Raw genomic sequence first — 57,671 nt, 5'->3', positions numbered from 1 at the left:
ACCTAAATATGGATGTATAAACCTTCATGGTTCATTACTTCCTAAATATAGAGGTGCAGCACCAATTCATTATGCTATTATGAAGGGAGAAAAGGAAAGCGGAAATACCACCATGCTAATGGATATTGGTTTAGATACAGGAGATATGTTGTTAAAGAACAAAGTAGAGATTACAGAAAATATGACTACTGCAGAGCTCCATGATAAACTTATGAACAGTGGGGCTGAGCTTTTAATTGAAACTATAGAAGGCCTTTATAATAACAGGATAACTCCAATAAAGCAAGGAGAAAGTGAAAGTTGTTATGCCAGTATGCTGAATAAAGAGATGGCAAAGATTAATTGGAATCAAAGTTCTAAAGACATACATAATTTTGTAAGAGGACTTTACTCTTTTCCAATAGCTTATACTTATTATAAAGATGAGCCTATGAAGGTAATTGAAACTAGACTTACTAACGAGAAGTCTTCTAAAACTCCAGGGACTATTTTAAAAGTTGATAAAGAAGGAATGTTGGTTTCAACTGAAGATAATAATATATTAATAACTAAGGTTCAATTTCCTAATAAAAAGCCTTTAAGAGTAGAAGAATATATAAAAGGAAATTCTATTGAAGATAATATATTATTAAAAAGTTCAAAAGAAGAGTAAAAATTAATTAAATAAAATAAGGAGAAATATATATGGGATATTATTATGGAAGTTTTTTTGACAGAACGATGATTATTCTTATACCAGCTCTTATCATTTCAATATGGGCGCAGATGAAAATAAAAAGTAGTTATACAAAGTATTCACAAGTATATAGTAGAAATGGATATACTGGAAGTCAAGTAGCTAGAATGATATTAGATGCCTACGGACTTTTTGGTATTCCAGTATTAGTTACAGGGGGTCACCTTACAGATCACTATGACCCTAGTAAAAAGGTGGTAAAATTATCAACAGATGTATACAACGGTACATCACTGGCAGCTATAGGTGTAGCTGCCCATGAGATAGGTCATGCTATTCAACATAAAGAAGGATATGCACCAATTAAAATAAGAACAGCTTTAGTACCAATTGCTAATATAGGCTCCCAAGCTTCATGGATATTATTCTTTATTGGAATTGTAATGTCTTTTACTCCATTAGTTAACTTTGGTATTATATTATTCTCAGCAGCAGTTCTTTTTCAGATAGTTACACTGCCTGTAGAGTTTAATGCATCCAGTAGAGCTGTAGCCATATTAAGTGCAAGGAATATACTTTATGAAGATGAAGTAAAGGGAGCTAAAAATGTTTTGACTGCAGCAGCATTAACCTATGTAGCAGCAGCAGTTACAGCTATTGCACAGCTTTTAAGACTCATTGCTATAAGAAATAGAAATGATTAGTAGGAAAATGGATAAACACTAGAAATCGTAGATAGGATGATATGAATGATAGGTGCTAGAGAAGTAGCAATAAATACAGTAATGCAAGTCTTTGAAAATAAGGCTTATTCCAATATTGTTTTAAACAACAACCTTAGTCAATGTAATCTTGGAGATAAAGATAAAGCATTAGCTACAGAACTTGTTTATGGTACTATAAAATATAGGTATGCAATTGATAAAATACTTAAGACTTTTTTAGAAAAAAAATTTGACAAAACAGATAAATATATTTTAAATTTATTAAGGGTTTGTATATATCAGCTTAGATATTTAGATAAAATACCTGAGTTTGCAGCAGTAAATGAGGGCGTTAATTTAGCTAAAGCTAATGTGTCTGTGGGAGCTTCCAAATTAGTAAATGGTGTATTAAGAAGTTATTTAAGAAATAAGAATAAAGATTATTATAATAAAGAAAATATTAATGAAAGATTAGCATTTTCATATTCTTTTCCTCAATGGATGGTAAAATTATTTATTGAGCAATATGGAGAGGTAGTTGGAGAAAAGATACTAGATGGGCTTAATAAAAGACCTGCTGTTACAGTTAGAGTAAACTCCACAAAGGGAGATTTTGAACAGGTTTTTCATGAGTTGGAAAAAAATGCTTACAACGTAGAAGAGGGATCTATATGTCCTGAAGCCATAAGAATCGTAAGAGGGAAGAGTGTAGAGGAAAATCCACTGTTTAAGAAAGGTGCTATCACAGTTCAAGATGAAAGTGCTATGCTAGTAGCACCTAGTATGGATTTAAAAGAGCATATGACTATATTAGATTTATGTAGTGCTCCAGGAGGAAAAACTACTCATATAGCTGAAATAATGGATAATACAGGTATAGTTAAGGCTTTTGATATTTATGATCATAAGCTAGAACTTATAAGATGTAATAGTGAAAGATTAGGACTAACAAACATTGAATTAGATATATTAGATGCTACTAAAGAATGCAAAGAATTAATTGCGGTGGGAGATAGAGTGCTTATAGATGTACCTTGCTCTGGCCTAGGAATAATAAGAAAAAAACCAGAAATTAAATATACAAAAAAAGAGAGAGAATTAAAATCTTTAATAACAGTTCAACGTGAAATAATGAAGAATGCAGCTAAATATGTAAAACCAGATGGAATAATTTTATATTCAACTTGTACTATAAATAAAGTAGAAAATCAAGGAAATATAAATTGGTTTTTAAGTAATTTTAAAGATTTTAGTGTAGAACCTTTAAACTTTGGACAGGTGGAAAATCTGGTCTATGACGAAAAGGGTTCTGTAACAGTGTTGCCTAATGAATATATGGATGGATTTTTTATAGCAAAAATTCGTAGAAATAAATAGGAGTAGAAATGAAAAATATATTAGATTTAGATATAGAAGAACTTAAATCATGGATGAAAGAAAATGGTGAAAAAGAATTTAGAGCTAAACAAGTATTCTCTTGGATTTATAATGAAGTTTGGGACTTCAAAGATATGACTAACATATCTAAAGATACTTTGAAAAAATTAAAAAAAAATTTTTTTATAGGAATACCTAGAATAGTAGAAACATATAGTTCTAAAAATAGTGATACTCGCAAGCATTTATTTCTTTTACATGATGGTAATATAGTTGAAGGAGTGGTTATGCAGTATAATCATGGAAATTCTATATGCATATCAACTCAGGTAGGATGTAATATGGGTTGTAAGTTTTGTGCTTCAACCATTGGAGGAGCTGTTAGAAGTTTAAGTAGTGGAGAAATGTTAGGTCAGATTATGGTTTCACAAAAACAACTTGGGGAGAGAATCTCAAATATTGTACTTATGGGAAGTGGAGAACCGTTAGATAACTATGATAATGTTGTAAAATTTATTAGGGATGTAAATTCTCAGTATGGACTTAATATAGGACAACGTCATATAACTCTTTCTACATGTGGAATTGTGCCTAAGATAAAGATCTTAGCAAATTTAGATTTACAGATAACACTAGCAATTTCATTACATGCTCCTAATGATGAGTTGCGTGTGAAAACTATGCCTATTGCTAAGGTGTATTCTATAGCTGAGCTTATTGATAGCTGTAAATATTATATTGATAAAACAGGTCGAAGAATTACCTTTGAATATGCATTAGTAAAGGGGGTAAACGACTCTAAAGAGCAAGCTGAGCAATTAGTAAAATTAATAAGAGGTATGTTATGTCATGTAAATTTAATTCCAATAAATGAAATAGATGAAAATGATTTAAAAAAATCAAATGAGGAGCAAGTTAAGTGCTTTAGAGATATTTTAATGAAACATGGGATTGAAACTACTGTTAGAAAAGAAATGGGTTTAGACATAAATGCTGCTTGTGGTCAGCTGAGAAAAAGTTATATAGAAAAAAGGGAGTTGTAGTTTTTAATGGGGAGATTGTTAGGAATAGAAACGGATGTTGGAAATAAAAGAACTTTTAATGAAGATTCTGTTGGTTACTATGAAGAAGAAGATTTCGGTATTTTTGTAATAGCCGATGGTATGGGAGGGCATAATGCTGGTGAAGTTGCTAGTAAGATTGCTATAGATACCATTATTGAATATGTAATTAATCATAAAAAGGATAGGTCAGAAGAGGAAATTTTAAATGAGGCAATCCTAAGTGCTAATAGAAAAATATATAGAGAAAGCTTGTTAAACGAAAGTTGTAATGGAATGGGAACTACTCTTGTGGGAGCTTTTGTGAGAGGAAATAACTTAACTATGGTAAACATAGGAGATAGTAGAGGATATATTTTAAAGGATGGACAGCTTGTTAAGGTTACAAAAGATCATTCATTGGTACAAGAACTATTAGATAATGGAACAATAACTAATGAGGAAGCTAAGAATCATCCTAATAAAAATGTTATAACAAGAGCTTTAGGAACTAATCCAGTAGTGACGGCAGATTACTACAGTTTAGATATAAGAGGGGTTTCTAAAATTCTTCTTTGTAGTGATGGACTTACTAATGAAGTAAGTGAGGAGGATATTTTTAGAGTTTTACAAGGTTATAATGGCAATCAATGTATGGAACTAATAAACATGAGTAAGAAAAATGGTGGAAGAGATAATATTTCTATCATCATTTTTAAAGGAGAGTGGGAGTGCAGATGATAGGAACTATGTTAGGAAATAGATATGAACTCATAGAAAAGATTGGCGAAGGGGGTATGGCAGTAGTATATAAGGCTAAATGTAGAATTTTAAATAGATTTGTAGCAATAAAAATACTAAAGCCAGAGTACTCTAATAATAGTGAATTTATGGAGAAATTTAGAAGAGAAGCTTTAGCTACAGCAACCTTTTCCCATAGTAATATAGTTAATATTTATGATGTGGGTTCAGAAGAAAATATTAATTATATTGTAATGGAATTAGTGAATGGAAAAACTTTAAAAGAATACATAAGAGAAAATGCACCTCTTTCTATGGACTCAACTTTAAAGATTTCAATACAAATTGCGAAAGCTTTAGAATGCGCTCATAAAAATAAAATTATCCATAGAGATATAAAACCTCACAATATATTAATAAATGAAGAAGGTGTAATTAAGGTTACAGATTTTGGAATAGCGAAAGCTACTTCATCTGATACAATAACTCATACTAATAAAGTTATTGGTTCTGCACATTACTTCTCTCCTGAGCAAGCCAAAGGAAAGATAGTTGATAATAGAACAGATATCTATTCTTTTGGAATTGTGATATATGAAATGCTAACAGGAAGAGTTCCATTTGATGGAGAAAGTGCTGTAGCGGTTGCACTTAAACATATACAAGATACTATTGTGCCTCCTAAGGTTTTAGTTCCTGAAGTACCAGATAGTCTAAATAATTTGGTAATTAAGGCTACCCAGAAGGAAGTTATAAAAAGATATAATAATGTAACAGATATGTTAATAGATTTAATGAGAATAGAGAATAATAATAAGTATATAGTAACACCATCAAATATGGATAATGATTATACTACAGTAATGGATGCAACCCAAATTCAAAATACTATGTATGCCAGCAACCTTGGAAAGAAATTAACCAATAAGGATATGGATGATGAGGAAGAAGAGGAAGAAGACGAGGATTATGAAGATTATGATGGCGAAAAAAGAAAAACTAGCACTTGGAAAAAGGTATTAATAGTTGGAGGGGCTCTTTTATTAACTATTCTCTTAGGTGTATTTGTAGGTACTAGTATATATAATAAAGGTAACACCAATGTTAAAAAAGACGAATTAAAGGTTCCAAAGATAATTGGACTTACAGCAGATGAAGCTAAAGATGCTGTAGAAAAGTTAGGATTAACTTATGTAGTCTTAGGAGAGGAAGCTAGTGATAAGCCAGCTGGAACTATAATTGCAGTATTTCCATCAGAAGGTACTGCAGTAAAAAAAGAAAGTGAAGTTAGAGTAAGGATTAGTACAGGACCAGGAGAGATTGAGGTACCAGATGTTGTGAAACTGGGTAAAAGTGTTGCCCAAGACCATATAGTTACTCAAGGACTTAAGGTGGGAAAGATAACAGAAGACTATTCTGAAGAAATAGAAGCAGGTGCAGTAATAAGTACCAATCCAGTAGCAAAGACTAAGGTTAAAAAAGGTGATACAGTAGATATAGTTATAAGTAAAGGTTCTAAGATTAAGAAGACACAAGTACCAGATCTCATTGGATTAACACTAAAAGAAGCAGAGCAAGTATTAGCCGTAGTAAATCTAAAACTTGGACCTACTACTGCAGTAATAACTGATGATAAAAGTAGAGATGGAAAGATATTCAACCAAAGTGAACCTGCTCTCACTTCAGTACAAGAAAATGAAAAAATAAGTGTTAATTATTATCAATATAAGGATCCAAATGAAGGCAAGGTTCAAGTACCTAATTTTATTGGAAGAACCATTGAAGATGCACAAGCAACGGCTAACTCACTTGGAGTTAGAATAACTGTTACAGGAGATAGAAAAGGTCTTATAATAAGTCAAGATGTACCTGAAGGTAATAAGTTAGATAAAGGAAGTACTATAAATCTTATAGCTCAAATAAAAGCCCCTAATATAGGCGGCGATGATGACGAAGATAAAGAACCTTAACCAATGAGTTAATAATCCTTAGGTAAGTTTTAAACTTGCCTAAGGATTAGTTAAAATTTAGGAGGAATATATGCAAGGTTTAATAGTTAAAGGAATTGGTGGATTATACTATGTAGATGTTGAAGAAAAAGTTATAGAGTGTAAGGCTAGAGGAAAATTTAGGCATAAGGGTGAAACTCCTATGATTGGTGATGAGGTAATCATAGAAGAAGAAAATGGGAAGGGTGTTATAACGGAAATATTAAAGAGAAAAAACCAACTTATAAGACCTGCCGTTGCTAATGTAACTCAAGCCTTTGTAGTAGTTACTAGTAAGAATCCAGATTTGAATTTAAGCTTATTATATAAATTTCTAGTTTTATGTGAGTATAATCATGTAGTACCTATTATTTGCTTTAATAAAATGGACATTGAAAGTGATTATAGCAAGGAAATAGGTAATATGTTAAATGAAGCTGGATATGAAATAATGTATGTACAAGGAAAACATGGTGTTGGCATAGAACAGTTAAAGGAAAAGATAAAGGGGAATATTACTGTATTTTGTGGGCCTTCTGGAGTTGGTAAATCTACTATACTGAATAAAGTTTTAGGTAGAGATGCTATGAAAATTGGTGATATTAGTGAAAAACTAAAAAGAGGAAAACATACAACTAGGCATAGTGAACTTATAAGGATAGAAGATGGATTTTTAGTTGACACACCAGGATTTTCTTCCTTGGAATTAGATTTCATAGATAAAGAAGAACTACAACATCTATTTCCAGAATTTGAAGAGTTTAAAGATGGATGTAAGTTTAATAACTGTGTTCATTATAAAGAACCAGGTTGTATAGTAAAACAAAAGGTAGAATCTGGACAAATAAATAAAAGTAGATATGAATTCTACATAAAAACATTAGAAGAAATTATTAGTAGGGGGAATAGAAAATGATAAAATTATCACCATCTATATTGTCAGCAGACTTTTCAAGGTTAGGAGAACAGGTTAAAGAAATAGAAAAATATGGAGCGGATTGGGTCCATATAGATGTTATGGACGGTATGTTTGTACCTAACATATCCTTTGGAGTGCCTGTTATAAAACCCATAAGAAATCTTACAACCTTAGTTTTCGATGTACATTTAATGATTGAAGATCCAGCTAGATACGTAAAGGATTTTGTAGATGCAGGAGCTGATATGATAACAGTTCATTATGAAGCTGATAGACATATAGACAGAACTATAAAATATATTAAAAGCTTAGGAGTTAAAGCTGGAGTAGCATTAAATCCTGGTACTCCTGTTTCTATGATAGAAAACTTAATTCCAGATTTAGATATGGTACTTATCATGTCAGTTAATCCGGGATTTGGAGGTCAAAAATATATAGAGTATTCAGTAGATAAAATATCACAGGTTAAAGAGTTAAAGGATAAATATAATAAAGAATTATATATACAAGTAGATGGTGGCATAGATGCAACCAATGTTAGTAAAGTTATAAAATGTGGAGCTAATTCTATAGTAGCGGGTTCAGCAGTATTCAAAAATAATGAAATAGAAAAAAATATAAGTAATATAAAAAGTGGGTTTTAGTATGCAAGCAGTTATAGTTGGAGGAGGAGATCCTCCAAGTAAAAAGATTTTAGATAAATATATAAATGAAAAGTCTATAATTATAGCAGCTGATGGAGGCGCTAACGTTCTTTTAAATCATGAAATACATCCAAATTATTTGTTAGGGGATTTTGACTCTATTGATGAAAAAACGTATATAGAAATAAGTAATAGCTCTAAAACCATTAGATTTCCAAAGGAGAAGGATTATACAGATAGTCATATAGCTTTTAATAAGGCAGTGGAGTTAGGAGCTACAGAAATAATTTTTTTAGGATGTACGGGGAAGAGAATTGATCATTTCTATGCAAATTTATGTATTCTCAATGAAGGTTTAAAAAAATCAATAGATTGTCGTATAATAGATGAGTATAATGAAATCTATCTTATAGATAAACCTACAAATATCTTTGGGAAAAAAGGGGATATATTTTCTCTATTTAGTTATTTAGAAGATACCCATGATTTAACTATAGAGGGAGTCAAATATAAATTAAAGAATTTTGAACTAGCACAAGGAAACAATCTCACTGTATCTAATGAGTTTGAGGAGGAAAAAGTTAGCATAACTTTTTCTAAAGGATGTCTTATAGTAGTGAGAATTCATAAAATATAAATTTAAAATATAGGATTACAGTCATTATTACAATTGATGATTGTAATTTTTTTATTTATGTACCACTTTTTACGTCAATACATATAATGATACTAAAAAGGCTTATGGGGGAAGTAAGTATGAGGAGTAGGACAACTAAAAGGTTGGGACTTATTGTTAGTTCTGTAGGAGCAGGGATAGTATTAGCTATGCTAATTCCATTTTGGGGGTGGATGGTAGCCATAGGTTGTGCCATTATATGTGCTGGATGGTTTATAATGAATAAGTTTTGCTAACAATTGGTTAAGGAGGTTAAAGGGTGACTATAAGAGTAATTAAACTACCTAAGTTTTTATCTAAAATAGTTAAAATTTTTGTAAGAAAAAAACATAGTTATTAATTTTGCACATAAAAAAATGCAACTATAAAGGTAGTTGCATTTTTTTTACCAATTAAACGGCACGTTGAACCTTACCAGAACGTAAGCATCTAGTACAAACGTGTACTGTCTTAGGTGAACCGTTAACTATAGCTTTAACTTTTTTTAAGTTTGGAGCCCATTTTCTTTTTGATTGACGGTGAGAGTGAGAGAATTGTACTCCTGAAACTACACCTTTATCGCATATTTCACATCTTCTTGACATATATTACACCTCCTCAAAATTTCAACATACTGCTATAAATCAAACACAAGTTATTTTAACATAATTACTATGATTGTTGCAAGTATTAAGAAAAATAAACACATACCATTTTATTATACATATTGTTATAATAAAATTCAATGATATATATAATTATATTAGTTGAATTAAATCTTAAGTTAATATAAAATGTTTATAAGGTATAATTAAGGAGGAATTGATTATGAAAGCTAATATAACAACTGAAATAGGAAATATATACTATTCTGAAGATGTAATAGCTAATATAGCAGGTGTATCAACCATGGAATGCTATGGAGTTGTTGGCATGGCTTTAAAGAATGCTAAGGATGGTTTATGGGAATTATTAAAAGCTGAAAACCTAGCAAAAGGAGTTAAAATAACTCAAAAAGAGAATGCTATAGCTATAGAACTATATATAATTGTTGAATATGGAACTAAAATTGCAGTAATCGCTAATAATATAATACAAACAGTTAGATACAATTTAGAAAATCTTACAGGTGTTAAGGTTTCTCAAGTTACTGTTAATATTCAAGGCATTAGAGTTTAAGGGGGAACATAAAGTGGCATATACACAGATTAATGGACGTGATTTTTCAAATATGATAAAAAGTGCTTCAAATGCATTAGAGAAGCAGAAAGAATATGTAAACTCCTTGAATGTATTCCCAGTACCTGATGGAGATACAGGAACAAATATGTCTTTAACCTTTAAGGCTGCAGCTAGAGAAATAGAAGGTTTAGAGAATAAGGGTATAGGAGAAGTATCTAAGAGGTTAGCTAAGGGTGCTTTAATGGGAGCTAGAGGAAATTCTGGAGTTATTCTTTCTCAGATTCTAAGAGGTATGGCAAAGGGTCTTGAAAATGCAGAGGAGGCAACTATAGAGGAAGTTAAGAATTCTTTTGTAGAAGGCTCAAATTTTGCTTATAAAGCAGTTATGAGACCAACAGAAGGAACGATTTTAACTATAATTAGAGCGGCAGGAGAAGCTGCTATCTGCAGTGAAGCTGAAAACATAGTTGAATTATTTGAAGAAGTATGTGAAGAAAGTAAAAAGATGCTTGATAAGACTCCAGAAATGTTACCACAGTTAAAACAAGCTAAGGTAGTAGATGCTGGTGGAATGGGATTATTAATAATATTAAGAGGTATGTTAGAAGTTCTAAAAAATAAAAGTGAAGTTTCTTTAATTAATGATTTAGAAGGTGAATCAGAAAATAATTATGATATTCCAGAGCTAAACATGGCTCCTGAAGATATTAAATTTGGATACTGCACAGAGTTTATCATACTTAATGAAGTAAAAGATATACCCAAATTTAAAGATTTCCTTGAATCTCAAGGTGATTCATTAGTTCTTGTAGGATTAGAGGATATAACTAAGGTTCATGTTCATACTAATGATCCAGGAGCAGTTTTATCTAAAGCAGTAACCTTTGGAGATCTTTCAAAAATTAAAATTGAAAATATGAGAGAACAACACAGATCTTTATTAGGAATAGATGAAAGTAGCAATGATGCAGTAGTGGAAGAAGTAAAAGAGGATCCTAAAGCTTATGGTTTCGTAACTGTAGCTAGAGGTAATGGAATTTCTTCAATATTTAAAGATCTTGGCGTAGATCAGGTTATTGAAGGTGGTCAGACTATGAATCCTAGCACAGAGGATATAGTTAATAGCATCAATAAAATTAATGCTGAGGTAGTATTTGTTCTTCCAAATAATAAAAATATAATAATGGCAGCTACACAAGCTGTAGATTTAATAGAAGACAAAAAGGTTATAGTAATTCCTACAAAAACTATCCCTCAAGGAATTACAGCTATAACTATGTTTAATCCAGATGGCTCTTCAGAAGAAAATGAAGCAGCTATGAATGAAACTATAGAAACAGTTACTTCTGGTTCTGTAACCTATGCGGTTAAGGATACTGAAGACAATGGTAGACATATTAAAGAGGGAGATATTCTAGGATTATTAGAAGGAAAAATAAATGAAATAGGTCAGGATGTATATGCTGTATGTAAAAAGCTTATAGAAAACATGGTAAATGAAGATAGCGAGCTTATTACTATATTCTATGGTGAAGACTGTGAAGAGGATAAGGTTAACCAGTTGGTATCAGAATTAGAAGAAGCATATCCAGACATGGATGTTCAATGTTTTAATGGTGAGCAACCATTATACTATTTTATTACATCAGTAGAATAAAAGCCTTAGGGCTTTTTTTCTATGTTAGCCATATGGAGTTGATAAGGTGAATATTTATAGTAGTGTTACAGCAATTAAAGGTGTAGGGCCTAAAATGGCTGAGAAATTGAGTAAATGTGGAATATATAGTATTTTAGATTTATTGTTATACTTTCCAAGGGATTATGAGAGTATCTTTATTGTTGAAGATTTAGATGAAGTGGATTCTAAGGGGAAGATAATTTTAGAGGTTGGAGTGGAGAGAATTTTACCTGACATAAGGACAAAAACAGGCAAAATACTTACAACCATTAGATTTATTCATAAGGGAAGATTAGTTAAGGGAATATGGTTTAATCAGCCCTATGTGAAAAGTAGTTTTAGAATTGGCAGTAGATATGTTATAAGTGGCATTATAGAGAAACAAGGTAGAGATTTTATAATTAAGAATGGAACCATAATGAGGAATACTACTACAGAGAGTACAGATATTATGGCAAGATATCCCTTAAGGGACGATATTTCTAATACTTTTTTAAATAAAATTGTTACAGAAACTTTAAACACAGTAAAAATAAAAGAAAATTTACCAAAGTCAATTTTGGATGAACATGATTTTATGTCTTTGGATAGTTCTATAAGAAATATACATAATCCTAAAAGTTTAAAGTTATTAGAAGAGGCAAGAAAAAGATTAAAGTTTCAAGAGTTATTTACATACTCTTTAAAGCTTATGGCCTTAAAAAATAGAAGTATTAATTCTAAGGGAATCTCCTTTTCCATATCGAAGGATCTGAAAGCTTTAAAGGATAAGTTGCCTTTTCAGTTAACAGATGCACAAACTAGAACTGTTAGAGAAATATTAAGAGATCAAAAGAAACCTAGTCCTATGAATAGATTAGTTCAAGGAGATGTAGGTAGTGGTAAGACTATAGTTGCTTTTATTGCCCTTTTTAATGTTATTATGAATGGATATCAAGGTGCCATGATGGCGCCTACAGAAATATTGGCAAAACAGCATTACTACGAGGCAGAAAAAGTCTTTAAGGATTTTAATATTACCATAGAGTTACTAACAGGTAGTACCACAGAAAAAAATAAAAACCTTATAAAAGAAAAGTTATTAAAGGGTGAGATAGACTTAATAATAGGTACTCATGCTTTGATAGAAGATAATGTCCAGTTTAAAAACTTAGGACTTATAATAACTGATGAACAGCATAGATTTGGTGTTGGTCAAAGAACTAGATTTGGAAATAAGCGTGAAGATATTGATGTACTTGTAATGAGTGCTACACCTATTCCAAGGACTTTATGTTTATATCTTTATGGAGATTTAGAAGTATCGATAATAGATACTTTACCACCAGGGCGAAAACCCATTGATACCTATTATTTATCTACTCAGGAAAAGGGGAGAATATATAACTTTGCTTTAGAGGAGATAAAAAAAGGAAGACAGATTTATGTAGTTTGTCCATTGGTTGAAGAAAATGAAGATATGAAATTAAGTTCTGTAACAGCATTATATGAAGAACTAAAAAAAACTTACTTTAAAAGTATGGAAATCGCCATTCTCCATGGTAAAATGAGTAATAAAGACAAAAATTTAATTATGAGTGAATTTAAAGAAGGAAACATTAAGGTGTTAATATCCACTACAGTTATTGAAGTAGGTGTAAATGTACCTAATGCAACGGTTATGATTATAGAAAATGCAGAGAGGTTTGGATTATCTCAATTGCATCAGTTAAGGGGAAGAGTTGGAAGAGGATCTCATAAATCTTATTGTGTTCTTGTAGCTAATATAAAAAGTGAAACAACTAAAAAGAGAATGGACATAATGAAAAATAGTAATGATGGTTTTTATATAGCGGAACAAGATTTAAAATTAAGAGGAAGTGGAGAAATGTTTGGACTTAGACAATCTGGTGAAAATGGATTAATTCTTAGTGATTTATCAGAGGATTTTCAACTATTTAAAATAGCAAATCAGGAAGCTAAGAAATTTATTAATAACAAGGATGAAGAAAACAAAAGAATACTTAAAGAAATAATGATTAACTTAGAGAAAAGCACTAGTTATATTTGCTTTAACTAAGGTCAAAGGAGATAAAAATGAGAGTAATTGCAGGAAAAGCTAAAGGAAGAAAGTTACTATCACCAGAGGGGATGGGCACTAGACCTACTCTAGATAGAGTTAAAGAATCAATTTTCAGCATAATACAAAATAAAGTAAGAGGCAGTATAGTTTTAGATCAATTTTCTGGTACAGGAAGCCTAGGTCTAGAGGCTGCAAGTAGAGGAGCTAAAGAGTGTCATTTAATAGACATGGGAGACGTAACTTATAAATATTTAAAAGAAAATATTAAAAATTTAAAATTTGAAGATTTCTGTACATCTTATAAAGGTGATTCATACAAATACTTAGAGGAGTTTGGGAGAATAGGAAAGGTATTTGATTTAATATTTATAGACCCACCTTATGCAAAAGATATGATTCCACCAGCTCTAGAACTTATTAAAAAACATAATTTACTACAAAGAGATGGCTTGATTGTAACGAAAATAGATTCAGGTGAAGAAATTTGTGAAGGTTATGAAGACATTGTTTTAATAGACCAAAGAAAATACGGAAACACCACTGTATGTTTCTATGAATTTAAGGAGTAAAAAATGATTAAAGCAGTTTATCCAGGCAGTTTTGACCCAATAACAAATGGTCACTTAGATATTATAAAAAGATGTTCATACGTATTTGATCAGGTTACAGTAGCTGTATTACTAAATCCTAACAAAAGTGGATGGTTTAGCATTGAAGAAAGAATTGATCAAATTGAGAGAGTGGTTAAAGCCTTACCAAATGTAAAAGTAAAAAGTTTTACAGGTCTTTTAGTGGATTTTATGGAAGCAGAAGACAGTGATGTAATGGTTAAGGGACTTAGATCTATGTCAGACTTTGATTATGAGTTTCAAATGGCACTAATGAATAAAAAGCTTGATAAAACAAAAGAAACTATGTTTATGATGACCAACTCTAAGTACTCTTATCTTAGCTCATCAGCTATAAAGCAAGTGGCTTTATTTAAGGGACACTTGGATGGATTAATTCCAAAAGAGTTAGAAAATGAAATTAGAGAGAGAGCTAAAAGTTTTGAGGGGGAATTATAGTGAAGGTATTAGAACTATTAGATTATCTACAACAAACTATTGACATGTCACCAAAGAATTTAGTAGGTAAAGTATCTATTAATAAAAAAGAAGTCTTAAGAACTCTTAATGAAATGAGAAAATTGCTACCAGATGAATTTGAAGAAGCTAAAAATTTAATGAATCGTAAAGAAATAATTTTAGACGAAGCAAGAAGTGAAGCAGAACGTATTATTCAGGATAGTAGAAAAAGAGCACAACAAGAATATGAAAACTGTGATGTGTTAGTAGCTGCTAAAAAAGAAGCAGAAGAAATATTAGAAAGTGCTAATGAGGAAGCTAAAAAAATTAAAGGTGAAGCTAATAAGCAAGCTAAGGATTTAAAATTTGGAGTTATGAATTATGCAGACAGCACTTTAAGCAATTTACAAAAGGATATAGACATTATAGGAGAAGAGTCTTTAAAAGTTATACAAAATGAAATGGAAGAAATGCTTGTAAAATTATATAAAGAAATTTCTTCCACTACATCTAAGGTAAGAGAAAATATTAAAGAATTAGGAAATGACTAAAAACAATCTCGTAACTTTTTAAATATTACAGGGATAGAAAATATAAATATTAGTAGTACCAAAAACCCTGGTTTAGATGATAGCATAGTATTGTTTATGAAAAAAGTTTCCTGATTAACTAGAGAAAATGGTAGCTTTAAAAATAACAATGTTATCAAGGTGCATATTATTCCCTGAACAACTTTTAGAAATATATATTTTTTCATTGATACCTTATATTTGTAAACAAAGGAGTATACTTGGAAAGTTATAGATAACCCACTAAAACCTATTAAAAAGCTGCATATAAGAATTTTAATATTTAGAGTTAAGGAGCTTATAGCTACAATGTTACATCCATTTGTAATTTCTATAAATCCAAGGAAGACTCCATCAAGTAGATTGTAATTAATAATACCAGAACTACATAAAGAAATAAGGGCAGTGTGATATATTCCACTGCTTTTTATTATGTTTATAATTACAGAAAAAATAACTACAAAACTACCTATTGATAAGCAGGTTTTGGTAGCATCTTCAAGGGCATTTTTCATAGCTACCCCGAAGTTAGGGCTTTCTTTTATCTGTGTGGCAGCAACAGAAGAATTACTATATATAGTATATTTATTAGTCTTTTTAGTAGGTAATATTAACCCCATAACAATACAAGATAAAGCATTAGAAATAAGAAGGATATAACCCAAAAATGCACTATGGAGCATTGCAGTACCAACAGTACCTATAATAAACAGAGGGCTTCCATTGGTGGCTATATTTAAAAGTCTTTCAAAAGTTGGTTTATCAATAACCTTCCTTTCATAGAGTTCACAAGCATATCTGGACCCAAGAGGATATCCACAAAACAAACTAGCTAAAATAACTACACTACACTCCTTTGGTAGTCTTAAAGGGGTACATAGTATCTTACCTAAAAATTTTGAATAAATTTCTATACCCCCAAAAGAAAAAATTAAGTTAACTATGACCAAGAAGGGGAATAGTGATGGAAATACTGAGTAAAAAAACAGTTTAGCTCCATTTATAGTAAAGGCTATGCAATCTTTAGGATTTAGTATGATGTAAATAATTAAGAGGGAAAATATTGTTGTAAGCAGAAGGTTTTTTGATGAATTTCTAAATAATAAATATATTAAAAATATAATAAGCGCAATTACAATAAAAAATAATGCCTTCATTTAAATAATCCTTTTAAATTGATATACTTAAATATATTTTTTATCTTGGGAATATATGATAACAAAATATAGGTAAAATAAAATCTTCAAGGTACTTCCAAAACAATTCACTAAAAATTAATCTAATGATTTAGGTTATTTTGGTATGGTTCCTTGAAGAATTATGTTTATAATATAATCGGGCTTTGTAGATAATCTTCCATAGCACTTATGGAAGGATTTAGAATGCTATAGCCACTAGTGCATTGTAAATCTAATTTTAAGGTAGGGTTTATATACTTTGGTAGTTTTGAATATATTGGTATAGAAGAATTGTTCTTCATTGATTTTAATGCCATAGCTCCATGTTTAGTGAAGCCCAAAATACGAGCATATGGACAAGGCTCTTTACGCATTTCTAAGGTATTGTATTCATAAAAGCCTAGAAAATACTGACATAGTATTCTACTGATTCTAGTATAGGTATATCGTTTACTTTTTATCATTTCAATACAATGTTCATAATCTTTAGCGTCTTTTATGGTAGCTAATATCTTATTATGGAGACCTTCAGAAGCATCCGGAATTGATTCGAAAAAGTTATTTTTGCTAGTTATAGCCTTATACTTTATATATGGATACATCATGTAATCAAAGGGAAAATTATAATTTTTATTTTTAAGTTCTATCATATCCTCGTAAACACTAGGAGGAACATGAGATATTAATTCTTCCATTGAAGTATTTGATTTCAAGGATTTTCTAATAGCAGTAGCACTTGAGAAGATATTATTTAAATTGGTACTATTGTAATTTCCACCTTCCCTTTTTATGGTATAGGGTACAATATTACTATGAAGTTTTTTTATGCTCTTAAGGTATTCAACACCTAAAATATTATTAGAAGAATTTAGATAATCAGCTAAGTCTTTTTCATTATAGTAATTTTTCTTATTTAAATAATGAATTAAAGCTGAAGAACGAGCCTTTGGAAAAGGTAATCCTCTATCTAAATCTTCTTTCAATAAGGACTTGAATAAAGGAGGTTCTTCTACTAGTAGATCAGATACTTCTTTAAGAAAGTCTATATCACCTGCTTCACTTCCAAAGCAAATTGAATCTACTATCCCTAGACTATTAAGAAGACTTACGGAACCATAAGAAAAGAATTCCGCAGAAGATAGGCTGTATATTGCAGGGAGTTCTAAAACAATATCTACCCCATTATTTAAAGCCATTGATGTTTTTTTCCATTTATCTACTATAGAAGGAATACCTCTTTGATTAAAGTTTCCACTCATTACTGCAATAATTAAATCACTATTAGTCAATTCTTTAGTTTTATTTATATGAAAAAGGTGTCCATTGTGAAGAGGATTATATTCCACAATAATTCCTGATATTTTCATTAAAATTACCTCCTGTACTCATATAACCATAGATTATATCAAAAAAATGTTAATTATCATAGCCTAATTATTAAATTAAGTCAAAAAAATTCAATATAGAGGTTGAAAAATATATATGAAAAGGGGTATAGTAATAAGGGATATTTAGAATATTTTTACTGAAAGGGGTAAGAAAAAATGAGTTTTACACAAAAGGTATGGAAATTAGCACAACAAGAGATGAAGACAATAGTACTTCCAGAAGGTGAAGAAGAAAGAAATTTAAAGGCTTCAGAAATTATCCATAAAAATAAAATAGCTAAAGTTATATTAGTAGGTAGCCAGGATAAGATTAAGGAAAATGCTAAGAATTTCGGGGTAAATATTGAGGGAATTGAAATTGTAGATCCTGAAGTATCACCTAAGACTGCAGAGTATGCAAAAGCATTTTATGAACTTAGAAAAAATAAGGGTGTTACAGAGGAAAAAGCATTACAAACAGTTAAAGACCCAGTTTATTATGGAACAATGATGGTTAAACTAGAAGATGCCCATGGATTAGTTTCAGGAGCAGTACATAGCACAGGAGATTTATTACGTCCAGGACTTCAAATTATAAAAACAGCTCCAGGAATAAAAGTTGTTTCAAGTTTCTTCGTTATGGAACTTGAAAATTCTTCATATGGAGATAATGGTACTCTATTATTTGGAGATTGTGCAGTTAATCCTAATCCAACATCAGAAGAGCTTGCATCAATAGCTATAAGTACAGCAGAAAATGCAAAGACTCTATGTGGAATAGATCCAAAGGTTGCAATGTTATCTTTCTCAACTATGGGAAGTGCTAAACATGAAAATGTAAATAAGGTTGTTGAAGCTACAAGAATGGCAAAAGAAGCTAGACCAGATCTTGCAATAGATGGAGAATTACAATTAGATGCAGCTATAGTTGATAAAGTAGCAAGTCTTAAAGCACCAAATAGTACAGTAGCAGGAAATTCTAATGTTTTAATATTCCCAGATTTACAAGCAGGAAATATTGGATATAAATTAGTTCAAAGATTTGCAGGAGCTGAAGCTATAGGTCCAGTATGTCAAGGGTTTGCAAAACCAATAAACGACCTTTCAAGAGGATGTAGTGTAGATGATATAGTAAATGTTGTAGCAATTACAGCAGTGCAAGCGCAAAATAGCAAATAAATATTATATTGATTTAATTAAAAATATATTGTAATCTAATATAATGATATATTAATATATTACAAATGCGTCAGGAGGAAATGAGAATGAAAGTATTAGTAATAAACTGTGGAAGTTCTTCATTAAAGTACCAATTAATAAACATGGAAACAGAAGAGAGCTTAGCACAAGGATTAGTTGAAAGAATAGGAATTGAAGGTTCAATTTTAACTCAAAAGGTTCCAGGAAGAGATAAATATATAATAGAGCAACCAATGGCTGACCATAAAGATGCAATAAAATTAGTTTTAGATGCATTAGTAGATGGTAACCATGGAGTTATTTCTTCAATGGATGAAATATCAGCAGTAGGACACAGAGTTGTTCATGGTGGAGAAAAATATTCAGAATCTGTAGTAATTGATGATGCAGTTATGGAAAGTTTAGAAGAGTGTGTAAAACTTGCACCACTTCATAATCCAGCAAACATAATTGGAATTAATGCTTGCAAGAGCTTAATGCCAAACACTCCAATGGTTGCAGTATTCGATACAGCATTCCATCAAACAATGCCAAAAACTGCTTATATGTACCCACTACCATATGAGCTATACACTAAGTATGGAATAAGAAAATATGGTTTCCACGGAACATCACATAAATATGTATCAGCAGAATGTGCTAAATTAATGGGCAAAGACATAAAAGATGTTAAAATCATCACTTGTCATCTTGGAAACGGAGCTAGCTTAGCTGCTATAAAAGATGGCCATTGTGTAGATACAAGTATGGGATTCACTCCACTTGAAGGAATAGCAATGGGAACTAGATGTGGAAACATTGACCCTGCTATAGTTACATTCTTAATGAATGAAGGAAAAATGACAGCTAAAGAAGTTGATAATTTAATGAACAAACAATCAGGAGTTCTTGGATTATCAGGAGTAAGTAGTGACTTTAGAGACATAGAAGATGCTGCTAAAGAAGGAAATGAAAGAGCTATTCTTGCTTTAAATGTATATAACTACAGAGTAAGAGAAATGATTGGTGCTTATGCTGCAGCAATGGGCGGAGTAGATGCAGTTGTATTTACAGCAGGACTTGGAGAAAATGCTATAGAAACTAGAGCAGAAATTTGCAAAGGCTTAGAATTCTTAGGTATTGAAATAGATGATGCTAAGAATAATGTTAGAGGAAAATCTACAGAAGTAAGCAAAGATGGAGCTAAAGTAAAAGTATTTGTTATTCCTACAAATGAAGAGTTAGTAATAGCAAGAGATACTAAAGAACTTACTTCAAAATAGTAAAAATATTTATGTGCTTGAGTAAAAAATTAGCTTTTTATCTTAAGGAAAAAATATACATGTGTAAATTACCTTGACTTTTATCGGTATAATTTATATAATAACTTGTGTTTGAATGATATATTTAATTAACTTAAGGAGGGAAGTTGGAGCTTTACTCAAGCTATGCATTTTGCATTATATATAACTAGTCTTAGTTATATGAGGAAAAACAGGTATATTATGTTTTTTCAGAGTGTTGTTATGATTATAAACTTTAAAGATTTAAATGATAAGAACTATGAGAGAAAGAATATAGATATCGAAATTGAGAAAGATAAGTTTTACGATGGTAGTGAAATGGTAAAATACTCCAAGCCTATTAAGTTTAATGGGTTTTTGCGTCGCAAAAAGGAAGTTATAGAACTTATTGGTGACGTAGATACTGAAGTATTATTAAATTGTTCTAGATGTGCAAAAGCTTTTTCTTATGAAGTTAAGGTGCACATAGAAGAAGAAATATCAAACACTGATGATTGTGAGATTATCTCAACCAATACTGAGAATATAGATATTTATGAAATTATTGAAAACAGTATTCTCCTTGAATTACCTGTTAAAAGGTTATGTAAAGAGGATTGCAAAGGCTTATGCCAGACTTGTGGGAAAGATTTAAATTTAGGACAATGTTCTTGTACTGATTTTTATGTAGACCCTAGACTTGAAAAGCTATCACAAATGTTTTCTAACCATAAGGAGGTGTAATAATGGGAAATCCAGCTAGAAAATTTTCAAAAGCAAGAAGAGATTCAAGAAGAGCTCAAACTTTTAAACTTGGTTTACCAGGAATAGTAGAGTGTCCTCAATGCCACGAAATGAAGCTTGCTCACAGAGTTTGTAAGAACTGTGGTTACTACAAGAATAGAGAAGTTGTTTCAACTGAGGAATAAGAAGAAAGTCGATAGACTTTCTTTTTATTTTTATGTGGAAATTTAAATGAAAAAAATATATAATGTATTTAAATATTTTAAAATTATGAAAGGAGTTACTATGAAGGTTGTAGTTGATGGAATGGGTGGAGATAATTCACCTGAAGCTATAGTAGAAGGTTGTGTTCTTGCACAAAAAGAATATGATATAGATATAATAATTACAGGTCAAGAAGATCTTATAAAAAAAGAATTAGAAAAATATGAATATACCAAAGGAAGAATAACTATTTTAAATACTACTGAAATTATTTCAACTAATGAAGCACCAGTAAAAGCTCTAAAGACTAAGAAGGATTCATCTCTTGTTAAAGCTTTAGAATTAGTTAAGAATAAGGAAGCAGATGCCATTGTATCTGCTGGAAGTACAGGAGCCTTCTTAGCGGGCTGTACTCTTATTGTAAAGAGGATTAAAGGGATAAGCAGACCAGCACTAGCACCAGTTATGCCAGGTAAAAATGGTCCATTTATGATAATAGATGTAGGAGCTAATGCAGATTGTAAACCCCATTATTTAACTCAGTTTGCTCAAATGGGTAAGGTATACTTTGAAAGTGTATTATCTGTTGAAAATCCTACTGTAGGTCTTATAAATATAGGATCAGAGGAAGAAAAGGGAAATGAATTAACCAAGGAAGCTTATCAACTTTTAAAACAAGAGAATTTAAATTTTATAGGAAATGTAGAGCCGAGAGAAATTCCTAAAGGAGAGGTAAATGTCCTTGTATGTGATGGTTTTGTAGGGAATACCGTATTAAAGATGTATGAAGGCGTTGCAGAAACCATTCTAAGTGAGCTTAAAAATGAAATAATGAGTTCCGCAACAACAAAAATAGGTGGACTATTATTAAAGCCTGTATTTAAGAGATTTAAAAAGCACTATGACTATAAAGAATACGGTGGAGCTGCATTTTTAGGGGTTGATGGTATTTGCATAAAAGCTCATGGAAGCTCCGATGCCAAGGCTTTAAAAAATGCAATTAAACTTTCTAAAACCTATTATGATACAAAAGTATTAGATAAAGTTAAAGATGCTTTTAAAGAAGAAAAATAAAAAAATTAAAATAAGTGAATAAAATTTTGTAGGTTTAGTATATTATAATATAGTATTTGAAAATAAACAGTTGATTATTATCCAATATGCTATTATATTAAATAGTGATATTATATTGAATTTTTAGGAGGTATATAAAATGTTTGAAAAGATAAGAGCAAAAATCGCGGAGCAACTAAGCATAGATGAAAATGATATAACTATGGACTCTGGATTTGTTGATGATTTAGGAGCAGACTCATTGGACTTAGTTGAGTTAATTATGGCCCTTGAAGAGGAATTTGACATGGAAATCCCTGATGAAGATGCAGAAAAAATAACTAGTGTTGGAGATGTAGTTGACTACATAAAAGCACGAGTAGAAGAATAATATCAGCAGGTTCCGTAGAAATGCGGAACCTTATTTTTAGATTTATTCTTGAATTTATCCACTTGAGTTTATTTACTTGAATAATAATATTAAGTTAGTAGGTTATTTAGATAAATTGAAGAATAAACCTTGGCGAAAGAGGTAAAAAGATGAAAATATTAAAAAGTACATTAGAATTAAAAAATAAATTAGGTATTGACTTTAAAGATTTAACTTTATTACAAACAGCAATAACTCATAGTTCTTACGCTAATGAAAGAAACGCTGCCTTCAATGAACGATTAGAGTTTTTAGGAGATACAGTTTTAGAATTAATTATATCTGAATATTTATTTACTAATCACATAAATGAAACAGAAGGATACCTTACTAAGGTAAGAGCTTTAATTGTATGTGAAAATTCTTTATTTGAAATAGCTAAGAAGTGGGAACTAGGAAAATACATTTATATGAGTAAAGGTGAAGAATTAACCGGTGGTAGAACTAGAGTATCAATTTTAGCTGATGCTGTAGAAGCTATTATTGCTGCAGTATACTTAGATGAAGGACTTTTAGTAACTAAGGAATTTGTCCTTAAAAACTTTAACTCAATTATTATTAAAGCAGTTAAAAATGAGATAATTTTAGACTATAAGACAAAGCTTCAAGAAATATTACAAAAGAATGGAGATGTAGATATTTCTTATTCTCTTATTAATTTTGAAGGACCACCTCATAGAAGAGAATTTTTTGTGAAGGTTTTGATTAATGGAGAAGCTAAAGGAAGTGGCTCAGGGTATAGTAAGAAAGAAGCTGAACAAATGGCCGCTAGGGAAGTTTTAATTAAGAGGGGTGATATTAGTGAGTAAAAATCATTATATTATACCTATATTTGTGCCTCATATAGGATGTCCTCATACTTGTGTGTTTTGTAATCAGGATAGTATTACAGGAGATGCAGGGTCAGCAGGTAGCGCAGGAAATGTAGATGGTGCTTATGTAAAAAAAACCATAGAGGACTATTTAGAAACTATAGATAGTAGTGATGCTATAATTGAGGTATCATTTTTCGGTGGTACTTTTACAGGAATTAATATGTGCATCCAAAGAGACCTATTATCAGTAGCTCAAAACTATAAAAAAATAGGAAAGATTAAATTTATAAGATTGTCCACAAGACCAGATTATATAGACCAAGAGATTTTAGACCACCTAAAAAGTTTTGATGTAGATATTATAGAATTAGGAGTTCAATCCTTAGATGAAGAAGTTTTACATAAATCAGGAAGAGGGCATAGTTCAGAAGATGTGGAGAAGGCGTCGAAATTAATAAAAGAATATGGATTTACCTTAGGGCATCAAATTATGCTAGGACTCCCAGGAGATACAAGAGAGAAGGATATTGAAACTACAAGAAAAAGTATTTCTATGAATCCAGATATCTGTAGGATATACCCATCCCTAGTTATTAAGGAAACTCCTATGGAAAAGCTCTTAAGGGAAGGCTTATATAAACCATATACTTTAGAGGAAGCTGTAGATATAAGTAAGATAGTCTATGGAATGATGGAGGGTAATGATATAAAGGTTATCCGAATTGGACTTCAACCTACAGAGGAGATTAGTGCTGATGGAGATGTGGTAGATGGACCTTTTCATCCTGCTTTTAGAGAGCTGGTGGAGAGTAGTGTCTACTGTGATATGATTTATGATTACTATAAAGATAAAGAAATGGATAAGTTCAAAATATATATAAACCCTAAAGATATATCTAAGCTTTATTCTAATAAAAAGCAATATTTTAATCTGCTTCTAAAAAAATTAAAGAGTAAAGAAATTTTTGTAACTCAAGAAAGAAATATAGGAAAGTCTTCCATAGGGTTTTATAATGGTACAAAGTTAGATATAATTAATCAGAAGGATTATTTAAAACTTAAATATCAATAAAACTTTTGATTATATAGGCTAAAGTAAATATATATTTTAAAGTATCCTAGTAAGATTATAGGATATCTTCTTTAAATTAAAGTTAGGAGTGGATTTTATGAGGATGACTAAGAAGAAAAGAGAAAAGTATATAAAAATAATAACTACTTGTATATGCATTGCTATGGCTGCAGTACTTATTTTACCTATAATCTTAGGAGCTTAGGAGTGTGAATAGATGTTCTTAAAATCTATCGAAATAAGAGGATTCAAATCCTTTGCAGATAAGACAGAGCTTACATTTAAAAAAGGTGTAACTGTAGTTGTAGGTCCCAATGGAAGTGGAAAAAGTAATATCTCAGATGCTGTAAGGTGGGTGCTGGGTGAACAAAGTATTAGGAATCTTAGAGGAGATAAAATGGAAGATGTAATCTTTGCAGGTACTCAATATAGAAAACCTGTAGGGCTTGCTCAAGTTTCTCTTACTTTAGATAATAGCGATTCTGACTTAGATATAGCCTATTCTCAGGTAACCGTTGCAAGAAGATTATATAGATCAGGTGAAAGTGAGTATTTAATAAATAATACTGTGTGTAGATTAAAAGATGTACAAGCTTTATTTATGGATACAGGTATAGGTAAGGAAGGATATTCATTAATAGGACAAGGTAAAATTGATGCAATCTTAAGTGCTAAGTCAGAGGATAGAAGAAAGTTATTAGAAGAGGCCGCAGGTATAGTAAAATATAAAACAAGAAAAGAAGAGGCTGAGAAGAAACTAGATAACACGGAGCAAAATCTTATTAGAATAAATGATATTATTTCTACCTATGAAGAAAGGCTTCCATCCTTAGAAGAAGATTGTGAAAAAGCCAAAATATTTTTAGAAGCTTCTAAAGAGATAAAAGTAAAGGAAGTTAATATAATCATAGATTTTTTGGAAAAAACTAAAATTAACATAGATAGATACAACAACACAATAAATGCTGTAACTACAGATATAGAAACCTTGAAGAAAGAAAAATATGAATTAAAACTAGCTTATGAAAATAATAATGAAGAGCTAGAAGCTTTAAATAATATTTTAGAAGAAAAGAAAAAGATTTATTATGAAAGTCAAAATAAACATCAAGGAGTAATTGGAGAAGTTAAACTCTTTGAAGAAAAAATATTACATTTAGAAGACAGTATAAATAGATTAAACAGTGAAATACTGCAAAAAAATCAATATCTTGAAGAGTCGTATTTGAAAATAGAAAACCAAAGAAAGAGTATTGCTGCCTTAAAAGAAGAAGAATTAGACATAAATAATAAAATAGAAAAAAAACAATTAGAATTAACAAATGTATTAAATAGTGTGACTAGTGATAATAATAAATTGAAGGAATTAGAAGAGATAAAATTCAAGTATTATAATAATATTAATTCTAAAACTAGCGAAATAGATATTTTAAAAAATAATATCGAAATTAGTAGTGGAAATGTAGAAAATTTAATATTAGATGTTCAAACTTTTAAAAATTCTATATTAATAAATAACAAGACTAAGAATCATTTAATAGAAGAAGAGAATAAGGCTAGTATTAGTATTGAGAAATATGAAGAGGAAGTTAAGGAAAATAGAAAAAAACTATCTAAGTGTAAGCATGACTTAGAGATCTTAGAAAAAAAATTAAAAGAAATATTGAGAGAGCAAGGAAATAAAGAAGCTAGGCTAAATGCTTTGGTAACTTTAGAGAATTCCTATGAAGGATACAATAGATCTGTAAAACTTCTAATGCAACACATAGAGAATAGTAAAGATTATAGAGCAAATGAGGATTGCTATGTACTTGGAGATATAATAAAGGTTCCAGAGAGATTTGAAAGAGCTATAGAGATTGCTATGGGAGCTAGCATATCTAATATTGTCACCAAGGATGAACACATAGCAAAAAATCTTATTAATTACTTGAAAAGTAGTAAAATAGGAAGAGCAACCTTTATGCCTATAAATATAGTAAAGGGTAAGAACCTATTGGTAGATAAAACTGTAAGGGATACTAAGGGATATATAGGCATAGCTAGTGAACTTATAGAATTTGAAGATAAATTTAAGGGTGTAATCGATCAAGTTTTGGGCAAAACTCTTGTATGTGATACTATGGATAATGGACTGCATATATCTAAAGTTTGTGGCTATAAATATAGAATTGTTACTTTAGATGGAGAAGTCTTTAATCCGGGGGGATCACTAACGGGAGGAAGTTATTCTAAAAATGCTAACGTAATTGGTAGAAAGAGAGAAATTGAAAAATTAACTGAGGAAGTAGAAGAAAGTCACGGAGTAGTTGCTCTTAAAAATGAAGAAATAACATCAGTTAATGTTAAGATTAAAGAACTAGATGATAGAGGTCTTAACTTAAGAGATGAAATACATTACGAGAGTATTAATATAACAAAGATTAAGGGTGAAATATCAAGGGTTACAGAAGAGGAACTAAGAAACAAAAGAGAACTTCAAAAAGCTAGCGAAAATCTGGGTAAGGAAGAGGAGAAAATTAAAGCCTTAAAAGCTAAATTAACTTTTTCACAGCAGGAATTAACTGAGCTTAAAGATAAGGTAATTGAATTAGAAGGTCAATATGATGAGCATAACAATAAAACTAAAGGCAAAAATTTATATATAGATGCCATTAAAGATGAATTAACCTCTATAAAAATAAATAAAGCAAAGCTTTTAGAAGTTATAAGTAATAATATTCAAGAATTAGATAGGATGACCCAGGCAGTAGATATTGAGAAAAGGCTAATTGAAAGCAATTTAAAAAATATAGAAACATCCACTTTAGCTAAGGAAGAATATAGAATAAACATATCTAAAAGTACTGAAAATACTAAGGAAATTATTAAGTTACTTAAAGAGTTAGAGCAGTTTTTTGAAGAAACCCAAGTAGAAAAGTTAAAGATAAAAGATAAAATTCCAGTTATAACTTCAAAAATTGAAGATATTGATTTACAATTAGATAAACTAGAAAAAGAAATTCATAAAAATCAGATTTCTTTGGCTAAAATTGAATCAGAAGAAGAAGTTCTATTGAAAAAGCTTAATGAAGAGTATAATCTTACCTTTGCAGAAGGATTAAGTTTTAAACTAGAGGGTTATGATATAGCTATATTAAAGAATGAAGTTGCAGAATTGAAAAAGAGAATAACTGCTCTTGGAGTAGTTAACCTAGGAGCCATAGAAGAATTTAAAGAAGTAAATGAAAAGTATACTTTTATGAGCACACAGAGGGAAGATTTAGTTAAGTCTAAGGAAGAAATAATTGAATTCATAGGCGAGATAACTGAAAAGATGAGAGATGTGTTTATGGAGAATTTTAAGCAGCTCAGGATTTACTTCAATGATACTTTTAAGGAGTTATTTAAGGGTGGAAGTGCTGATTTAAGTCTTCAAGGTGATGATGAGCTAACCTGTAAGATTGAAATAGATGTAGAGCCACCAGGAAAAAAACTTCAAAATATAAATCTACTTTCAGGAGGAGAGAAGGTTTTATCAGCCATTGCACTACTATTTGCAATACTAAAGATGAAGCCAACTCCATTCTGTATACTAGATGAGATTGAGGCTGCGTTAGATGATGCTAATGTACTTAGATATGGAGAATTTTTAAAAAAATTCTCTGAAAACATACAATTCATAGTAATAACTCACAGAAAAGGAACCATGGAAACCAGTGATATGATTTATGGAGTTACTATGGAAGAAAAGGGTGTATCTAAGGTAGTATCCATGGAATTTAATAAGGAATAAGGAGGATTAATATGTTTGGAGGATTTTTTGATAAGTTAAAACAGGGGCTTAGCAAAACTAGAAATACTATAAATGATGCAGTGACTCAAGTATTAAAACTTGCAGTTACAATAGATGATGATTTATATGAAGAACTAGAAGAAGTATTAATAACTAGCGATATAGGGGTAGAAACCTCAGTAGAAATTATTGAAAGGCTTAGAAAAAAGGTTGTTTCTGAAAGAATCAATGATACTGAAGAAATACTTCCAGCTATGAAATCTATAATTATGGATATGCTAGGAGACTATGAAACCTCAATAATACCTGAATCAACACCAGAAGTAAGATTAGTCATTGGTGTTAATGGAGTAGGAAAAACTACATCAATTGGAAAAATGGCTGCTAGAATAAAAAATAATAATTATAAGGTTTTATTAGCAGCAGCAGATACTTTTAGAGCGGCAGCTATAGATCAATTAGAAGTTTGGAGTAATAGAGCTAATGTGGATCTGATAAAACATCAAGAGGGTTCAGATCCAGCAGCTGTTATATACGATGCAGTACAGGCTGCAAAGGCTAGAAAAGTTGATGTGTTAATTTGTGATACTGCAGGTAGACTTCATAATAAGAAAAATCTTATGGATGAACTTGGAAAGATTAATAGAGTTATCGATAGAGAGTATGGAGAAGCTAAAAAGGAAACTTTACTAGTTTTAGATGCTACTACTGGACAAAATGCAGTTATTCAAGCAAAACAATTTATGGAGGTATGTCCTATAGATGGTATAATTCTAACAAAGCTAGATGGTACAGCTAAGGGTGGTATAGTTATCTCTATAAAACATACTTTAAATATTCCAGTTAGATATATAGGAGTAGGGGAAGGTATAGATGATCTTCAAGAATTTAATTCTAGAGATTTTGTAGAAGCTTTATTTTAACTGTTAAGTAAAAATACTTGACAGCTTAAAATTAATTTGTTAATATAAGTTTTGTGAGTTGGGTGATTATATGGAAAAAAGAGTTGAAATATCAATTTTACTAGATTTTTATAACTCATTACTTACTGATAAACAAAGAGATATTATGGATTTATATTATAATAATGACTTATCTCTATCAGAAATAGCAGAAGTTAATAATACTAGTAGGCAAGCAATTCATGACTTAATTAAAAGATGTGGTAATCTTTTAGAAGAGTATGAAAGTAAACTTCACTTAATGAAAAAAACCTTAGCTATAGAAAACTCTAAGACTGAAATTATTAACAAATTAAAAGGGTTAAAAGGTACTACTTCTGAAGAAAATATAAAAAAAGAAATAGACCATATAATTAAAGATATAGAAGAGAATGTATAGGAGGTTTTCATATGGCTTTTGAAGGACTATCTTCCAAATTACAAGAGACCATAAAAAAGCTAAAGGGTAAAGGTAAGCTTTCAGAGAAAGATATTAAAGAAGCTATGAGAGAAGTAAAACTTGCTCTTTTAGAAGCGGATGTAAATTATAAAGTTGTTAAAAACTTTGTAAAGTCTGTCAGTGAAAAATGTCTTGGTGATCAAGTTATGGAAAGTTTAACACCAGGTCAGCAAGTAGTTAAAATAGTTAATGAAGAATTAACTGAGTTAATGGGAACCACTGAAAAGAAAATAGAATTTGTCAACAATGGAATAACAATGATAATGTTAGTTGGTCTCCAAGGTGCAGGTAAAACAACCATGGCAGGAAAGCTGGCTCTAAATCTTAGAAAAAGCAATAAAAAACCATTACTAGTAGCCTGTGACGTTTATAGACCAGCAGCTATAAAACAACTACAAGTTGTAGGAAAGTCAATAGATGTACCTGTATTCACTATGGGAGATAAAAAAAGCCCAGTAGATATTTCAAAAGCTTCCATTGAACATGCTAAGAGCATTGGAGCTAATGTAGTTATCGTGGATACGGCAGGAAGACTTCACATAGATGAAGCGCTAATGGGAGAACTTGAAGATATAAAAGCTTCAATAAATCCATCAGAAATTTTATTAGTTGTAGATGCTATGACAGGTCAAGATGCAGTAAATGTAGCTGAAACCTTTAATAATACACTAGATATTACAGGAGTTATCGTTACCAAGTTGGATGGTGATACCAGAGGTGGTGCTGCACTATCAATTAAGGCAATCACTGAAAAACCTATAAAATATGTAGGTATGGGAGAGAAGATGACAGATTTGGAAATCTTCCACCCAGAGAGAATGGCATCAAGAATACTTGGTATGGGAGATGTACTTTCTTTAATTGAGAAAGCTCAATCAGCTATCGATGAGAAGAAAGCTACAGAACTCGGTAACAGAATGATGAATCAAGAATTCAATCTTGAGGACTTTTTAGAGACTATGAATCAAATGAAAAATTTAGGACCTATGGGCAAGTTGGTTGAAATGATTCCAGGCTTTAATGCAAAGGAATTAAAGGGTGTAGATTTTTCACAAAGTGAGAAAAATATGGGCAGCATGGAAGCAATAATACATTCCATGACTACAAAGGAAAGAAAAAATCCAAGCATAGTGTCTTCTTCTCCATCTAGAAAGAAGAGAATTGCAGATGGTTCAGGTTCAACTATTCAAGCAGTAAATAAACTTTTAAAAGACTTCGAGATGATGAAAAAAATGATGAAACAGATGAAGGGCATGGGAGGCAAGGCTGGTAAATTTGGTAAAAAAGGCTTGTTTGGAAAATTACCTTTCTAAGTTCAAATACACATAACCTTTGAAGGAGGTGAAAATATAATGGCAGTAAAAATAAGATTAAGAAGAATGGGTGCTAAAAAAGCTCCTTTCTATAGAATAGTTGTTGCTGATTCAAGATCTCCAAGAGATGGAAGATTTGTTGAAGAGATTGGATACTACAATCCAACTACAGAGCCAGTAACTGTTAAAATCGATGAAGAGAAAGCAGTTAAATGGGTAAAAAATGGAGCTCAACCAACAGACACAGTTAAAAGACTTTTCAACAATGCGGGAATAAAATAGGAAAGTTTAATTGATTGGAGGCGCAATCCATGAAAGAATTACTTACAATTATTGCAAGGTCATTAGTTGATAACCCTGATTCAGTGCAAGTAAATGAAATTGCTGGAGAGCATTCTATAATTTTAGAATTAAAGGTTGCTGAAGAAGATATGGGGAAAGTAATTGGAAAACAGGGAAGAATAGCTAAGTCTATTAGAACTGTTGTTAAAGCAGCAGCGATTAAAGAAAATAAAAGAGTTGTTGTAGAAATAATATAAGAGTTAGGAATACCTAGCTCTTATTTTTTTATATATTGTAGTTGACAAGAATTACAAAGAATTATTATAATAAACAGAGTTCTTAGCTTCTTTGAAGGTTAGAAATCGTTATCCAGGGACGTAGTAGCTCTTAACTGCCGACTTAAGAATAAGGAGGGAGTATTAGAGCTAATAGTCATCGGGTAAACTGAGTTTATGAAAAAATTTTGTGTTAATAATATTAAGTAATTAAATAGTGAGGAGATATATGATGAGGGAATTGATGAGCGTTGGGCAGATAACTAAGCCCCATGGAGTAAGAGGAGAAGTTAAGGTACTTTCTCTAACAGATAGCTTAGAAAGATTTAGAGACTTAGATAAGGTATACATAGATGATAAAGAAATAAAAATTACATCAGTTAAGCTTCAAAAGGATAGAGCTATATTAAAAATAGAAGGAATTGATTCTATTGAAGAAGCCGAAATTTATAGAAATAAATATCTTCAAGTAAAAAGAGAAGATGCTATAAAATTACCAGAGGGTAGCTACTATGTTGCAGATTTAATGGATTGTTATGTTTATGATACAGATGGAGAAGAATTAGGGAAAATATATGATGTTATTGCAACGGGAAGTAATGATGTATATTGGATTAAATCAGAAGGAAAAGAAGACGTGCTAGTTCCTGCTTTAAAGACAATTGTAGAAGAAGTAGATATAGAAAATAATAAAATTGTAATAAAACCAGTGAAGGTATGGTCTGAATAATGAAGATAGATATATTAACTTTATTTCCAGAGATGTTTCAGGTATTTAATCATAGTATCATAGGAAATGCTATGGAAAAAGGAATATTATCTATAAATACTACTAATATAAGAGACTTCTCTACTAATAAACATAAAAAGGTTGATGATTACCCTTATGGGGGTGGAGCAGGCATGGTGATGACCCCAGAACCCATTGTGAACTCCATAAAACATCTAAGAGAAAATAATAAAGGAAAAGTTATATTTTTAGGTCCTAGAGGTAAGACTTTAAATCAAGAGTTATGTAAAGAACTTGCCAAAGAGGAGGAATTAATATTTTTATGTGGTCATTACGAAGGTATAGATGAGCGAGTATATAAATATATAGATATGGAAATTTCTCTAGGGGATTTTGTTTTAACAGGGGGAGAAATGGCTTGCATACCTGTAGTTGATAGTATTGCTAGAATGATCCCAGGAGTTCTATCCTGTAATGAGAGTTATGAAGAAGAATCCTTTTATGAAGGATTATTAGAATATCCTCAATATACAAGACCTTTTTCCTTTGAAGGAGATGAAGTTCCAGAGGTATTAATATCTGGGCATCACGAAAATGTAAGAAAGTGGCGAAGACTTAAATCATTACTGATTACAAAGGAGAGAAGAAGGGACTTATATAAAAATGTAGAACTGACTAAAGAAGATAAAAAGCTGCTGGAGAATCATCATAAAAAGGATAAATAATATTGCACATTGAAATATTATGTGATAAAATGAGGATTGTGCTAGTACGGGCGGTCCTCTGTCACCCAATGTGAGTAAGAACGTCATAATAAATTTTAGGAGGGAATGCACAATGTTAGATATAATAAAAGCTATAGAAGCAGAACAATTAAGAACTGACTTACCTGAGTTCAATGTAGGAGATACAGTTAAAGTTCACATCAGAATTAAAGAAGGTAACAAAGAAAGAGTTCAAATATTTGAAGGTACCGTTCTTAAAAGACAAAATGGTGGAGCTAGAGAAACTTTTACAGTAAGAAGATTTGCATCAGGAGTTGGAGTTGAAAAAACTTTCCCAATAAATACGCCTGTTATAGAAAAAATCGACGTAGTTAGAAGAGGAAAAGTAAGAAGAGCTAAATTATTCTACTTAAGAGATAGAGTAGGTAAGGCTGCTAAAGTAAAAGAGAGAATGTAAGAAAATGGGGCTAGATAGTCCCTTTTTTTATTACATATATAGAAGTATTTATTATAAATGTGGTGAATACTAAAATAGTTAATTTAATATATCTAATTATAAAATTCTTAGGAGTGAGATAAATGAGTATAAACTGGTTTCCTGGACATATGGCAAAGACCAGAAGAGAAATAAAAGAAAATTTAAAGTTAGTAGATGCAATAATAGAAATTCGTGATGCAAGAATAGCTTATTCAAGTTCTAATCCAGACATTGAAGATATCTGTAGCGAGAAACCTAGAATAATATTATTTAATAAAAGCGATCTTAGTGAAGAATATGTAACAAAGAAGTGGGTAAATAAATTATCAGATGATAAAACTAGAGTATTGTCTGTTAATTGCCTTACAGGATCAGGGCTTAACAAAATTAAACCCACTCTAGAAGAGCTTTTGAAAGAGAAGCATGATAGACTTAAAAGTAAAGGCGTAGTAAATATTATTACCAGAGTAATGGTTGTTGGAATCCCTAATGTAGGAAAATCTACATTTATAAATAGGATGGCAAAAAACAGTGCTGCTAAAACGGGAGATAGACCTGGTGTTACAAAGAGTAAACAATGGATAAAAACAAAGATGGGTATAGAACTTATGGATACTCCAGGGGTTTTATGGCCTAAATTTGAAGACGATACAGTAGGGCTTAATTTAGCCTTTACTGGAGCTATAAAGGATGAAATAATGGATGTTGAGGAATTGGCATTAAAGCTTATAGAAAGACTTCAAAGTACACATGGATCAAGGCTAGTGGAGAGATATAAGCTTAAAGAATTAGACGAAAATCCTCTTACTAATATGGATAACATAGGTAAAAAAAGAGGTGCTATAATTTCAGGGGGCAACATAGATTATAATAGAGTAGCTGTAATGCTATTAGATGAATTTAGGGGGGGGAAGTTAGGTCCTATTTCACTAGAGGTACCTGATACAGAAAATAAATATGAGTAGTATAAATTTTTTAAAAGAAATTAAAACTATGAGATTTAACGATATAAAATCTTCTGTTCGTGGGTTTATGTCATTAAAAGATGTAAGTAGCCATGAGGCAGATTATGAAGCTATATATCAAGTATTAAACAATGATCATAGGAAAAATGTAAGAGCTTTAGGAGAAACCCTAAGAAAATATGTGGAGCATTATAAAAATGAATATGCTAGAGTAGAAAAATTATATGATTTTGATAAAAGCTATGGATATGATATTGTAGCTGGTGTAGATGAGGTTGGAAGAGGTCCCTTAGCAGGGCCTATAGTTGCTGCTGCAGTAGTTCTTAACAATAATTCAAGAAATTTAATATTACGAATAAATGATTCCAAGAAGTTAACTAAAGAAGTAAGAGAAGAGTTAAGTGATATAATAAAAAAAGAAGCAATAAGTTATTCTATAGCCCTAAAAACCAACAGAGAAATAGATAAAGAAGGCATAGGATTTTGTAACAATGAAATTTTCAAGATGGCTGTGAGAGAACTAAAAGTTACTCCTGATATAGTATTATCAGATGGATATACTATAAGAGAATTTAACATTAGAAATGAAGCTGTAATTAAAGGAGACACTAAAAGTGCTGCCATTGCGTGTGCCTCTATAATAGCTAAAGTATATAGAGATAATTTAATGGAAGAGTATAGTAAGAAGTATACACAATATCACTTTGATAAAAATGTAGGATATGGTACTAAAGAACATATAGATGTAATAATTTGTCATGGTAGCTGTCCAATTCATAGAGAAAGTTTTCTGAAAAATATACTTAACAAATAATTAATAAAATAAAAAATACCTGAATAAAAAAGTTATCTAATTACTTTTTTATTCAGGTATTTACTTTTTAGAAAGCATTTTTAATCAGTGTAATATTAGGGGATTCACCAGAAGAAATCAGTGTTACCTCTATGGCATCAAATCTAAAATAAGATTTATGTATATTTTTTAAACAAATATAATATTGTGCAGTTTTATACAATTTTCTTTTTTTAGCATTAGTGATACTTTCTAATGGGGTACCGTATCTTTTGCTATATCGAGTTTTTACCTCTATAAAGCAAATATAATTATTATCCTTAGCTATAATATCAATTTCCCCTAACTTACATAAAAAGTTTTCTTCTAATATTATATATCCCTTTTTTTCAATATATTCTCTAGCTAGATTTTCTCCATAATTACCTATAGTTTTATTTAAAATCTTCATTTAAAACTCCCTTTAATGCAAAGAACTCTGTCTACATCTTAGACAATATAATCCAAAGCTAAACTTTGATTTAATTAAAATTTTTACAAAGTTGATTTATTCTAAATTCAATGGTCAATACTTACACTATTAAAGTTGGAAATTTATATTTAGAGGGTGAAATTATGTCAATTCAAATAAAGACTGCAGCTTTTTCTGGAGTGGAAGGTATATTAATTAATGTAGAGGTAGATATCACCTATGGGTTACCTAATTTTAATATTGTAGGTTTAGGGGATACTGCTGTAAAAGAATCTAAGGATAGAGTTAGATCAGCTATAACCAATTCTTCTTTAGATTTTCCAATTAGTAGAATAACTATAAATTTAGCTCCAGCTCATATACGAAAGGAAGGCTCACACTATGATTTACCTATAGCTGTAGGAATTCTTTTAGCAACTAATCAACTTTTCTTAGAAGAGCCAGATAATTTTATATTTATGGGTGAGTTGTCCTTAAATGGAAATGTAAATAAAATTAAAGGGGCTCTTCCCATTGTAATTGAAGGTATAAAACATGGAGTAAAGAACTATATAGTACCTATTGAAAATAAAGATGAATGTGCTTGTATTGAAGAAGCCAATATATATCCTATTAGGAATTTGAGTGAGGTAATTCATCTTTTTACTTATAAGGATGTAAAACCCTATACATTTACCAGTAGAGAAAAGTATAAAAATAATAATTGTCCATTAGATTTTGAAGATGTCATAGGACAGCAAGCAGCTAAAAGAGCATTGGAGGTTGCTGTAGCAGGAAATCATAATGTACTTATGTATGGAACTCCAGGATCGGGAAAAACTATGCTGGCAGAGAGGGTTATTTCTATTATGCCGCCTCTTACCGATGACGAAGCTCTAGAGGTTACGAAGATATATAGTATTAGTGGAGAGCTTAAGGATGAGGGATTAATGGGAAATAGACCCTTTAGGAATCCTCATCATACAATTACTAGTACTGCTTTAATTGGTGGTGGCAGAAACCCCTCAGCAGGAGAAGTATCTTTAGCTCACAATGGAGTGTTATTCCTAGATGAAATATTAGAATTTGATAAAAGGGCTCTTCAAGTTCTAAGACAGCCTTTAGAGAATAAGAGGGTAAGAATTTCAAGAGTAAATGGAACAATAACTTATCCAGCGGATTTTATGCTTGTGGCAGCTATGAATCCGTGCAACTGTGGGATGTATGGAAGTGAAACAAGGTTATGTAAATGTAGTGATAGCGAAGTGAAAAGATATTTATCTAGATTATCTGGACCTTTATTAGAGAGAATAGATATTTTCACTCCAGTAAACTCCATATCCTATGAGACTATAAATAGTGATAAAAAAGAAGAAAAATCAGAGGTTATGGCCCTTAGGATAGAAAGAGCAAGGGAGATACAAAGTGAAAGATTTAGGAATGAACATATAAAATATAATAACGATATGTCTTCTAGTCATATAAAAAAGTACTGTAAGCTTAATGGGGATTCTAATAGGATTCTTGAATATACCTACAAAAAATACGGACTTAGTACTAGAGTTTATAATAGGATTTTAAAAGTAGCTAGAACTATTGCGGATTTAGATGGTAATAAATCCATAGAAGAAAATCATATTATTGAAGCACTTCAATATAGGAAGTACATAAGGGAAGATATAATATAAGGAATTAGGAGAGTATAGATGGTCGATTTATTTAAATTATGGATTATTACTACGGAAGTATCTAATAATATGAAAAAATACATTTATGATGAATATCATGATTTTGATACCTTGAGAAAAATGGTGATTAATGATAATATGACACTATTGCCTAAAAAAATTGTAGAAAAGTTTCAAAAGTCATATATAAAAATTGAAGAGTTGGCTGTTGAAGAATGTAAATCCATTAAGGATATACATGTTTGTACTATTTATGATATAGATTATCCTATAAGTTTACTGCAGTATGAGGATGCACCTTTTGGTATATTTTACAAGGGTAATATTTCGATGGTTAATGAAAAAAAGAATATTTCTATTGTGGGTTCTAGAAAGTGTACTAGATATGGGATAGACGTAACTAATAGTATGGTGGAACAGTTAGGTCCTTATGAAATAAATATTGTAAGTGGTATGGCCAAAGGTATTGATTCTGTAGCTCATAGGGCCGCAATAAAGAACAACATTAATACAATTGCAGTTTTAGGTAGTGGCATTGATGTTATATATCCTAAAGAAAACTATAGACTTTACCATGAAGTTTTAGAAAACAGTGGTTGTATAATTAGTGAGTTCCCATTGGGAACACCACCTTTAAGTAGAAATTTTCCAATGAGAAATAGAATTATTAGTGGTATGTGTGAATTGTTAGTTGTCACTGAAGGCGGAGAAAAAAGTGGGACGCTAATTACTGTAGGAGCAGCTTTAGAGCAAGGGAAAAATATAATTGTTGTGCCAGGGAGTATATTCTCCAGTGAAAGTAAAGGGACTAATAAATTAATAAAAGATGGTGCCTATGTTTATACAGACATAGAAGATGTGTTGAATTTATTGAATATTTCTAGAGTTTCCATAGATAATAAAAATATAACTACTGTAAAAAGCAAATTAGAGGAAAGAATATATCAAGTTATAGATGATAATCCTATACACATTGATAAAATAATTAAATTAGTTGATGTTGACATTAATCGATTATATAAGTTATTATTTGAGTTGCAAGTAAAAGAGGAGATTTTATGTTTAAGTGGAAACTTTTATGTTAGAATTAATAAATAGTTAAAAATTTATGAAATATTTAATAAGGTTTGTATATTATGACTTGCAATGAGATAATAATATTTTAAAATATAGTAGGATGTAGAATTTTATATATAATAAAAAGATTATGAGAAATCTGCATGGTGCTTATAAATATGTAATAAAATAAAAAATTATAAGCTATAATGGAGGGGTTAGAATGGGGCAAAAATTAGTCATAGTTGAGTCGCCAGCAAAAGCGAAAACCATAAAGAAGTATTTAGGAAAAAATTATGTAGTAGAAGCATCTATGGGTCATGTAAGAGATTTACCTAAAAGTCAGTTAGGGGTAGATATAGAAAAAAATTATGAACCCAAATACATAACTATTAGAGGTAAAGGGGAACTTTTAGATAAGATTAAGAAGCAAGCTAAAAAAAGTGAAAAAATATATCTTGCTACTGACCCTGATAGAGAAGGGGAAGCTATATCTTGGCATTTAGCTAACATATTAAAAATAGACACTGAAGAGTCATGTAGAATAGAGTTCAATGAGGTCACAAAAAGTGCTGTAAAAAATGCCATAAAATCTCCAAGAAAGATAAATGAAAATGTATTTGATGCTCAACAGGCTAGAAGAGTATTAGATAGATTAGTAGGATATGAGATAAGTCCTATACTTTGGAGAAAAATAAAGTGGGGATTAAGTGCTGGAAGAGTACAATCTGTAGCTCTTAGAATAATATGCGATAGAGAAAAGGAAATTCAAGCTTTTGTACCAGAAGAATATTGGACTGTGGAAGCAAAAGTATCTAAATTAGCAGAAACAAAAACCTTTACAGTGAAATTGCATAGTAAAAAAGGGAAAAAAATTATTATAAATAAAGAAGAAGAAGCTAATAATATTATAAAAGTTGTACAGCAAGGTGAATTTGTGGTTAAAGATATAAAAGATACAGCTAAATCTAAAAATCCACTACCACCATTTACTACTAGTACTCTTCAACAAGATGCCTATAGAAAAATAAACTTTTCAACTAAAAAAACCATGGCAACAGCACAACAGTTGTATGAGGGTATAGAAATTAAAGGACATGGAACTATCGGTCTTATTACTTATATGAGAACAGACTCAGTAAGAGTATCAGAGGAGGCTCAGGGAGCTACTCTTGAATTTATAAAAAATATCTATGGAGATAAATATGCACCAAAGGTTAAAAGAGCTTACAAAGGTAAGAAGGGAGCACAAGATGCTCACGAAGCTATAAGACCCACTAATGTAGAGATTACTCCAGAAATTGCTAAGGAAACCTTAAGCAATGATCAATTAAAGCTCTACACTTTAATTTGGAATAGATTCGTAGCTAGCCAAATGGAGTCTGCAATAATTGATACTACATCAATTTCAATAAGCAATGGGGATTATTTATTTAAAGCTTCAGGATTTAAGGTGAGATTTGATGGGTTTACTAAAATCTATGCCACTGATAATGAAGATGAGGATGGAAATGCAAAATTACCAACTTTAAATACAGATGAAAAGTTAATAGAAAAATCTGTAGATGGAAAACAACATTTTACTCAACCTCCAGCAAGATTTTCAGAGGCATCCTTAGTTAAAACTTTAGAGGAAAATGGAATAGGTAGACCGAGTACTTATGCACCTACAATTACCACCTTATTAAGCAGGAAATATGTAGATAGAGAAAAGAAGGTATTATTTCCTACGGAATTAGGATTCATAGTTAATAATATAGTTAGTGAATATTTTAAACAAATAGTTGATGTAGAATTTACTGCTGAAATGGAAAGTAAACTAGACAGCATAGAAGAAGGAAATGCTAATTGGAAATCTGTAGTAGAAGAATTCTTCGTACCACTAAAGGAAGCTATAGAAATAGCCGAAAAAGAAATAGCTAAGATAACTATAGAAGATAAGGTATCTGACATACCATGTGATAAATGTGGAAGACTTATGGTGATAAAACAAGGAAGATTTGGTGAGTTTCTTGCATGTCCAGGATATCCAGAGTGTAAAAATACAAAGACCATGGCTAGAGAATTAGACGTAAAGTGTCCTAAGTGTGGAGGAAATGTTTTAGAAAAGAGAAGCAAAAAAGGTAAGATATTTTATGGATGTGGAAATTATCCACAATGCGATTTTGTAAGTTGGCATGAACCTACAGAAAAGAAGTGCCCTCAGTGTGGAAGTGTAATGGCTAAAAGGTATAGCAAAGCAAAAGGTGATTATTTAGAATGTATTAACTCAGAATGTAAACATAAGGAGTTAACAGATAATAAATAAAATGGGTTATATTAGTTAAAAATTACCTTGAAGTAAAATTTAATTTAAAAATAGGTTAAATATGTCGAAAATTAATAAAAAACATGTTGATAGAATAAATTCTATATGTTATGATGGTATATGGCAACGAAACAATTCTAAAATTTGTGAAAGAAAAGAATATTTTGAATTATTTAAAAGGTTGCAGTGATAAATAGCATTATGAAAAATGAAAAAAGAAGAAGGAGGAATAGTGATGTCATTATTAGAAAAAACAAGAAAATTAAACAAGATTTTACAAAAGTCAGGTTCAGAACCAGTAGTTTTTGATGATATATGTGAACTTCTAAGTGAAGTGTTAGATTGTAATGTATATGTTATTAGTAGAAAGGGGAAAGTTTTAGGATATAATCTTTCCTATGGATTTGAATGCGATAAAGTTAAAGAACAAGTAGTTGAAAATAAAAGATTTCCAGAGCAATATAATGCTAAACTGCTAAATATAGATGAGACAAAGGCAAATATGCCAAGCAGTGGTATTTGTGTATTTAATGGAGAAGTTCAATGTGACTTTAAAGATATGCTATCAACTATAGTTCCTATTAATGGGAATAGAGAAAGATTGGGAACTTTATTGTTATCAAGATTTTCTAACCAGTTTACTGAAGATGATTTAGTTATTGCAGAATATAGTGGTACTATTGTGGGAATGGAAATGTTAAGAGCTAAGACTGATGAAATAGAAGAAGAAGCAAGAAAAAAAGCTATAGTTCAATTAGCAATAGGAACATTATCTTATTCAGAGTTAGAAGCTGTAGAACATATATTTAACGAACTTGATGGTAGTGAGGGACTTTTAGTTGCATCTAAAATAGCAGATAAGGTTGGAATAACTAGATCTGTTATAGTAAATGCTCTTAGAAAGTTTGAAAGTGCTGGAGTTATAGAATCTAGGTCTTTAGGAATGAAGGGTACTCACATAAAGATTCTAAATGAGAAATTAATAGATGAATTAAATAAGCTTAAATAATTTAATACAATATGTAGAAAAATATTAAAAATAAAAATCCTGATAAAGGATTTTTATTTTTAATAAAGATGATTCTTTCAATACTCACATGTATTTTAAAAGTTTTCTAGGATACTATATGAATAGTTGTCTAGTTAAATAGTTAACTATTTGTTCTATCCATGCGGATTTCAGGGATTTATCTTTTAAAATTCTAGAATTAATATATATTAATTATGAAAAATTATAATTATTGTATTAACAGAATTTTAAATAATAAAAATTTAAAATTAACCTTGTTATTTAGAAAAAAATTTGTTGAACATTGATTTTCTATGTGATATAATACACAAGGTAAGAAAATACACACACTACTGAATTTATTAAAAGGTGCTTTAAGGAGTATTTAATAAAAATGATGGTAGTGGAGGAAAAAACCAGGAGGTATATTAAAATGGCAGTTATTTCAATGAAACAATTATTAGAAGCAGGTGTTCATTTTGGACATCAAACAAGAAGATGGAACCCTAAAATGGCTCCATACATCTTCACTGAGAGAAATGGTATCTATATCATTGACTTACAAAAAACAGTTAAGAAAATTGATGAAGCATATGATTTCATAAAATCAGTATCAGAAGAAGGAAAAGATATATTATTTGTTGGAACTAAAAAGCAAGCTCAAGAAGCTATCCAAGAAGAAGCTATCAGATCAAGCATGCATTTTGTAAACAACAGATGGTTAGGCGGAATGTTAACTAACTTCAGAACTATTAAAACAAGAATAGGTAGACTTGAAGCTTTAGATAAAATGGAAGAAGATGGAACATTTGATGTTCTTCCTAAAAAAGAAGTTATTCAACTTAAAAATGAAAGAGAAAAATTAGAAAAGAACCTTGGCGGAATTAGAAACATGGATGCTAAGAATATTGGAGCTTTATTTATAGTTGATCCAAGAAAAGAAAAAAATGCTATACTTGAAGCTAAGACATTAGGAATTCCTGTAATAGCAATAGTTGATACAAACTGTGATCCAGATGATGTTGACTATGTAATCCCAGGAAATGATGATGCTATAAGAGCAGTTAAATTAATAACTGAAAGATTAGCTGATGCTATAATTGAAGCAAGACAAGGTGAAGAAGTAGCTGAATAATATAGCAACTTTCTAAGTAAATTTCAAACAGCCTCATCTATGGTTGTAAAACATATGAAATTTTAAAGGTAGATGAGAGAGAAATCTTTCATTTACCTTTTTGTTAGGAAATTAAAGGAGGAATAAAGATGATAACAGCAGCAATGGTAAAAGAGTTAAGAGAAAGAACTGGATCAGGAATGATGGATTGTAAAAAAGCTCTTAGCGAAACAAATGGAGATATGGAAAAAGCAGTAGAAGTTTTAAGAGAAAAAGGATTAGCAGCAGCAACTAAAAAAGCTGGAAGAATAGCAGCTGAAGGTATAGTTACTACTTATATATCAGAAGATATGAAAATAGGTTCTGTAGTAGAAGTTAACTGTGAAACTGACTTCGTTGCAGCAAACGATGACTTTAAAGCATTAGCAGCAAATGTAGCTAAAATGGCAGCAACTACTAATGTAACTACTGTAGAAGGATTATTAGCAGAAAAATATGTTGGAGATGAAAGCATAACTCTTCAAGACGCTGTTACAGCTCTAATTGCAAAATTAGGTGAAAACATGTCTGTTAGAAGATTTGAAAAGTTTGTAGTTGACAATGGAATAATTCAAAGCTATATCCATGGAAATGGGAAAATAGGTGTTTTAGTTCAATTAGCTTGTGAAAAACAAGATGAAGTATTAAAAACAGTTGCTAAAGATGTAGCAATGCAAGTAGCAGCAGCTAACCCATTATTCTTAAACAAAGATCAAGTAGATAATGAATCTTTAGAAAAAGAAAAAGAAATTTACAGAGTTCAAGCTCTTAACGAAGGAAAACCAGAAAACATAGTTGAAAAAATGGTTATGGGAAGAATAAGCAAATACTACAAAGAAGTTTGCTTAGTAGATCAAGTATGGGTTAAAAATGGAGATTACACTATAAGCAAGTATCTTCAAGAAGAAGGAAAGAAACTTGGAGCAACTATGGAAGTTGTTAAATTTGCAAGATTTGAAAGAGGCGAAGGAATCGAAAAGAAAGAAGAAAACTTTGCTGAAGAAGTTCAAAGACAAATGCAAGGAAAATAATACAAGATAATATTAAAGAGAACCTAGGTTCTCTTTTTTTAAAATCTACATGTATTATAATAACTATATAACTAGAGAAAGTCATATTTATATTGAAGTATCTAATGTAATTTCTATGGTTAATTTTGGTTATTGGTTGGTAAAATACAAAAATATGGTGTAAATATATTGAGTTGGAGGTATAATATATATATGGAAACTGCGAAATATAAAAGAGTCATGCTTAAACTTTCAGGAGAGGCATTAGCGTCAGAGAAGGGGTATGGCATTGATTTTGATACAGCGAACACTATTGCTTTACAAATTAAGAAGTTAGTTGAAATGGGTGTTGAAGTAGGTGCAGTTGTTGGTGGCGGCAACATATGGAGAGGTAGAAGTGGTGAAGGCATGGATAGAACTACCGCGGACTATATGGGTATGCTTGCTACATGTATAAATGCTTTAGCATTACAAGACTCCTTGGAAGCTATAGGTGTTAATACAAGGGTTCAAACAGCTATTGAAATGAGAGAAATAGCAGAGCCTTACATTAGAAGAAGAGCAATGAGACATCTTGAAAAGGGAAGAGTTGTAATATTTGCAGCAGGAACAGGAAATCCATATTTCTCCACAGACACTACAGCAGCTTTAAGAGCAGCAGAAATAGAAGCTGAAGTTATTTTGCTTGCTAAAAAAGTTGATGGGGTATATGATAAAGATCCTCATAAACATGAGGGTGCAGTTAAGTTTAATAATTTATCTTATATTGAGGTATTAGAAAAAGGATTGCAGGTTATGGATTCTACTGCTACATCCCTATGTATGGATAACCAAATACCTATTCTAGTATTTGGTTTAGATGAGCCTCATAATATTATAAGAGCGGTAAAAGGTGAAAATATTGGTACTTTAGTATCATCTAATATATGTAAATAATTGATGGAGGTAATTTTATGGTAAAAGATATCATTAAAAATGCTGATGAGAAAATGAACAAAACTATTTTAAGCTTACAAAATGAGCTTGGAACATTAAAAGCTGGAAGAGCAAACCCTACAATGCTTGATAGAATATTAGTAGAAAGTTATGGAACAATGGTACCTCTTAACCAAGTAGGGAACATATCTGCTCCAGAGCCAAGAGTTCTTCTTATTCAACCATGGGACAAAAGTTGCATGAAAGATATAGAAAAAGCAATTTTAAAATCAGATCTAGGTATTAATCCTAGTAATGATGGTCAGGTTATTAGACTAATTGTTCCAGAATTAACTGAAGAGACTAGAAAAAATTTAGTTAAATCAGTTAAAAAATGTGGTGAAGATGCTAAGGTTGCTATCAGATCCATAAGACGTGATGCAAATGATAAGATTAAAAACTTAAAGAAAAATAGTGAAATCAGTGAAGATGAATCTAAAAAAGCTGAAGATCAGATTCAAAAAGAAACTGATAAGTTTATCAAATTAATTGATAAGGCTATAGAAGAAAAAGAAAAGTCAATAATGTCAGTATAATATGTAAGATAAAACCTGCAAATATTGCAGGTTTTATTATTATGTATTTGTGATATAATAGCATCATGATTACTTGAAATGGAGAGATATATTTTGGATATATTTAAGTTTAAAAAAGACGCAATTAAAGAAAAAATACAATTAGATATGGAGCGAATCCCTGCCCATATAGCTATAATTATGGATGGGAATGGTCGTTGGGCTAAACAAAGAAAACTTCCAAGAACTATGGGGCATAGAGCTGGTATGAAAAATATTAAAATGATGGTGGAGGAGTCTAGTAATCTGGGAGTTAACTATTTAACCTTATATGCTTTTTCAACAGAAAATTGGAAGAGAACAAAAGAAGAAGTGGGAGCTTTGATGGACTTAGTAGTAGAGTTTATAAATAAGGAATTTGAGGAGCTACATAGAAATAATGTGAAACTTAATTCTATAGGAGATATAAGTAAACTTCCTGAGAAATCAAAGGCTGCCGTAGAGGATGCAATGTATAAAACTAGAAATAATACAGGTTTAACTCTTAACATAGCCTTAAATTATGGAGGAAGAGATGAGATTGTAAAAGGGGTTAAAGAAATAGCTAAGGAAGTATTAGAAGGAAAGTTACAAATAGATAACATAGATGATAAAATCATATCAGACCATTTGTATACTAGTGGTATGCCAGATCCTGATATTATTATAAGGCCCAGTGGAGAATTAAGACTTAGTAATTATTTATTATGGCAAAGTGCTTATTCTGAATTTTGGTTTTCCAATATAAATTGGCCTGACTTTACAAAAGAAGATTTGAGAAGAGCAATTAGTGATTTTCAAAAGAGAGATAGAAGATTTGGTGGAGTATAGTAAGAGGTGAGGCAAATGAATAAAAGATATATAGGGGCAATGATATTAGCTCCTCTATTACTATTTATATTTTTAGGGGGGTATTTTTTAAAGATTTCTGTAGTTTTATTATCCCTTGGTGGAATGTATGAATTTTATAAGGTAAGCAAAGTGGATGGATATAAACCTATATCTATAGTAGGATATTTATTATGTTTACTTTATTATATCTATTTAGGACATGGATTTAATTTAAACGTTGCTGTGGGTGTATTTATCCTTGTAGTATTCCTTTTAATGATAGTTCCGGTATTTGATACTGATAGAAACTTCATTGATGTAGCATTGACCATATTACCTTGTTTTTATGTAGGCATATTTTTTAGTTTTATATTATTACTTAATAATATGGAAAATGGAAACTTCTTCATATGGCTTATATTTATATCCTCATGGGGATGTGATACTTTAGCTTATTATTTTGGTAGATATCTAGGAAAACACAAATTAAATCCAAGGGTTAGCCCTAAAAAAACCATAGAGGGAGCCATAGGCGGACTTATAGGAAGTATTTTAGGATGTACAATTTATGGATATATTATAACTAAATTTGGAGTAGTAGTCCCACTATATAACTATATGATAATTGGTCTATTAGGTGGAATTTTTGGACAGTGTGGAGACTTGGTGGCATCTTCAATAAAAAGACATGCGGGTGTTAAGGATTACTCAAATTTGATTCCTGGACATGGTGGTATATTAGATAGGTTCGATAGTATATTGCTAGTATCTGTGGTGGTATATTATTATATTAATATTTTTGTAGCGTAATTATAAGAAATTATTAAGGTATTATTAATTTAAGGGATTTCTCAAAAAATTTACAAGTCTTTAAGTACTGAGCAGGAAAAGGATAAGTGATCCTCGACATTTGCTTAAGATTAGTTTGTTTTGGGAAATCCCTTTTTAATTTTTGCTTCTTTAAAATTAATTTAGCTATTGGTATTAAAATTAATTTAATTATTAGTATTTTGTATTATTACATATTATAGGGTATAATGTTTTTAGATAAAATTAAAGGAGCGTTAACAGTGAAAAACATAAGCATACTTGGAGTTACTGGTTCCATTGGAACACAGGCGTTAGATATAATAAGAAATAAAGAAAATAAAGTAAACCTAATAGGGGTTACAGCTCATAGAAACTTTAAAGGATTAGTGGATATTATAGAAGAGTTTAGTCCAAAATATATAGGTATAACAGATGAGAAATGTTATGAAGCTATAAAGGAGTATTGTGAAAGAGAAAATAAACAAGTAAACCTATTTGGTGGAGAAGAAGCGCTAGAAAAAGTTGCTACTTTAAAAGAAATAGATACGGTTTTGACTTCTGTAGTAGGAATTGCAGGATTGAAACCAACTATTAAGGCTATTGAAGCTAAGAAAAATATAGCATTAGCTAATAAAGAAACCTTAGTAGTTGCTGGAGATATAGTTATGGCAAAGGCAAAGGAAAATGGTGTTAAAATTCTTCCAGTGGATTCAGAGCATGGAGCTATATTTCAATGTATTCAGGGTAATGAAAAAAAAGATATAAATAAGATAATACTTACTGCTTCAGGTGGGCCATTTAGAGGTAAAACTAGAGATGATTTGAAGGAAATTACCCCTAAAGAGGCTTTAAAACATCCTAAATGGAACATGGGAAGAAAGATTTCTATAGATTCATCAACCTTGGTAAACAAGGGATTAGAAGTTATAGAAGCACACTTTTTATTTGGAGTTGGATATGATGACATTGAAGTTATAGTTCATCCACAAAGTATTGTACATTCCATGGTAGAGTATAAAGATGGTTCAATTATTGCTCAATTAGGAAGCACAGATATGAGGTTACCTATCCAATATGCCTTAAGCTATCCTGATAGAAGGACAGCTATAGCAGATAAGTTAGATTTTAAAACCGTTTCAAGCTTAACCTTTGAACAGCCCGATATAAACACTTTTAGATGCTTAGAATTAGCATTTAAAGCAGGAAAACTTGGTGGTAATATGCCAGCAATTTATAATGGAGCTAATGAAATTGCAGTAGAATTATTCCTGGATGCAAGGATTAAGTATCTACAGATTGAAGAAATAATAGAAGCTGCCATGAATAAGTTTCCGCATGTGAAAAATCCAGATTTACAGCAAGTTTTAGACATAGATAAGCAGGTTAGGGAATATGTTTTAAAGAGATATGTATAAGTGAATAGAGTGGAAGGGGAGAAAAATATTGCAAAGTATTATAGGTAATATACCGTATTTTTTAATGGCTTTACTTGCATTTAGTGTATTAATTATAGGTCATGAGTTTGGACATTTTATAATGGCTAGAGTTAATGGTGTAAAGGTCCTCGAATTTTCCTTAGGTATGGGACCAAAGTTATTTTCTATTAAGGGGAAGGAGACAGAGTATCTTATTAAAGCACTTCCAATTGGTGGTTATGTAAAAATGTATGGAGAAGAAGATGATGTAACTGTAGTGGATGACAGGGCTTTTTCTAATAAGACTTCCTTTCAGAAGTTAACTATTGTAGCAGCAGGTCCTATAATGAATTTTATAATAGCTATACTATTCTTTAGTTTAGTAGGAGGTATTCAAGGACATTCTACTAACGTTGTAGATAAAGTAATAGAAAATTCACCAGCCATGGAAGTGGGAATAAAAGCTGGAGATAAGATTACAGAAGTCAATGGTAAGATGGTTACTACCTGGGAAGAATTTCTTACTGAGATTTTTACAGGAGAAGGAAAGCCCGTTAATATGGAAATAGAGAGAGAGGGACAAAAAATAAAATTTGATTTAGTACCATCCTATAATGAAGGAGAAGAAAGATTTCAAGTTGGGATATATTCTAAGGTTGTAAAGCCTAACTTTATTGAATCTATAAAATATGGACTTAATCAAACGGGAAGCACCATAAGACAGACCTTTGGTTTTTTTGGTCAACTGTTTAAAGGAAATGTTTCTGCTGATGATGTAGGAGGTCCTATAAGCATTATGAAAATTTCAGGAAGAGCTGCTCAGCAAGGAATTCTTACCTTATTAAATATTATGGCTTTATTCAGTGTTCAACTAGCAATATTTAATGTAATTCCCTTCCCTGCCTTAGACGGTGGATGGATATTTCTATTACTATTCCAGATCATAACTGGTAAGGAAGTAAATAAAGAAAAGGTTGCAACAATTAATTACTATGGATTTTTAGCATTGATGTCTCTTATGGTTTTGGTATTGCTAAAAGATATTATAAATCCTATTCAGTTTTAGGAGGAAATTATGAAGAGAAAAGAAACAAGAAAAGTTAAAGTTGGAGATATATACATTGGAGGAGATTCTAGAATTACAGTACAATCCATGACTAATACAGATACAAGAGATGTATCCTCCACAGTAGAGCAAATTTTAAGACTTGAAGAAAGTGGTTGTGATATAGTAAGATGTGCAGTTCCCGATATGGAGGCTGCAGAAGCTATAAAGGAAATCGCAAAACAAATTCACATTCCTTTAGTTGCAGATATACACTTTGATTATAGATTAGCATTAAAGTCTATAGAAAATGGAGTTTCTAAACTTAGAATTAATCCAGGAAATATTGGTGACATAAGTAGAGTTGAGATGGTGGCGAAAGCTGCAAAAGAAAGAAATATACCAATAAGGATTGGGGTTAACTCTGGATCTCTAGAAAAAGAAGTTTTAAATAAATACGGTAGAGTGTGTAGTGAGGCTTTAGCAGAAAGTGCTCTTAATCATGTGAAAATTCTAGAAGCAGTAAATTTTGAAGATATAATCATATCTATAAAATCTTCTGACGTAGTTCAAATGATAGAGGCCTATAATATAGTTTCTAGTAAGGTTAATTATCCGTTGCATATTGGAGTTACAGAGGCAGGTACCACATGGAGAGGTACTGTTAAATCTAGCGTAGGTGTAGGAGCACTTTTAGCACAGGGCATAGGAGATACATTAAGAATTTCCCTTACAGGAGATGTGGTTGAAGAAGTTAAGGTGGGAAGAGAAATATTAAAATCCCTTGGCATGTTAGAGGATGGAATAAAATTTGTATCTTGCCCAACCTGTGGAAGAACTCAAATAGATCTTATTAGTATAGCAGAAGAAGCCGAAAAAAGATTAAGTCACATAAATAAAAATATAAAAGTAGCTATTATGGGATGCGTAGTTAATGGGCCAGGAGAAGCTAGAGAAGCAGATGTAGGAATAGCTGGTGGTAATGGAGAAGGTCTTATCTTTAGAAAAGGTGAGATTGTAAGAAAAGTAAAAGAAGAAGATTTACTGGATGAATTGATTAAGGAGATTGAAAGTTTATAGATAGGAGGAATCTAAATGACATTGTCAGAACTACTAGGATATGATAGTAGATTGCCTATTTATGAAGATATCATCATAAATAAAGTTCAATATCTAAAACAAAGCGAGATGGTTAAGGTAGTATTAAAACATAAGAGTCCCTTAGATGATCCTATGAAGGAGAATATATGTAATCTTATTAAGGATAAACTTTGTGATTTAGGGACTATAGATATCTTGTGGTATAGAGATGTAGAACATGTTGCTTTAGAAGATGTGGTGGGGGAGTATTGGATAGATGTCATTAACTCTCTTGCCTCATCTTTTCCTTCTGCTAAGACTAGTTTACTAAAAGCAGTTAAAAAGCTAGAAAATGACAGAATTAATATAGGTATATCCAATGAATTTATATCTAAGATGCTCTGTCATAAGAATATAGATAGATTAATACAAAGCGAAATTTATAATATGTTCAACATTAAAGTAGAAGTAAAAATATACTATGATGAATCGGCTATTGAAGAAGATTATATTCTAGAAAAGCAAATTGAAGAAAAGAGAATAGTAAGTGATATTATAGCAAATAGTCCTAAGATTTCTAGTAGATCTAGTGATAAAGCTAAAGAAAAGCCTAAAGAAACTAAGGGAGATAAAAAAGCTAGTCCTTGGAAGGAGAATTATAGAAAGAGCAAAGAGCCTTTAGATGACAATGTGGTATATGGTAATAGAAATATAAATGAAGAAACCACAGAAATGTGTGAATTAAATATGGGCTCCGGGAGAGTAGCTGTGGCTGGAGATGTATTTAAGGTAAATATATTTGAAGCTAAAAGTGGAAAAATATATCCTTCTTTATATATTACTGACTACACTAGCTCTATAACTATAAAAATATATCCAAGAAGTAATGAAGAAGTAGAAAAGCTGCTGGAAGAGTTAAAACCAGGGGTATGTTGCAAGGTTTATGGGGAAGTAGAAATTGATAGATTTTCTAAAGATTTAGTGATTAATGCAAAGTCTATTGTAAAGTTGAAACCTAGTGAAAGAATGGATGGTTGTGAAGTTAAGAGGATAGAGCTTCATGCTCATACTACCATGAGCTCCATGGATGCAGTGGTTACACCTTCAAGTCTTATTGCTAAAGCTGCTAAATGGGGACATAAGGCAATTGCCATAACAGATCATGGAGTAGCTCAAGCCTTTCCAGAGGCCATGGATGCAGGGAAGAAACATAATATAAAAATTATATATGGAATAGAGGGATATTTAGTTAATGATGGAGTAGGTATAGCTACCGGATGTAGAGGAATAGATTTTAATAGTTCCTTTGTAGTATTTGATATTGAAACTACAGGATTTTCAAGTCACCAAGATCGCATTATAGAAATAGGAGCTGTTAAAATAGAGAATGGACATGTTATTGATAGCTTTAATGAACTTATAAATCCAGAGATGAGCATTCCATATAAAATAACAGAGCTTACAGGTATAAGTAATGATATGGTGAAGGGTTGCAAAACCATAGAAGATGTTCTTCCTAGGTTTTTAGACTTTGTAGGGAGTTCTGTAGTAGTAGCTCACAATGCGGAGTTTGATACGGGATTTATTAAGTCTAAGTGCAGAAATCTTGGGTTGCAATTTAAAAATGGAATTATAGATACATTACCTTTAGCTAGATTTTTATTTCCACAACTTAAAAAGCATAAGCTTAATGTAATATGTGAACACTTAAAGATATCCTTAGAAAACCATCATAGAGCTGTGGATGATGCTAAGGCTACTGGAGATATTCTTTTAAAATCCTTTGATATGTTAAGAGAGAAGGGTTTTAATAATTTAGATGGAGTTAATAAGGAATATTTAAAATCATTTGATGTAAAAAAAGCTCCTACATACCATGTAATAATTTTAGCCAAAAACCAGAGTGGATTAAAAAATCTATATAAGCTAATATCCTTTTCTAACTTAGACTATTATCAAAGACGACCAAGGCTTCCTAAGAGTCTAATAGAAGAATATAGAGAGGGACTTATTATTGGTTCTGCATGTGAGGCTGGAGAGATATTTAAGGGAGTTCTAGCAGGAAGGTCCCTAGAGGACATGGAACATATAGTGGAGTTTTATGATTATTTAGAAGTACAACCCATTGGAAATAATGAATTTTTAATAAAGAAGAACATGGTTAAGGATGAAGAAGGACTTAGGGATCTCAATAGAAGGGTATGTGAACTTGGAGATTTCTATAATAAAAAAGTAGTTGCCACAGGGGATGTACACTTTTTAGAACCACGAGATGAAGTCTTTAGAAGAATTTTAATGGCCGGAAAAGGGTTTGATGATGCTGATAATCAACCTCCACTATATTTCAAAACCACTACAGAAATGTTAAGAGAGTTTTCATATTTAGGTGAAGAAAAGGCCATGGAAATTGTGGTGGAAAACCCTGAGTATATACAAAGCTTAGTTGGAGAGGTTAAACCAATTCCAGATGAAACCTATGCTCCTAAAATAGAGGGTGCAGAGGATGACATTAGAAACATGACTTTAAATAAAGTAAAATCCATATATGGAGATAATCTTCCAGAAGTTATTCAGAAAAGACTTGATAAGGAATTAAACTCTATTATAAATAACGGATATGCGGTGCTTTATCTTATAGCACAAAAATTAGTGGCAAAGTCTATCAGTGATGGATATCTAGTTGGATCTAGGGGATCTGTTGGATCTTCATTTGTAGCTACCATGTCAGATATAACAGAAGTTAATGGGCTTCCACCTCATTATGTATGTCCTAATTGTAAAAATAGTGAATTCATTTTAGATGGATCCATAGGTTCGGGAGTTGACTTACCAGATAAAAACTGCGAAAAATGTGGAACTCCTTATATAAAAGATGGTCACGATATTCCTTTTGAAACTTTCTTAGGTTTTGAGGGAGATAAGGAACCAGATATAGACTTAAATTTCTCAGGGGATAACCAAGGTGATATTCATAGATATACAGAAGTTCTTTTTGGAAAAGGTCATACCTTTAAAGCAGGAACCATAGGAACTATTGCAGATAAGACTGCCTATGGATATGTTAGAAAGTATTTAGATGAAAGAGATATAAATACTACTAATGCAGAAATAGAAAGATTAACTATTGGATGTACTGGGGTAAAGAGAACTTCAGGGCAACACCCAGGAGGAATTATGGTTGTACCTAGTGACAATGAAATATTTAATTTTTGTCCAATACAACATCCTGCAGATGATCCAAAATCAGATATAATAACAACTCACTTTGATTATCACTCTATTAGTGGTAGGCTTTTAAAACTTGATATACTAGGCCATGACGATCCTACTATGCTTAGGATGCTTCAAGATTTAACTGGAATAAGTCCTCAAAGTGTACCTTTATCAGACCCAAAGGTTTTGAGTCTTTTCACAGGGACAGAAGCTCTTGGCATAACTCCCGAAGAACTGGGTTGTGAAGTTGGATGTTATGGTGTTCCAGAGTTTGGAACTAAATTTGTTAGACAGATGCTATTAGATACAAAACCACAAACATTTTCTGACCTAGTTAGAATTTCTGGTCTTTCTCATGGTACTGACGTATGGCTTAATAATGCTCAATATTATATAAAAGAAGGATATACTACCCTTAAAGATTGTATATCTACCAGAGATGATATTATGGTTTATCTTATATATAAAGGACTTCCGCCCAAGACTGCGTTTACCATCATGGAGAAGGTTAGGAAAGGAAAGGGTGTATCAGAAGAGTTTGAAGCCATAATGAGAGAACATAATGTTCCAGATTGGTATATAGAGTCCTGTAAAAAAATTAAATACATGTTTCCTAAAGGTCATGCTGTTGCCTATGTAATGATGGCTATGAGAATAGCTTATTTTAAGGTTCATCACCCAAAGGCTTATTATGCAACTTATTTTACTGTTAGAGCAGACGATTTTGATGGTGATTTAGTTATAAAGGGTGAAGAAGCAATGAAAGATACTATGGATGAATTAAATGCTTTGGGGAACAATATAGGTACGAAAGAAAAAGGTCTTCTTACCACCTTAGAACTTTGTTATGAAATGTACAAAAGAGGTATAAAATTTCTACCCGTAGATGTATATAAATCAGAGGCAGTAAAATTTACAATAGAAGGAGATAATATAAGAATTCCTTTAAGTGGACTTACTGGAGTAGGGGAAAATGCAGCAAAGGCTATAGCAGAAGCTAGAAATCATGGAGAATTTATATCTAAGGAAGATCTTCGTATAAGAAGTAAAGCTACAAAGACTGTAGTAGAAGCTTTGGCAAATCACGGAGCCATAGGGGATTTACCAGAAACAAATCAATTAAGTCTTTTTTAACAACTGTTTATTTAAATAATTTAAGTTAGGTGCCATTTCATTAACAGAGTTCTTAGCTTCTTTGAAGCTTAGAAAGCGTTATCCAGGGACGTAGCAGCTCTTTACTCCAATTTCAAATAAAATGGGAGTATTAGAGATGGTAGTCATCGGCATAAATACCTCAAAGGAGCTAAAATCATTGCATATTGAAAATAGCTATGATATAATTGTACTTAATGAGCTAGTTATTATGATAATCTTTGAGGGAGAGTAGGATTTATGCCTACTCTCTATTTATTAAAACGCAACCCCAAGTTGCGTTTTAATTATAAAGTGAACCTTAGTTTGAACTAAGGTTTTACATCTCACTAAAGCTAGTTGAACTCATACCTTAAAGGGTACTGTGGTAATGTAAATATTATCCCATGACTATTTGACCAAATACTTTCAACTTCATAAAAAGATGGAAGTTGTGTAGCAATAAAAAATATTAAGTTTATTACTAAAGATTTAAAGTAAATATAATAAAAAGGAGGAAATGTATTATGAACAGTAGCGGTGTTGTGGAAAAACTCCATAGTAAAATTACTAATATAGTAGAAAAACTCGGATTTGAACTTTATCACTTAGAATATGTACGTGAAGGCGGACAAAATATTTTAAGAGTTTTTATAGATAATGAAAAAGGCGTTGCTTTGGATAACTGTGTAGAAGTAAGTAAGGCTGTTGGAGAAATGCTAGATAAAGAAGATCCTATAACAGAAGAATATAATTTAGAAGTATCATCTCCAGGTATATTTAGAACCTTATATACAAAAGAACATTTTAATAAGTATATAAATCATGATGTAGCTGTAAAACTTTCAGCATTATTTGAAGGAAAGAAAAAATATGAAGGGATATTGAAGGGGTTTGATAGCGAAAATTTAATGTTAGAAATCAATGACAATGAAGTTGCAATACCAATGTCAAAGGTTTCTTTAGTTACGTTAAACCCAACTTTATAAGGAGGATATAAATATAATGAGCACCGGATTTAAGGAAGAATTTATAGATGCTGTAAAACAACTAGTTGTTGAAAAAGGAATTAGTGAGGAAATGCTTTTTACTACTATAGAGGATGCTTTAGTAGCAGCATATAAGAAAAATTTTGCAAAGTCTCATGCCAAGGAGCAAAATGTAAGAGTATGGGTTAATAGAGATACAGGAGAAACTCATGTATACTCATTAAAAGAAGTTGTAGAAGAAGTATATGATGATGTAATAGAAATATCCTTAGAGGATGCTAGAGAAATCAGTGCCAAATATAACTTAGAAGATATTGCGGAAATTGAGGTTACTCCAAGAGATTTTGGAAGAGTTGCGGCTCAAGCTGCGAAGCAAGTTGTTATTCAAAGAATTAAGGAAGCTGAAAGAACTCTTATATATAATGAATTTATAACTAAGGAATTTGACATAATAACAGGTATAGTTCTAAGAAAAGATAGAGGAAATGTATTTATAGATCTAGGTAAACTAGAAGCTGTATTAGGCCCAAATGAGCAAATGCCAGGAGAATCTTATATATTTAATGAGAAATTAAAGCTATATATAGTAGAAGTAAAGAAAAGTTCTAAGGGACCACAAATTGTAGTTTCAAGAACACACCCAGGCCTTGTAAAAAGATTATTTGAGTTAGAAGTTCCGGAAATATACAGTGGAATTGTAGAAATAAAAAGTATAGCGAGAGAAGCAGGCTCAAGAACTAAAATAGCTGTATGGTCTAATGATGAAGAGGTAGATCCTATGGGAGCTTGTGTTGGACCTAAAGGAATTAGAGTTCAAAACATAGTAAATGAACTTAGAAATGAAAAGATTGATATAATAAAGTGGAGTAAGTTACCAGAAGAGTATATTGCTCATGCGCTAAGTCCAGCTAAAGTTCTATCAGTTGATGTAGATGAGGATGGAAAGAGTGCTAAGGTTGTAGTAGATGATAATCAATTATCATTAGCCATAGGTAAGGAAGGTCAAAATGTTAGATTAGCAGCAAGACTTACTGGATGGAAAATAGATATTAAGAGTAAGAGTCAAGCTGAAAGCTTACAAAACGAAGAAAGTAACCTTTAAAGGTAGGTGATATTTTATGAAGGTAAAAAAGATACCTCAAAGAATGTGCACAGGATGCATGGAAATGAAACCTAAGAAGGAACTTATAAGAGTTGTTAAAAATAAGGAAAATGAGATATCTATAGATTTACATGGTAAAAAACCTGGTCGTGGAGCCTATATCTGCAGAAATATTCAATGTTTAGAAAAAGCCGTAAAGACTAAAAGACTAGAAAGAAATCTAGAAACTAAGATAAATGATGAAATATATGATAAACTAAAGGAAGAGATAGTTAATGCAGAATAAATTTTTAAGTTTTCTAGGGATTGCAAAAAAATCTAGAAACTTAGTAGAAGGATATAATGGATGTGAAGAAGAGATAAAAAGAAATAAAATCCATCTATGTATTTTATCCTTAGAGTGTTCAGAAAACACTAAGAAAAAATTTGAAAAATACTGTGATGACAGAAGAGTGCCTGTAATAGGAAATATACCTAAAAATGAATT

58 protein-coding genes (2 of these 58 only partly in view) are annotated in these 57,671 nt (G+C 31.1%); 54 read left to right on the top strand and 4 right to left on the bottom strand.

The features are described from left to right. The 10 genes from fmt to B3086_RS10405 all read left to right on the top strand — a co-directional run. Positions 1-652: the 3' portion of a methionyl-tRNA formyltransferase gene (gene fmt / locus B3086_RS10450; RefSeq protein WP_346848338.1), read on the top strand. 293 nt of this gene lie to the left of the window's left edge; 652 of the gene's 945 nt are visible here — the last part of the coding sequence; its start codon lies beyond the left edge, outside the window; it ends in the stop codon at positions 650-652. A gap of 32 nt (positions 653-684) precedes the next feature. Further along, complete coding sequence (locus tag B3086_RS10445; protein ID WP_346893349.1) at positions 685-1,380, top strand: zinc metallopeptidase; 696 nt, start codon at positions 685-687, stop codon at positions 1,378-1,380. A 45-nt stretch (positions 1,381-1,425) separates the two neighbouring features. After that, positions 1,426-2,757, top strand: a complete 1,332-nt coding sequence (gene rsmB / locus B3086_RS10440; protein ID WP_346893347.1) for a 16S rRNA (cytosine(967)-C(5))-methyltransferase RsmB — start codon at positions 1,426-1,428, stop codon at positions 2,755-2,757. An 8-nt stretch (positions 2,758-2,765) separates the two neighbouring features. Continuing rightward, positions 2,766-3,800: a 23S rRNA (adenine(2503)-C(2))-methyltransferase RlmN gene (gene rlmN / locus B3086_RS10435; RefSeq protein ID WP_346893345.1), complete on the top strand. Its 1,035-nt coding sequence runs from the start codon at positions 2,766-2,768 to the stop codon at positions 3,798-3,800. A gap of 6 nt (positions 3,801-3,806) precedes the next feature. Further along, positions 3,807-4,538: a Stp1/IreP family PP2C-type Ser/Thr phosphatase gene (locus B3086_RS10430; RefSeq protein WP_207656761.1), complete on the top strand. Its 732-nt coding sequence runs from the start codon at positions 3,807-3,809 to the stop codon at positions 4,536-4,538. Beyond that, positions 4,535-6,508: a Stk1 family PASTA domain-containing Ser/Thr kinase gene (pknB, locus tag B3086_RS10425; protein WP_346878962.1), complete on the top strand. Its 1,974-nt coding sequence runs from the start codon at positions 4,535-4,537 to the stop codon at positions 6,506-6,508. The genes B3086_RS10430 and pknB overlap by 4 nt, the downstream gene beginning before the upstream one ends. A 70-nt stretch (positions 6,509-6,578) precedes the next feature. After that, positions 6,579-7,442, top strand: coding sequence for a ribosome small subunit-dependent GTPase A (rsgA, locus tag B3086_RS10420; RefSeq protein ID WP_346893343.1), 864 nt, complete (start codon positions 6,579-6,581; stop codon positions 7,440-7,442). Beyond that, the gene (rpe, locus tag B3086_RS10415) at positions 7,439-8,089 is read left to right on the top strand and encodes a ribulose-phosphate 3-epimerase (RefSeq protein ID WP_346848343.1); all 651 of its coding nucleotides are present in this window, start codon (positions 7,439-7,441) and stop codon (positions 8,087-8,089) included. Before rsgA ends, rpe begins: the two co-directional genes overlap by 4 nt. 1 nt (position 8,090) lies before the next feature. After that, positions 8,091-8,726, top strand: a complete 636-nt coding sequence (locus B3086_RS10410; protein WP_346848344.1) for a thiamine diphosphokinase — start codon at positions 8,091-8,093, stop codon at positions 8,724-8,726. Between the two features lie 119 nt (positions 8,727-8,845). Beyond that, the gene (locus tag B3086_RS10405; protein ID WP_198028577.1) at positions 8,846-9,001 is read left to right on the top strand and encodes a hypothetical protein; all 156 of its coding nucleotides are present in this window, start codon (positions 8,846-8,848) and stop codon (positions 8,999-9,001) included. A gap of 156 nt (positions 9,002-9,157) precedes the next feature. On the opposite strand, the gene rpmB is transcribed toward B3086_RS10405, so the two are convergent. Next, positions 9,158-9,349, bottom strand: coding sequence for a 50S ribosomal protein L28 (gene rpmB, locus B3086_RS10400; protein ID WP_035132719.1), 192 nt, complete (start codon positions 9,347-9,349; stop codon positions 9,158-9,160). A gap of 223 nt (positions 9,350-9,572) precedes the next feature. On the opposite strand from rpmB, the gene B3086_RS10395 reads away from it, so the two are divergent. From B3086_RS10395 to B3086_RS10370, 6 genes are read left to right on the top strand one after another with little or no spacing between them, the layout of a single operon-like run. Further along, the gene (locus B3086_RS10395; RefSeq protein ID WP_147519512.1) at positions 9,573-9,923 is read left to right on the top strand and encodes an Asp23/Gls24 family envelope stress response protein; all 351 of its coding nucleotides are present in this window, start codon (positions 9,573-9,575) and stop codon (positions 9,921-9,923) included. Between the two features lie 13 nt (positions 9,924-9,936). Then, positions 9,937-11,583 carry a DAK2 domain-containing protein gene (locus B3086_RS10390; RefSeq protein WP_346848345.1) on the top strand — a complete coding sequence of 549 codons (1,647 nt, stop codon included), beginning with the start codon at positions 9,937-9,939 and terminating at the stop codon, positions 11,581-11,583. 46 nt (positions 11,584-11,629) lie between these two features. Then, complete coding sequence (recG, locus tag B3086_RS10385) at positions 11,630-13,663, top strand: ATP-dependent DNA helicase RecG (RefSeq protein WP_346880164.1); 2,034 nt, start codon at positions 11,630-11,632, stop codon at positions 13,661-13,663. 17 nt (positions 13,664-13,680) lie between these two features. Continuing rightward, positions 13,681-14,235, top strand: coding sequence for a 16S rRNA (guanine(966)-N(2))-methyltransferase RsmD (gene rsmD / locus B3086_RS10380; protein ID WP_035132725.1), 555 nt, complete (start codon positions 13,681-13,683; stop codon positions 14,233-14,235). Positions 14,236-14,238: 3 nt separating this feature from the next. Beyond that, positions 14,239-14,733, top strand: a complete 495-nt coding sequence (gene coaD / locus B3086_RS10375) for a pantetheine-phosphate adenylyltransferase (protein WP_035132727.1) — start codon at positions 14,239-14,241, stop codon at positions 14,731-14,733. Further along, positions 14,733-15,284 carry an ATP synthase F0 subunit B gene (locus tag B3086_RS10370; RefSeq protein WP_035132729.1) on the top strand — a complete coding sequence of 184 codons (552 nt, stop codon included), beginning with the start codon at positions 14,733-14,735 and terminating at the stop codon, positions 15,282-15,284. Before coaD ends, B3086_RS10370 begins: the two co-directional genes overlap by 1 nt. On the opposite strand, the gene ylbJ is transcribed toward B3086_RS10370, so the two are convergent. Next, on the bottom strand, positions 15,281-16,459 hold the full coding sequence (gene ylbJ / locus B3086_RS10365; RefSeq protein WP_346848347.1) for a sporulation integral membrane protein YlbJ: 1,179 nt from the start codon (positions 16,457-16,459) through the stop codon (positions 15,281-15,283). The two genes, B3086_RS10370 and ylbJ, sit on opposite strands and share 4 nt — an antisense overlap. A gap of 167 nt (positions 16,460-16,626) precedes the next feature. Next, positions 16,627-17,847, bottom strand: coding sequence for a nucleotidyltransferase (locus tag B3086_RS10360; RefSeq protein WP_346848348.1), 1,221 nt, complete (start codon positions 17,845-17,847; stop codon positions 16,627-16,629). 177 nt (positions 17,848-18,024) lie between these two features. Between B3086_RS10360 and pta the strand changes: the two genes are divergently transcribed. The 19 genes from pta (at position 18,025) to B3086_RS10265 (ending at position 35,385) form a co-directional block, all read left to right on the top strand. Continuing rightward, the gene (gene pta / locus B3086_RS10355) at positions 18,025-19,026 is read left to right on the top strand and encodes a phosphate acetyltransferase (RefSeq protein ID WP_346848349.1); all 1,002 of its coding nucleotides are present in this window, start codon (positions 18,025-18,027) and stop codon (positions 19,024-19,026) included. An 86-nt stretch (positions 19,027-19,112) separates the two neighbouring features. Beyond that, positions 19,113-20,309: an acetate/propionate family kinase gene (locus B3086_RS10350; protein WP_150843569.1), complete on the top strand. Its 1,197-nt coding sequence runs from the start codon at positions 19,113-19,115 to the stop codon at positions 20,307-20,309. A 243-nt stretch (positions 20,310-20,552) separates the two neighbouring features. Beyond that, complete coding sequence (locus B3086_RS10345) at positions 20,553-21,053, top strand: DUF177 domain-containing protein (RefSeq protein ID WP_346848350.1); 501 nt, start codon at positions 20,553-20,555, stop codon at positions 21,051-21,053. A gap of 2 nt (positions 21,054-21,055) precedes the next feature. After that, on the top strand, positions 21,056-21,238 hold the full coding sequence (gene rpmF / locus B3086_RS10340) for a 50S ribosomal protein L32 (RefSeq protein ID WP_035132741.1): 183 nt from the start codon (positions 21,056-21,058) through the stop codon (positions 21,236-21,238). 100 nt (positions 21,239-21,338) lie between these two features. Beyond that, positions 21,339-22,331: a phosphate acyltransferase PlsX gene (gene plsX / locus B3086_RS10335; protein WP_346848506.1), complete on the top strand. Its 993-nt coding sequence runs from the start codon at positions 21,339-21,341 to the stop codon at positions 22,329-22,331. A 139-nt stretch (positions 22,332-22,470) separates the two neighbouring features. After that, on the top strand, positions 22,471-22,701 hold the full coding sequence (gene acpP / locus B3086_RS10330) for an acyl carrier protein (RefSeq protein ID WP_035132743.1): 231 nt from the start codon (positions 22,471-22,473) through the stop codon (positions 22,699-22,701). Positions 22,702-22,850: 149 nt separating this feature from the next. Then, the gene (rnc, locus tag B3086_RS10325; protein ID WP_346848351.1) at positions 22,851-23,549 is read left to right on the top strand and encodes a ribonuclease III; all 699 of its coding nucleotides are present in this window, start codon (positions 22,851-22,853) and stop codon (positions 23,547-23,549) included. Then, positions 23,542-24,627, top strand: coding sequence for an elongator complex protein 3 (locus B3086_RS10320; protein ID WP_346848352.1), 1,086 nt, complete (start codon positions 23,542-23,544; stop codon positions 24,625-24,627). Before rnc ends, B3086_RS10320 begins: the two co-directional genes overlap by 8 nt. A 217-nt stretch (positions 24,628-24,844) precedes the next feature. Next, positions 24,845-28,402, top strand: coding sequence for a chromosome segregation protein SMC (smc, locus tag B3086_RS10315; RefSeq protein ID WP_346848353.1), 3,558 nt, complete (start codon positions 24,845-24,847; stop codon positions 28,400-28,402). 11 nt (positions 28,403-28,413) lie between these two features. Then, a complete protein-coding gene (ftsY, locus tag B3086_RS10310; protein ID WP_346848354.1) occupies positions 28,414-29,325 on the top strand; it encodes a signal recognition particle-docking protein FtsY in 912 nt (303 codons plus the stop codon). 70 nt (positions 29,326-29,395) lie between these two features. Beyond that, a complete protein-coding gene (locus B3086_RS10305; RefSeq protein WP_346848355.1) occupies positions 29,396-29,743 on the top strand; it encodes a putative DNA-binding protein in 348 nt (115 codons plus the stop codon). 11 nt (positions 29,744-29,754) lie between these two features. Continuing rightward, the gene (gene ffh / locus B3086_RS10300; protein ID WP_346848356.1) at positions 29,755-31,116 is read left to right on the top strand and encodes a signal recognition particle protein; all 1,362 of its coding nucleotides are present in this window, start codon (positions 29,755-29,757) and stop codon (positions 31,114-31,116) included. A 39-nt stretch (positions 31,117-31,155) separates the two neighbouring features. After that, positions 31,156-31,398: a 30S ribosomal protein S16 gene (gene rpsP, locus B3086_RS10295; RefSeq protein ID WP_035132758.1), complete on the top strand. Its 243-nt coding sequence runs from the start codon at positions 31,156-31,158 to the stop codon at positions 31,396-31,398. Positions 31,399-31,427: 29 nt separating this feature from the next. Further along, complete coding sequence (locus B3086_RS10290) at positions 31,428-31,655, top strand: KH domain-containing protein (RefSeq protein ID WP_035132761.1); 228 nt, start codon at positions 31,428-31,430, stop codon at positions 31,653-31,655. Positions 31,656-31,905: 250 nt separating this feature from the next. Then, on the top strand, positions 31,906-32,403 hold the full coding sequence (gene rimM / locus B3086_RS10285; RefSeq protein WP_346848357.1) for a ribosome maturation factor RimM: 498 nt from the start codon (positions 31,906-31,908) through the stop codon (positions 32,401-32,403). After that, positions 32,403-33,128 (top strand): tRNA (guanosine(37)-N1)-methyltransferase TrmD, encoded by a 726-nt coding sequence (gene trmD, locus B3086_RS10280; protein WP_035132765.1) that lies wholly within the window; start codon positions 32,403-32,405, stop codon positions 33,126-33,128. The genes rimM and trmD overlap by 1 nt, the downstream gene beginning before the upstream one ends. 112 nt (positions 33,129-33,240) lie before the next feature. Then, the gene (gene rplS / locus B3086_RS10275) at positions 33,241-33,585 is read left to right on the top strand and encodes a 50S ribosomal protein L19 (protein ID WP_035132767.1); all 345 of its coding nucleotides are present in this window, start codon (positions 33,241-33,243) and stop codon (positions 33,583-33,585) included. A gap of 122 nt (positions 33,586-33,707) precedes the next feature. Next, entirely contained in the window at positions 33,708-34,571 is an 864-nt protein-coding gene (gene ylqF, locus B3086_RS10270; protein ID WP_035132769.1) for a ribosome biogenesis GTPase YlqF, read from the top strand. A 67-nt stretch (positions 34,572-34,638) separates the two neighbouring features. Beyond that, entirely contained in the window at positions 34,639-35,385 is a 747-nt protein-coding gene (locus B3086_RS10265) for a ribonuclease HII (protein WP_414632286.1), read from the top strand. A gap of 67 nt (positions 35,386-35,452) precedes the next feature. Here B3086_RS10265 and B3086_RS10260 read toward each other — a convergent pair whose 3' ends face one another. Continuing rightward, positions 35,453-35,815, bottom strand: a complete 363-nt coding sequence (locus B3086_RS10260; protein ID WP_346848358.1) for a YraN family protein — start codon at positions 35,813-35,815, stop codon at positions 35,453-35,455. Positions 35,816-35,979: 164 nt separating this feature from the next. Here B3086_RS10260 and B3086_RS10255 point away from each other — a divergent pair, with 164 nt between their 5' ends. The 19 genes from B3086_RS10255 to B3086_RS10165 form a co-directional block, all read left to right on the top strand. Beyond that, positions 35,980-37,503: a YifB family Mg chelatase-like AAA ATPase gene (locus B3086_RS10255; RefSeq protein ID WP_346893341.1), complete on the top strand. Its 1,524-nt coding sequence runs from the start codon at positions 35,980-35,982 to the stop codon at positions 37,501-37,503. A gap of 18 nt (positions 37,504-37,521) precedes the next feature. Beyond that, entirely contained in the window at positions 37,522-38,601 is a 1,080-nt protein-coding gene (gene dprA / locus B3086_RS10250; RefSeq protein ID WP_346880167.1) for a DNA-processing protein DprA, read from the top strand. A 181-nt stretch (positions 38,602-38,782) separates the two neighbouring features. Continuing rightward, positions 38,783-40,867, top strand: a complete 2,085-nt coding sequence (gene topA, locus B3086_RS10245) for a type I DNA topoisomerase (RefSeq protein ID WP_346848361.1) — start codon at positions 38,783-38,785, stop codon at positions 40,865-40,867. A gap of 232 nt (positions 40,868-41,099) precedes the next feature. After that, positions 41,100-41,876 carry a GTP-sensing pleiotropic transcriptional regulator CodY gene (codY, locus tag B3086_RS10240; RefSeq protein WP_035132780.1) on the top strand — a complete coding sequence of 259 codons (777 nt, stop codon included), beginning with the start codon at positions 41,100-41,102 and terminating at the stop codon, positions 41,874-41,876. A 433-nt stretch (positions 41,877-42,309) separates the two neighbouring features. After that, complete coding sequence (rpsB, locus tag B3086_RS10235) at positions 42,310-43,011, top strand: 30S ribosomal protein S2 (protein ID WP_035132782.1); 702 nt, start codon at positions 42,310-42,312, stop codon at positions 43,009-43,011. Between the two features lie 128 nt (positions 43,012-43,139). Then, a complete protein-coding gene (tsf, locus tag B3086_RS10230; RefSeq protein ID WP_035132784.1) occupies positions 43,140-44,060 on the top strand; it encodes a translation elongation factor Ts in 921 nt (306 codons plus the stop codon). A 192-nt stretch (positions 44,061-44,252) separates the two neighbouring features. Then, entirely contained in the window at positions 44,253-44,975 is a 723-nt protein-coding gene (gene pyrH / locus B3086_RS10225) for a UMP kinase (protein WP_035132786.1), read from the top strand. 17 nt (positions 44,976-44,992) lie between these two features. Beyond that, positions 44,993-45,550, top strand: coding sequence for a ribosome recycling factor (gene frr / locus B3086_RS10220; protein WP_035132788.1), 558 nt, complete (start codon positions 44,993-44,995; stop codon positions 45,548-45,550). Positions 45,551-45,640: 90 nt separating this feature from the next. Beyond that, on the top strand, positions 45,641-46,399 hold the full coding sequence (locus B3086_RS10215; protein WP_414632285.1) for an isoprenyl transferase: 759 nt from the start codon (positions 45,641-45,643) through the stop codon (positions 46,397-46,399). A gap of 15 nt (positions 46,400-46,414) precedes the next feature. Then, positions 46,415-47,209 (top strand): phosphatidate cytidylyltransferase, encoded by a 795-nt coding sequence (locus B3086_RS10210; RefSeq protein ID WP_346848363.1) that lies wholly within the window; start codon positions 46,415-46,417, stop codon positions 47,207-47,209. A gap of 260 nt (positions 47,210-47,469) precedes the next feature. Beyond that, positions 47,470-48,624, top strand: coding sequence for a 1-deoxy-D-xylulose-5-phosphate reductoisomerase (locus tag B3086_RS10205; RefSeq protein WP_346848364.1), 1,155 nt, complete (start codon positions 47,470-47,472; stop codon positions 48,622-48,624). Between the two features lie 64 nt (positions 48,625-48,688). Then, on the top strand, positions 48,689-49,690 hold the full coding sequence (gene rseP / locus B3086_RS10200; protein WP_346848508.1) for an RIP metalloprotease RseP: 1,002 nt from the start codon (positions 48,689-48,691) through the stop codon (positions 49,688-49,690). A gap of 9 nt (positions 49,691-49,699) precedes the next feature. After that, positions 49,700-50,749, top strand: coding sequence for a flavodoxin-dependent (E)-4-hydroxy-3-methylbut-2-enyl-diphosphate synthase (gene ispG, locus B3086_RS10195; RefSeq protein WP_346848365.1), 1,050 nt, complete (start codon positions 49,700-49,702; stop codon positions 50,747-50,749). A 15-nt stretch (positions 50,750-50,764) separates the two neighbouring features. After that, complete coding sequence (locus B3086_RS10190; RefSeq protein WP_346848366.1) at positions 50,765-55,096, top strand: PolC-type DNA polymerase III; 4,332 nt, start codon at positions 50,765-50,767, stop codon at positions 55,094-55,096. A 121-nt stretch (positions 55,097-55,217) separates the two neighbouring features. Continuing rightward, positions 55,218-55,349 carry a hypothetical protein gene (locus B3086_RS10185; RefSeq protein ID WP_346848367.1) on the top strand — a complete coding sequence of 44 codons (132 nt, stop codon included), beginning with the start codon at positions 55,218-55,220 and terminating at the stop codon, positions 55,347-55,349. A gap of 271 nt (positions 55,350-55,620) precedes the next feature. Continuing rightward, entirely contained in the window at positions 55,621-56,082 is a 462-nt protein-coding gene (rimP, locus tag B3086_RS10180) for a ribosome maturation factor RimP (protein WP_150843841.1), read from the top strand. A 16-nt stretch (positions 56,083-56,098) separates the two neighbouring features. Then, on the top strand, positions 56,099-57,184 hold the full coding sequence (gene nusA / locus B3086_RS10175) for a transcription termination factor NusA (protein ID WP_035132801.1): 1,086 nt from the start codon (positions 56,099-56,101) through the stop codon (positions 57,182-57,184). Positions 57,185-57,200: 16 nt separating this feature from the next. Beyond that, positions 57,201-57,470 carry an RNase P modulator RnpM gene (gene rnpM / locus B3086_RS10170; RefSeq protein ID WP_035132803.1) on the top strand — a complete coding sequence of 90 codons (270 nt, stop codon included), beginning with the start codon at positions 57,201-57,203 and terminating at the stop codon, positions 57,468-57,470. Then, on the top strand, positions 57,460-57,671 hold the 5' portion of the coding sequence (locus tag B3086_RS10165; protein ID WP_346848368.1) for a ribosomal L7Ae/L30e/S12e/Gadd45 family protein. It continues 103 nt past the right edge of the window; only the first 212 of its 315 coding nucleotides appear in the window; it begins with the start codon at positions 57,460-57,462; its stop codon lies off the right edge, out of view. The genes rnpM and B3086_RS10165 overlap by 11 nt, the downstream gene beginning before the upstream one ends.

The organism is Clostridium sp. UBA871 (genome assembly GCF_002295255.1).
GTDB classification, from domain to species: Bacteria; Bacillota; Clostridia; order Clostridiales; family Clostridiaceae; genus Clostridium_J; species Clostridium_J sulfidigenes.
This window is presented reverse-complemented; position numbering and strand designations above follow the sequence as displayed.

Excerpts from the sequence above, each read along its gene's own strand:
- B3086_RS10445 (WP_346893349.1), top strand. The coding sequence starts at position 685 with ATGGGATATTATTATGGAAGTTTTTTTGACAGAACGATGATTATTCTT.
- rsmB (WP_346893347.1), top strand. The coding sequence starts at position 1,426 with ATGATAGGTGCTAGAGAAGTAGCAATAAATACAGTAATGCAAGTCTTT.
- rlmN (WP_346893345.1), top strand. The coding sequence starts at position 2,766 with ATGAAAAATATATTAGATTTAGATATAGAAGAACTTAAATCATGGATG.
- B3086_RS10430 (WP_207656761.1), top strand. The coding sequence starts at position 3,807 with ATGGGGAGATTGTTAGGAATAGAAACGGATGTTGGAAATAAAAGAACT.
- pknB (WP_346878962.1), top strand. The coding sequence starts at position 4,535 with ATGATAGGAACTATGTTAGGAAATAGATATGAACTCATAGAAAAGATT.
- rsgA (WP_346893343.1), top strand. The coding sequence starts at position 6,579 with ATGCAAGGTTTAATAGTTAAAGGAATTGGTGGATTATACTATGTAGAT.
- rpe (WP_346848343.1), top strand. The coding sequence starts at position 7,439 with ATGATAAAATTATCACCATCTATATTGTCAGCAGACTTTTCAAGGTTA.
- B3086_RS10410 (WP_346848344.1), top strand. The coding sequence starts at position 8,091 with ATGCAAGCAGTTATAGTTGGAGGAGGAGATCCTCCAAGTAAAAAGATT.
- B3086_RS10405 (WP_198028577.1), top strand. The coding sequence starts at position 8,846 with ATGAGGAGTAGGACAACTAAAAGGTTGGGACTTATTGTTAGTTCTGTA.
- rpmB (WP_035132719.1), bottom strand. The coding sequence starts at position 9,349 with ATGTCAAGAAGATGTGAAATATGCGATAAAGGTGTAGTTTCAGGAGTA.
- B3086_RS10395 (WP_147519512.1), top strand. The coding sequence starts at position 9,573 with ATGAAAGCTAATATAACAACTGAAATAGGAAATATATACTATTCTGAA.
- rsmD (WP_035132725.1), top strand. The coding sequence starts at position 13,681 with ATGAGAGTAATTGCAGGAAAAGCTAAAGGAAGAAAGTTACTATCACCA.
- coaD (WP_035132727.1), top strand. The coding sequence starts at position 14,239 with ATGATTAAAGCAGTTTATCCAGGCAGTTTTGACCCAATAACAAATGGT.
- ylbJ (WP_346848347.1), bottom strand. The coding sequence starts at position 16,459 with ATGAAGGCATTATTTTTTATTGTAATTGCGCTTATTATATTTTTAATA.
- B3086_RS10360 (WP_346848348.1), bottom strand. The coding sequence starts at position 17,847 with ATGAAAATATCAGGAATTATTGTGGAATATAATCCTCTTCACAATGGA.
- pta (WP_346848349.1), top strand. The coding sequence starts at position 18,025 with ATGAGTTTTACACAAAAGGTATGGAAATTAGCACAACAAGAGATGAAG.
- B3086_RS10350 (WP_150843569.1), top strand. The coding sequence starts at position 19,113 with ATGAAAGTATTAGTAATAAACTGTGGAAGTTCTTCATTAAAGTACCAA.
- B3086_RS10345 (WP_346848350.1), top strand. The coding sequence starts at position 20,553 with ATGATTATAAACTTTAAAGATTTAAATGATAAGAACTATGAGAGAAAG.
- rpmF (WP_035132741.1), top strand. The coding sequence starts at position 21,056 with ATGGGAAATCCAGCTAGAAAATTTTCAAAAGCAAGAAGAGATTCAAGA.
- plsX (WP_346848506.1), top strand. The coding sequence starts at position 21,339 with ATGAAGGTTGTAGTTGATGGAATGGGTGGAGATAATTCACCTGAAGCT.
- acpP (WP_035132743.1), top strand. The coding sequence starts at position 22,471 with ATGTTTGAAAAGATAAGAGCAAAAATCGCGGAGCAACTAAGCATAGAT.
- rnc (WP_346848351.1), top strand. The coding sequence starts at position 22,851 with ATGAAAATATTAAAAAGTACATTAGAATTAAAAAATAAATTAGGTATT.
- smc (WP_346848353.1), top strand. The coding sequence starts at position 24,845 with ATGTTCTTAAAATCTATCGAAATAAGAGGATTCAAATCCTTTGCAGAT.
- ftsY (WP_346848354.1), top strand. The coding sequence starts at position 28,414 with ATGTTTGGAGGATTTTTTGATAAGTTAAAACAGGGGCTTAGCAAAACT.
- B3086_RS10305 (WP_346848355.1), top strand. The coding sequence starts at position 29,396 with ATGGAAAAAAGAGTTGAAATATCAATTTTACTAGATTTTTATAACTCA.
- ffh (WP_346848356.1), top strand. The coding sequence starts at position 29,755 with ATGGCTTTTGAAGGACTATCTTCCAAATTACAAGAGACCATAAAAAAG.
- rpsP (WP_035132758.1), top strand. The coding sequence starts at position 31,156 with ATGGCAGTAAAAATAAGATTAAGAAGAATGGGTGCTAAAAAAGCTCCT.
- B3086_RS10290 (WP_035132761.1), top strand. The coding sequence starts at position 31,428 with ATGAAAGAATTACTTACAATTATTGCAAGGTCATTAGTTGATAACCCT.
- rimM (WP_346848357.1), top strand. The coding sequence starts at position 31,906 with ATGAGGGAATTGATGAGCGTTGGGCAGATAACTAAGCCCCATGGAGTA.
- trmD (WP_035132765.1), top strand. The coding sequence starts at position 32,403 with ATGAAGATAGATATATTAACTTTATTTCCAGAGATGTTTCAGGTATTT.
- rplS (WP_035132767.1), top strand. The coding sequence starts at position 33,241 with ATGTTAGATATAATAAAAGCTATAGAAGCAGAACAATTAAGAACTGAC.
- ylqF (WP_035132769.1), top strand. The coding sequence starts at position 33,708 with ATGAGTATAAACTGGTTTCCTGGACATATGGCAAAGACCAGAAGAGAA.
- B3086_RS10265 (WP_414632286.1), top strand. The coding sequence starts at position 34,639 with ATGTCATTAAAAGATGTAAGTAGCCATGAGGCAGATTATGAAGCTATA.
- B3086_RS10260 (WP_346848358.1), bottom strand. The coding sequence starts at position 35,815 with ATGAAGATTTTAAATAAAACTATAGGTAATTATGGAGAAAATCTAGCT.
- B3086_RS10255 (WP_346893341.1), top strand. The coding sequence starts at position 35,980 with ATGTCAATTCAAATAAAGACTGCAGCTTTTTCTGGAGTGGAAGGTATA.
- dprA (WP_346880167.1), top strand. The coding sequence starts at position 37,522 with ATGGTCGATTTATTTAAATTATGGATTATTACTACGGAAGTATCTAAT.
- topA (WP_346848361.1), top strand. The coding sequence starts at position 38,783 with ATGGGGCAAAAATTAGTCATAGTTGAGTCGCCAGCAAAAGCGAAAACC.
- rpsB (WP_035132782.1), top strand. The coding sequence starts at position 42,310 with ATGGCAGTTATTTCAATGAAACAATTATTAGAAGCAGGTGTTCATTTT.
- tsf (WP_035132784.1), top strand. The coding sequence starts at position 43,140 with ATGATAACAGCAGCAATGGTAAAAGAGTTAAGAGAAAGAACTGGATCA.
- pyrH (WP_035132786.1), top strand. The coding sequence starts at position 44,253 with ATGGAAACTGCGAAATATAAAAGAGTCATGCTTAAACTTTCAGGAGAG.
- frr (WP_035132788.1), top strand. The coding sequence starts at position 44,993 with ATGGTAAAAGATATCATTAAAAATGCTGATGAGAAAATGAACAAAACT.
- B3086_RS10210 (WP_346848363.1), top strand. The coding sequence starts at position 46,415 with ATGAATAAAAGATATATAGGGGCAATGATATTAGCTCCTCTATTACTA.
- rseP (WP_346848508.1), top strand. The coding sequence starts at position 48,689 with ATGGCTTTACTTGCATTTAGTGTATTAATTATAGGTCATGAGTTTGGA.
- ispG (WP_346848365.1), top strand. The coding sequence starts at position 49,700 with ATGAAGAGAAAAGAAACAAGAAAAGTTAAAGTTGGAGATATATACATT.
- B3086_RS10190 (WP_346848366.1), top strand. The coding sequence starts at position 50,765 with ATGACATTGTCAGAACTACTAGGATATGATAGTAGATTGCCTATTTAT.
- B3086_RS10185 (WP_346848367.1), top strand. The coding sequence starts at position 55,218 with ATGGGAGTATTAGAGATGGTAGTCATCGGCATAAATACCTCAAAGGAG.
- rimP (WP_150843841.1), top strand. The coding sequence starts at position 55,621 with ATGAACAGTAGCGGTGTTGTGGAAAAACTCCATAGTAAAATTACTAAT.
- nusA (WP_035132801.1), top strand. The coding sequence starts at position 56,099 with ATGAGCACCGGATTTAAGGAAGAATTTATAGATGCTGTAAAACAACTA.
- rnpM (WP_035132803.1), top strand. The coding sequence starts at position 57,201 with ATGAAGGTAAAAAAGATACCTCAAAGAATGTGCACAGGATGCATGGAA.